Here is a 55,954-nt window from a genome sequence, read left to right on the forward strand (position 1 = left end):
GACGCTCGAGTTCTCGCCGCCGAAGAGGGACGACTGCTGGCGCTCGCTCCCGGAGATCTCGAAGCCGCCGCCCACGGCCTGGAGCAGCGTCGCGAGAGCGATCCGGAGCCGGTCGCCGAACCCGACGACGACGTCACCGTCGCCCTGCCCGTAGGAGGGGACGGCCAGCGCGGCAGCCGCGATCAGCACGAGACCGACAGGCCACAGCGCGGCTTGCGCGGCCCCGGCCCAGTCCCCGCGCAAGGCCCGTCCGAGGAAGGCACCGAGCGGTGAGGGCCTGGCGGGCGCCGGCGGCACGTGCGGGGGCGGAGGCGGAGGCGGGAGCGTGGGCTTCGGAAGTGCGGGTGCGGGGAGGGAAGTTGCGGTGTGTCCCGGCCCTTCGGGCGTGCTCTCCGACTTGCCTTCGGACACGCTCTCGGGCGCGCTTTCGGGCGCCGCTGCTTCACCGGCGGGCTCGTCGCCCTCGGGTTCCGCCGGCGCCGTGTCCGCAGAGGTCGGCCCCCCAAGCTCCGCCACAGGCAGATCCGCGGGCCCCGCGTCCACCGTCGTGTCCCGCGGACGCTCTCGGCCGCACTTCATGCAGAAGCGGGCCTCATCAGGGGTGGGTGCCCCGCAGTGAGGGCAATGCGACGCCATGGGAACACTCCGTCATTGGGGAGATGACCAGAAAGACCGACCCTGCCGAACGGTCCCGCGGCCGTGTCGACGCGAAGAGCGGCTTCGCGTCAACACCGCCGCGTCGGCGGGGAGTCGTATCACAACGGACACATCTTGCCCGGCGGCTGGTTCCCGTCAACTCGGTTCACTGAGAGGGAATCTCGGCGTTCCCGCACCAGGTGGGAGAAAACGGCAGGCCTAGGCCTTGAACCCCCGGTGCAGCGCCACGACGCCACCCGTCAGATTCCGCCACGCCACCTTCGACCAGCCCGCCTCCTGCAACCGCGCGGCCAGCGTCGGCTGGTCCGGCCAGGAGCGGATGGACTCCGCGAGATAGACGTACGCGTCGGGGTTGGAGGAGACCGTGCGCGCCACCGGCGGCAGCGCCCGCATCAGGTACTCCTCGTAGACCGTGCGGAACGGCGCCCACGTCGCGTGCGAGAACTCGCAGATGACGACCCGGCCGCCAGGCTTCGTCACGCGGTACATCTCCCGCAGCGCCTGGACCGTCTCGTTGACGTTGCGCAGGCCGAAGGAGATCGTGACGGCGTCGAACGTGTCGTCCTTGAACGGCAGCTTCGTCGCGTCCCCCGCCGTGAACGGCATCCAGGGGTGGCGTGCCTTGCCGACCTGCAGCATGCCGAGCGAGAAGTCGCAGGGCACGACGTACGCTCCCGCTCGGGCGAACGGCTGGGACGAGGTTGCCGTCCCCGCGGCGAGGTCGAGCACCTTCTGGGCGGGGCGCGCGTCGACCGCCTTGGCGACCTCCTTGCGCCACAGGCGTGCCTGGCCGAGGGAGAGCACGTCGTTCGTGAGGTCGTAGCGTTCCGCCACATCGTCGAACATGGAGGCGACTTCGTGCGGCTGCTTTTCCAGGGTTGCTCGGGTCACCCGGCCCATTGTGTCAGGCCGGTCCTCTGCCCTGGCCGCGGCCCGCTTCGCCAGCGGCGGGCTCTTTTCGCCTGCGGCGGGCCTCCCTCGCCTGCGGCGGGCTTTCTCGCGGGTGCGGGCCGCATTGGGTTGCTCGCGCAGTTCCCCGCGCCCCTTCGGGGCTCTCAGCGCGCCCGGTACACCAGTCGCCCCTCCACCACCGTCGCCACACAAGTCCCCGCGCCCCGTCGCACCAGCTCCGCACGGTCCGTCACGTCGAAGATCGCGAAGCGGGCCGGGCCGCCCTCCCTCAAGGACGGCAGAAGGACGAGTGGGGTCGGTGACAGGGACACGGGGCCCTGCAGCCGCTCCGGGCGCCGGCCGATCGCCAGGCCCGCCCTGCGGACGGTGTCGATGACGGGCCGGGCACGCAGTTCGCCCGCGACGGCCACCGTGCCGTGCGCGAAGAGCCGCTGCACGCCCCGGCGCGCGCTGGCGCCGAGACGGGACGGGTCCGTGCGGAAGACGGCCCGCGCGCGCTCCCCGCCGATGGGCTCGGTGCCGAACCGGTCGGCTTCGCGCGGGTCGGGGTGGTAGGTGGCCTCAAGGAGTTCGGGGCCGTACACGTTGAGCAGGCCCGGCGTGAGGATGCCGGGCCAGCGCCGTACGCGGGCCGCCGGATGCGCGGCGGCCAGCTCCTCGTACGGGCCGACGGCGGCAATCTCCGCCCCGTCGACCAGGACCGCCGCCTCCGGTGTCCCCTCGGCCACGTGAAGTGTGCGCACAGCGGCCTCAGTTGCTGGCGAGGAGCTTCAGCTCGGGGTGTGCCGTGCCGCCCTCGATCGCCGTGGACGAGATGTGCGAGGCGACGCGGTCGTCCGTCGGGTCGTTCGCCGGGTCGTCGTGCACGACGAGGTGCTCGTACGTCGTGGCGCGCTGGGCCGGTACGCGGTCCGCCGTACGGATCATGTCGATCATGTCCCGCAGATTGTTGCGGTGCTTGGCACCGGCGGAGGAGACGACGTTCTCCTCCAGCATCACCGAGCCGAGGTCGTCGGCGCCGTAGTGCAGGGTGAGCTGCCCTGCCTCCTTGCCGGTGGTCAGCCAGGAACCCTGGATGTGGGCCACGTTGTCGAAGAAGATCCGCGAGATCGCGATCATGCGGATGTACTCGAAGATGCTGGCCTGCGTCCGGCCCTTGAGGTGGTTGTTCTCGGGCTGGTACGTGTACGGGATGAAGGCCCGGAAGCCTCCGGTCCGGTCCTGCAGGTCACGGATCATCCGCAGGTGCTCGATGCGCTCGGCGTTGGTCTCGCCCGTGCCCATGAGCATCGTGGACGTCGATTCGACACCGAGGTTGTGGGCGATCTCCATGATCTCCAGCCAGCGCTCGCCGCTCTCCTTGAGCGGGGCGATGGCCTTGCGCGGGCGGGCCGGAAGCAGCTCGGCGCCGGCACCGGCGAAGGAGTCGAGCCCGGCGGCGTGGATCCGCTTGATCGCCTCCTCGGCGGACACCTTCGAGATGCGGGCCATGTGCTCGACCTCGGAGGCGCCGAGGGAGTGGATGACGAGCTGCGGGAAGTTCTTCTTGATCGCCGAGAAGTGCTCTTCGTAGTACTCGACGCCGAAGTCCGGGTGGTGTCCGCCCTGGAACATGACCTGCGTGCCACCGAGCTCGACGGTCTCGGCGCAGCGCCGCAGGATGTCGTCGAGGTCGCGCGTCCAGCCCTTCTTGGTGTCCTTCGGGGCGGCGTAGAAGGCGCAGAACTTGCACGCCGTCACGCAGACGTTCGTGTAGTTGATGTTCCGCTCGATGATGTACGTCGCGATGTGCTCGGTCCCGGCGTACCGGCGGCGGCGGATCGCGTCGGCGGCGGCGCCGAGCGCGTGCAGCGGGGCATCGCGGTAGAGGTCGAGCGCCTCTTCGGCGCTGATCCGCCCGCCTTCGGCGGCACGGTCGAGGACGGACTGAAGGTCGGCCTTCTCGGTCACCGGGGCGTCCCTTTCGTAAGGGTTCTGGACGGACTGATTCAGCGTACGCCAGCCCTTCCGGCCGCCCGACGTCAGGCGGCGTACGCCCCCACGAGCAGCCCCAGGAACGCCCCGCCGATCAGGAACGGCCCGAACGGTATCGCCGTCCTGCGCCCGGCGCGGCGGGCGGCGACGAGCCACCCCCCGTACAGCCCGGCCAGCAAGAACCCGGCGAAGGCGCCGAGCAGCAGCACACCCCACCCGTACCAGCCGAGGACGGCCCCCAGGCTGAGCGCCAGCTTCACGTCACCGAAGCCCATGCCGTTCGGGCTGATGAGGAAGAGCACGAAGTACGCGCCGCCGAGCGCGAGCGCCCCGTACAGCGCGTGCAGCCAGGAGCCGCCGTGCTCGGGCAGCAGCGCGGCGCCCCCGAGGAGCACCAGCGCGGCCACGGCCAGTGGCAGGGTCAGCATGTCGGGCAGCCGGTGCACCCCGAAGTCCACGAAGGCGAGCAGCACCCCGAAGGGCGCGAGCAGCAGCCACGCGGCCAGCTCGGGACGCGGGCCCGTGGCGGCGGCGAAGGCGGCGCAGGCGAGGGCGGTGGGGAGGACGACGGAGAGGGTCCGGGGCCCGTACCGGGTCCCTTCCCCACACCGCGCGAGCCCGACCCAGCCGCCGAGGGGATGCCCGTCGGGGCACTCGGCACGCCAGTCCTCGTCGGGCGCCACGGAGAGCCGGTAGACGGCCCGGGGCACGAGGAGACCGGCGGCGGCGCCCCAGAGGGCACCGCCGAGAACGATGATCAGCAACAAGAGGGTCGTCTCCCCTGTCAGCTGACCGCGGTGAGGCCACTGCGCCAGGCCGGCAGCAGCTCGTCCAGCAGGGCCTCGGTCCGGGGCGGCACACCCCGAGCCCCGCTCCGGGCAACGAGGTCAGCGGCAACCCGCTGGAGCCGCGCAGGCTCACCCACCGCATGAGTCGCCCGCAGCAACTCGTTCCAGAGCCGCTCGTCGCCCGGCGCGGAGTTCAGCGAGGCGTTCAGCGCCTCGATGGCCTTCTCCGCGCGCCCCTTCTCCAGGTGGAACTCGGAGAGGGCGAGCCCGATGTCGGCGACAAGGAGCGGCAGCTGCGCGTCGATGATCTCGTGCGTGAGCCACCCGTAGCGCCCCTGCGGCCGGTCCGAGAGCAGTGGCCCGCGGACGAGCACCAGCGCGTCGGTGAGCATCCGCCCGCGCACGGCACGGCTGTTGGCCCCGCGCCCCTGAGTCGCCTCGTGGTACAGCGACCGCAGCACGTCCAGGTCGGAGACCACGGACTTGGCGAGCGTGAGCCGCCCGCTCCGGTCCGCCTTCAGCCGCGGCGTCCCGTCCGGCTCGGTGCCGAGCCACTCCCGCAGCCGCTCGATGAGCGCGTCCCGTACGTCCTCGGTGGCACCGCGCGGCCACAGCGCGGAGGAGAGCACCCGCGGGTGCACGCCCTCGCGGTGCAGCAGGAGCAGCGCGAGCGCCTCGTGCATCAGCGGGCTGCGCTCGCCGTCCGGCGTGTCGAGGCCGATGATCTCGTACGTGCCGACGAGGCGTGCGTAGACCGCGGGCCGCCCCTGCTCGGTGACGTCGACGAGGAACGGCGGCGCTGCGGCCGTACGACCGGAGCCGGGACCTGAAGTACCTGAAGTGCCGTCCTCACCGGGATCGGCGTCGACGAAGAGTTCCACGACGGCACGCTGCTGGGCCTCGGGCAGCGCCTGCGCCTCCAGTTCAAGACCGAGCAGCGGGGCGAGGAGCTTGCCCTCGGGGGTGATCTCCATCTCCCACGCGGCGCCCGGCAGGTCACCGGACTCGGTGCCGACGAGGTACCCGATGCCCAACCGGCTCGCGTCCGCGGCCAGTTCGGCGAGCTTCACCGCGTCGTCCCCTTCGGGCTCCGCGGCGAGCAGCACCAGATGCGGCGCCCAGCGGGTGTGCTGGGCGGGCCCCGTACGCCCGGTGAGGACCGAGTCGTGCCCGGCGGCGCCCAGCGCGCCCCGCCGCTGCCGCGTCTCGGCCTCCATCGTCTCGATGAGCGCCTCGATGTCGTCGAGGTGCCGCAGCCGGTTGGGCGCGAGCGGCGTCAGGTCCTGCCCGAAGCCGACGAGGGTGATGGTCATGCGGTCGGACCAGCCGTTGGTGGCGAGCTCGGCGGCCACGGAGGCGAAGACGGCGGCACGGTCGGCCTCGCGCCCGCTCAGCGAGACGACACCGGGCACGGCTTCGAGATTGAGCAGCAGCCGCGAGTCGTCGAGCGTGCCGAGGCTCACCAGCCCCGGGTAGGGAGCGGCGGTGTCCACGTCCTCGTACCGCTCGGCGTCGGTGCGCGCCAGCATCCAGAACGTCTGGTCCTGCCCCAACTGCCAGGGAGCGGGCGGCCGTCCGGCGGGCTGGGCGAGCTGGAGGTGCAGGTCGCCGTTGCTGAGCCAGGCGGCGTAGACGGTGGGCAGGGCGCGCGATTCCTCGGCGAGGGACGCGGCGAGCCCCCTCAGCGACAGATCGAGCAGCCGCACGCCCTCGGGGTCGGCCCCCACGAGCAGAGCGTCCTGCGCATCGGCGGCGCCCCCGGTCGGCGTCGGCGGCTCCATGCCGCGACGCCCGCCGACGGCCCCCATGGCCGACTGCCACAGCGCGTGACGGCGACGGCGTCCGAGCGCGCCGAGCAGCCCGGCGGCAAGGAGGGGCGCACCGATGAGAGCTTCGGGCAGCCCGAAGGAGAACCCTTCGGACTCGCTCCCACTGCTGGCGACGGGGACTTCCTGCTTGCCCTTGCCGCTCTCGGAGGGCCGCTGCTCGGGGATGGTGATGTGCGCGGTGTCACGGTCGCCGGAGCCGGATCCGGAGCCGCTGCCACCCTGTTCCTGGGAGCCGCCACCTTGCTGCTGATCCCCGGACTTGGCGTAGTCGGAGATCTGCTCCTTCACGTCCTGCGAGACCTTGGGCGCCTCGTCGGGCATCTCGACGAGCTCGCCGCCGTGCGCGTCCGCGGGCATCTCCATGATCCAGCCGGGCCGGATGAGGCTGGCCTCGGACAGGCGGGACCCGTCGGGCTGCTCACGGTCCTTGTTGAGCTGGTAGATCTCCTTGTACCGCCGCCCGTCCCCGAGGTGCCGCTCGGCGATCTCCCACATGGAGTCGTGGTGACGACCCTCGGGCGGCTGGATCCGGTAGTACTTCGTGTCCCCGTCCTTGGCGCTGCTCCCCGCCCGCTCGGCAGCCTGCTCGGCCTGCTCGGCGACAGCACTGGCGGCGCTCCCGGCCTGCTCCTGCCCGAAGAGACCGCCGGGGGTCTGCTGGGCGGAGGCGGCGGAGGCAGGCTTCTGATTCCCCTCGAGCGACTGCCCGAACTGCGAGAGCCCCGGCGCGAAGCTGGCCGCGGTGGCGCCCACAAGAAGCAGCGCGGCGACGAGCTGACGCGCGAGCAGCTGACTGCCGCCGGCGCCGGGAACGCGATCCGGCATCCCGACCCCGGAGAGCGCGGCCTTGACCTCCACCAGCACGCAGGCGGTGAACTGGGCCCAGGCGAGCCAGACGACGACGGTCAGTACGTTGATGAACGTCCCGACCGTGATCTCCTGCTGCAACCATTCCAGCGAGGGCGCACCGCCCGGAAGCGGCCACCCCACGGCGATCGCGAGGGCACCAGGCACGCCGAAGACGAGCGCGGCCAACGCGACGAAGGCGAGGAACGCCTTGACGAAGTCCCCGAACGTACGACGACGCCGGGGCAGCGGCTGCGGCGTCCGATTCCGTGGAGCCGACGGGCCGCCTGTCGAACTTGAAGTGGTGCGCGCCATGGCGGGTGTCCTGTTGTCCTCTGAGAGGGAGCGGGTGAAGGTCTGGGATCAGCGGTACGTCTGTGCGCTGAGCGTACTGAGGCGATGGTACGGAAGGGGCCGATGGTCAGACAGGGGCTATGGCTCTCGCGAGCGCTCCGAGGCCCACAGGGCCGCCCGTTTACGCCCGAGTTGCACGGAAATCCCAACTCCCGGCCGACTCCCGCCGCCCCGCCCCAGGGCAGGCGGCACCGGTCTTTCACCCCCGGGCGTCACAGTTCCGGCACGGGTTCGCTGCGCCCACGTAGCACTTGAGGACCCTTCGCTTTCCTTCGCTTCCGTCATCGCACGGAAGGCGAGAGCCTTCACAGATCCCACCAGTACTGGTAACCCACGCCTGATAACTTCGTCCGGCTCCATTTTCTCCTGCACACATGCCGAACTCCGCTTTTCCTGCACACCTGTCGCACTCCGCCGACACAACCGACCCCTGGGGGACTGCAATCGTGGCCCGTCGCTCTCTGCCCACACTCGCCGCCCTGGCAGCGACCACGACCTTGCTGCTGACTGCCTGCGGGGGCGGCGGGGGCGACGACTCCTCGGACGAGATCGAGGGGGCGGGGAAGGGGTCGAGCAAGCCGTCCGCGTCGACGCCGGCCGGCGCCCCTGACGTCAGCGTCCCGAAGGACCTGAAGCTCGTCTTCGACTTCTCCAGGCCCTCGGACCCGAAGCAGGCGAAGGCCGTCGACAACGCGGAGAACTACATCCGCGCCCTGAAGCACGGCATCGTCCAGCAGGACGTGAACGACCCCGCCTATCGGTACTACTCGGCCGCGCAGGCGGCTCGGTACGCGAAGACGCAGATCAAGGCGTGGATCGACGGCGGGTGGGTGCCCACGGGGACGGACCGCTACTTCAAGTCCGAGGCCACCGAGCTCGGCGGCGGCAAGGCCGTCCTCGTCACCTTCTGCCGCAACCAGGCGAAGTCCTTCAGCAAGGACATCAAGGGCGGCAAGATCCACTACGGCAAGGAATCCCTCGACAGCTACCAGAAGTTCAGCGTGCTGATGAGCCCGCCGAGCGGCTCGGACAAGATCTGGAAGGCCCAGAAGACCGAGGTCCAGGGGAGGGTGAAGGAATGCCGCGGATGATCAGGAGCCTTCGCGGGGGGCGTTGGCTCGCGGCCGGCGCGGCTGTGCTGGTCGTGGGGGCGACGGGAACGGCGTACGCAGACGACCTCCCCGGCGGCACCACGCAGCCGCCGGCCACCGAGAAGCCGAGCGGCGACGCCGACAACGGCACCCTCTCGGCAGGAGTCTCCTCCATCCAGCTCAGCTACCCCAAGGGCGGCGGCAGTGGCGGCAAGAAGGGGAACCTCGCTCCGATCGACCCCAACTGGAAGCCCCCGGCCTGCTGGTACGAGCCCGCGTTCACGTCCGCCGAGCTCAAGAAGTTCGTGGACACGGACGGCGGCGGGGACGTCGGCATTCACGAGTCCTGGTGGGGCAAGGGCTTGTGGACCGACCACTACCGCGACGGCAAGCCCGCCGACAACTTCGACATGAACGAGCCGAAGAACAGCGTGGCCGACGGCTACAAGGACTACAACGAGGGCAAGAAGGGCCGCTTCTGGCGAGGCGTGGCACCTGACGACACCGACCCCAAGTCCTGGGACTGCGGCCGCATCATGTTCTGGGTGGACGCCGGGGAGATCCCCGACGACCCGAACGCCCCGACTCCCAAGATGCTCGCCGAGTACGCCTACGACAAGGTGAAGGTCCCCGACACCAAGGTCGAGCTGAAGCCCGAGGCCAAGTCGACGGTGCACCTGCCCACTTGGGTATGGCTGGACAAGGGCACGTTCAAGGAGGTCTCGGTCCGCGCGGAGCTCCCGAACACCCCGCTGTGGGCGGAGACGACGGCGACGCCGAAGAGCCTCCACCTGGAGCCGGGCACGGCCGACGCCGAAACCTTCCCCGCATCGGGCGAATGCAAGATCAACGAAGACGGCAGCATCGGCACGCCCTACACCAAGGGCAAGTCGAAGCAGGACCCGCCGTGCGGCATCAACTACCTCCGCGCGACGGACGGAAAGCCGTACCAGCTGAAGGCATCGATCACCTGGGAAATCAGCTGGGAGGGCTCGGACAACGACGGCAAGCACATGCTGCCGAACGGCACCTTCGAGACGACCCAGGACATGGACGTCCAGGAGATCCAGTCGATCAACCGCTGACCGTCCAGGACCTCCACGCCATGGACACCGGCGCCACCCTCACCCGGCGACGCTCACCATGGGTCGTTTTCGCACGTCACGACGACCCATGGCTGAGCACGGAGACCGCCGAGCTCCAGAAGCTGGGCGGCCAAGTGATCCACTTGGACGGCAGAGAGCTGAGCGGCCCGGCAGCATTGTTCGCCACCTTTGCCCGGGACCTCTCCTTCCCGGCCTACTTCGGCCACAACTGGGACGCGCTGGTGGACTGCCTCCACGACTGGCACGGCCACGGGGGTGAGACGAGGGACCTCGCGGTCCTGATCAACCACGCCGACGGCCTTTTGAAGGCCGACTTCCTGGGACTGTTCGTCTCGGTCCTCTGCCAGGCGGCCTGGCAGGCCAACCTCCAACTCGACGCCGACGGAGCACCCAACGACGACCCGCCGCCCCATACCCTGCACTTCGCCTTCCTCCTCGACACGACCCCACCCACCGCCTTCACCGAGGCCGCGGCAAGCGGCATGGACGTAGGCGTGGAACGCGACGAGGGACGCTTGACGGCGACGTTGACCGGCGTGGACTGGCCCGACGCCGGCAAGGTTCTCCCGTCCCCGGAACCACGGAACAGGTCATACTCGTCTTCGGAGCCGGACTGAGGGGGATACGGGATGGCAGGCAAGGGGAAGAGCGACCTCGCGCTTCCGCTCAGCGATCTGGAGGACTACGGAAGCCGGTTGCGGTCCGTGAAGGACCGCATGAACCGTACGAAGAAGACCTTCGAGTCCTACAAGGACGACATCGGCGACGGCGGTGTGTACGACGCGCTCGAGGACTTCGAGTCCAACTGGGAAGACGGCCGCGAGGACATCACCCAGCAGCTGACCGCGCTGGCGGACATGTCCGACGCCGTCGTACGCGAGTTCAAGAAGCTGGACGACAAGCTGGCGAAGGACGTCTCGGAGGGCGTGAAGGAGAAGGGCGGCAAGGGGAAGGGCAAGGGAGAGGGCGACTAGTAGGTAGCCGCCTCCACACCCCCCTGCCCCCTGCCACCCGCCACCCGCCGCTCAGCCGTCAGCGGTTCACGGACTGGATTTCCTGTACGGGGATCCGCTGGGTCGTGCCGAAGGAGCCGGACGGCAGCGTGCCGCCCTCGCCCGTCGTGCTGGTCCAGCGGATCTTCCACGTCAGCGTGGCCCGCAGGGCGTACGTGGTGTTCGGGCCCGGAGAGCGCAAGTACGTGACGCCGCACGGCGGTACCCGGCTCGCCTTGCCTCGCGCGTAGGGCTCACCGATGCCGCCTCCTCGCTTCGTGAAGGCGCAGGCTCCCGAAGCCGGGGAGGCTTCGGCGGCGGCTGTGCCCGGCTCGATGCGCAAGGACTCCGGCTCGGCGGTCGTCGTCGCCGCGAGGCCCGTGCCGGGCAGGCTCGCTGTGACGCTGATCCTCTTGAACCTGGCCTTGTCCAGCCAGACCCAGGTGGCCAGATTCACCGTGGACCGGCCCCTCGGGGCCATCTTGATCTCGGTGCCGGGGACGGGGAGTTCGTCGTACGCGTACTGGGCGAGGATCTCCGGTGAGGCTGCCATGGGTTCCGTCGGGGTCCGGCCCTTGTCCACCCAGAAGGGCTGGCGGTCGCAGGACGTCGCCTCGGGGTCGTCCGCGCGGTGGGGATTGATCACTGACGCCCAGAACATCCCCTCGCCCTGCCGGGAGAGGTTGTAGTTCTTGTACGGGTGGCCGTCCTTGTAGCGGTGCTCGATCGCTTCGCTGACGGCGAGGCCGACTCCCCCGACGAGAGGAGCGCTCGCCCCGAAGGCCCGCCACGCCTTGACTATGCCCTGGATCTCCTTGGGCGAGAACGCGGGCTCGTACCAGCAGGCCGGGGGTTTCCAGTTTCCCGCCGTGGCCGGGGTCAGTGTGCCGGTCGCGGACGAGTGGCCTGTGCCGCCGCGCACCGAGGTCCGCACGCGGGTCTCCGCCGTGATGACGCTGCCGTTGGTCCCGCCTTTCACCTCCCTCCCGGGCCCACCGCCGGTCCGGTCGGCCCAAGCGGGCTGCACCGCCTGCAACGCGATCAGGAGGCTGCTGCAGACGGTCAGGGAGACGGCTGCCGTGCGGTGACCGCTCATGGGCGGCACGCCTTGTGGCCCCGCGTCGAGACGCTCTTGGTGACCTGCCAGACGCCCTTGGCGTTCTTCCGCAACCGGTCGTTGTAGAAGACGTACGAATCCTTCGTGACCGGCGTGACGTCAGTCCTCCCCGACTTACGGTCCCTGGTATAGCCCTTGGACTCGTCCCCGCAGTACGTGAGTCCGGCTGATCCGTCCTCGTCGAACGTCACCCGGCGATCGACGTAACGGACCGTCCCCGTCACCGTGGTGCCCTCCTCGACGAAACCGCCGATCCAGTCCACCGAGTCCAAGTAGGCCGACCCCGTGCTGTAGAAGGCCACCGCTTTGGACCTGGGCTCCCGGTCGCCGATCGCCTCGTCCACGGCACGCAGGTACTCGGCGTTGTCACGCAGCACCGCGTCCGTCCTGGCGTCACCCGTCTCCTGCGGTACGAAGACAAGTTGATCGCCCTTGGGGAGGGTGACCCTGGGGCGCGTGATCCCGTCGCCCGGGGCGGACGCCACGGCAGACGGTCTCTCCGTCCCTTGACCGACGCCTGCGATCTTGTCGACGTCCTGAGGATCCGCACCCCCACCACACCCCATCACCAACACAACAACCGCCCCCACCCACGGCAACCCCACCCACGTACGCACCGAGCCCTACCTCCCGTATCTCCCCGAAGGGGAACAGGAGGTAGAACCCCGCGCACCGGACGAAAGTCACCGCAGGAGCGACGACCGGCGGAGTGAAAGTCGGATGAGTCCGATGACCCTCCGGGTGGACGTGGACGTGGACGTGGACGGCGTCAGCCGGCCGCCCCCTCAGCCCACCTCATTCTCCGCAACCGCACTCCCCCGCACCGTCACGTCACCGCCGTAGAACAGACCGGTGAAGACGGGGCTGTACGTCAGTTGGACCTCGACCTCCACCTGGTTCGCGTTGGCGGTCACGCAGTGGGTCGCCGCGATGTCCGCGGCGGTCATGTCCGTCGAGCGCGCGTACGCCTGGGCTCGGGCGCCGCAGTTCTCGAAGTTGATGGGGGCGCCCTTGGCGCCTTCGTATATGCCCTCGCGGTCGACGTCCTGCGCCGCGTACCGCGCCGCCTGTTCCGCGATGTCCGCGGCCCTCTCCCGCTTGGAGATGGACAGACCGCCGTCGATGACGAAGGCCGAGAGCGAGAGGAAGACGATCGCGAAGATGATGACGGCACCGGCACCCGACCCACGGTCGTCGAGGCGTTCCCGGCGGGCCGATGCCCACTTTCGCAGGCGAGGGCCGATGCTCACGCCGACCTCCGGTACGGGTCGAGCGAGGAGCTGAAGCTGGCCGTCAGCGTCGTCGGCACGTCGAGGCCGATCATGTCCAAGCCCCGCACCTTGCAGCTCACTTCCACCGTGAAGAACGGGTCGACCTCGGCCTCGAAGCCCACACTCGTCTTGTTGACGTTGACCGGCCCGGAGCACACGTCCGCGAGATCGGCCTCCGCGGCAGCCTTCGCCTCGGCCATCGCCGTACCCGCGTCCTTCTGGATCGAGCCCGCTCGCGCGGCGTTGCGCGCCGCTCCGTCGATGGCCCCCCGGCCGTCGACGAGCTGGCCGAAGGCCACCAGGACCAGGATGAAGAGGATCATGACGGGGGCGAGGATGACCACCTCGATGGTCGAGAGCCCTCGGTCATCCGTCCAGAGCCCGCGTCCGCCGTGCCGAACGCGCTGAACGTGCCGCCGGAGGACACCTGCCGCTACGTTCCTCATCAGCCGCCCTCCCCCTCCTCCACGAAACGCTCCACCGGCCCGGACGACTGCGCCTGCACCGTCAGGTCGAGCCCGGGGAAGACAGAGGGCACGCTCGCGGTGATCTCCACCCCGACCGTGTTCGCCTTCGGCTCCATCGTCTTCACGTCGGGGCTGATCACCAACTGCGGGCCCAGTTGCTGGATGTAGGCGTCGACCACATTGCGTGCGTCGCCGCGCCAGCCGCCCGGATTCTCGTCCGCCGTCGCACGGGCCTTGCGCGCGCCCGCCTGGGCCGCGGCCTGAGCGACATGATCCGCGAAGAAGTACAGCGCGAACTGCACCGTCGCGAAGATCATGAAGAAGAGCACCGGGGTGAGCAGCACGAACTCGATCGCGGTCATGCCGGATTCACCGCGGGTGGAGGCTGCCTCCACCCTGCGGCGTACCCATCGCTTCACGCACCCGCGCACTCGTCCCCGCCTTCGTTCCCCGGTAACCGACTGATCACAGGTATTGATCAGCAGGTGCTGCCGGCGTCCGCGCCCTTGATGCAGTCGCCGACCTTCTTCGCGCCCGAGCCGAGCGCCTCGTTGATGATCGCGGCGACCACGCCCACGATCGCCACGACGACCGCCGAGATGATGACCCACTCGACCGCGGACGCACCCCGATCGAGCTCGCCGGAGCGGGCACGCTGCACGCGGCCCTGGAGGAAGGTGATCACGAGGTCCAGACCGGGGTTGCCGGTGCTGAAGTTCCGTCCGTTCATGGTGAGTTGTCCTTTCAGGAGTGGGGGGAAGGTTCCCGGGCCGCCGCCGTCGGCCGACCCGTCCGTCGCCGTAAGATCGCTAGACCTGGAACACGCGCATTGCCGCCGGGAAGATCAGGAAGACAAGGAAGCCCGCGCACAGCAGCAACTGGGCGACAAGCATCGACTGGGACTTCTCGCCCGCGCTGCCCTCGATCTCTGCCATTTCGCGGTGCCGCATCGTCTCCGCACGGGAGGCGAGCGACTCTCGGACCTTCGCACCGTCGTCCGCCACCAGGGCCAGGGACGCCGACAAGTCCTTCAGCTCCTCGACGCCCAGCTCCTCACCGAGCGTGCCGAGCGCCTGCCACTGGCTGATGCCGGTGATCCGGGCGTCGGCCAGTGCGGTGCGGATACGCCGCGCCGCCCAGCCGTCGGAGACTTCCGCCGCCGCCATCAGGGCTTCCGGGAGACCCCGGCCGCCCGCCAGGCTCATCGACACCAGGTCCAGATAGGCGCCGATCACGCGACGCAGGTCACGTCGCTTGTTCGCCGCGTCCCGCCGTACCTCGAGGTCGGGCAGGAAGAAGAAGAGGGCGCCGAACATCAGGGCCAGCCAGACCGGGATGATCGGGCTGCTGCCGACCCCCAGCGTCCAGATGACGGCGAACAGGAACGGCCCGAAGAACACACCCGTGGCCGCGAGCAGCGTCTTCGTCGCGAGGAACTTTTCCCAGCTACGGTCGAGCACCGCCAGGTCGGCCCGCAGCGAGCGCTGTTCCCAGCCCTGCTGGAGGTAGAACTCGGCGACTCGCATACCCATGCGGGACCGCATCGTCCCCAGCCGGCCCGAGTCCTTCTTGCCGTCACCGGAAGTGGCGCGATGCGACGATTCGTACGCCGCTCCCCGCGCCCGCATCGCATCGATCCGCGCGACAGTCGCCACCGCACTGCGCTTCGAGGGCATCAGCGCACGTACGAGGGCGTAGATGCCCAGGCCCATGATGGCGCCGATCACTATCGGCATCGTCAGGCTCATCGACGTACCCCCTCAGGGTTCTGATGGCCCGGCTGGCCGTAAGGTCCGGTCGGGCTCGTCAGCGGTGACTGCTCGCCCGGAGCGCCCGCACCGGGAACCGCCCCCGCCCCCCGCGGCCGCACGAACTGCACGCCGGGCTCGTCACGGACCAGGAAGCGGTCCGGTGTCTCCACCGTCGAGAGCTTGCGCAGCCACCAGAAGCCGAGCGCGAACAGGCCGCAGACACAGGCGAGTACGAGCTGGCCGACCGCCGTGCCGTAAGGCTCGACGAAGTCGCGGTTGAAGATCGAGAGGCCGAGCACGAAGGCGATCGACACCGCGACCACGATCTGCACCGAGCGCCGCGTCGACGCACGCTGTGACATCACGCGCTGGCGCATGTCGACCTCTTCGCGCGCCGACTTGGCGAGCGCGCCGAGGACCTGGCGCAGGCCCGGACCGCGCAGCTTCGCGTTCAGGATCAGCGCCGCCACGATGATGTCGGCCGAGGCGTCGTCGATCTCGTCGGCCAGGATCTGCAGGGCCTCGGGAAGCGGCGTGCGCGCACGCAGCCGGTCCACCAGGGCGTCCAGGTGCGGGCGGAGTACGGGCGCCGCCGCTCGTGCTGACGCGGGGATCGCCTGCTCCAGGCCCACCGCGCCCGCGATGGTGTCGCGCAGGGACTCCGTCCAGGCGGCGAGTGCCTCGACGCGCTTCATCTGACCGCGCTCCTCGGACGCGCCGCCGAACAGCTTGTCCCAGAAGAAGACGAGGACGCCGGACGCGATGCCCGCGACCGCCCACCGGGTGAGGAGAAGGACCACCAGGCCCACGCCGATGGCGAGCGAGCCGCGCTGGCCCGCGAACCGGATGAGTTCGCTCATCCGCTGGCTTGCCTTCTGCTTCTCGTGCTCCGGTTTCACCGGCAGACCGCGCAGCGCCATCGCGAGGACCGCGATGCCACCGCCGACCGCGATGCCGCAGCCCAGTGCGTACAGGACGGGCAGCGAGAAGAGGCCGCCCATCGAGCCGAGGTCGCCCAGCGCAGCAAGCTCAGTTGAGTTCATGCCGTGAAGCTCGGTCGAGTTCATGTCGTGCTCACCCCCATTGCCCGGCGGGGCGGTAGCCGAACGCGGCCAGGTCGTCCATGCAGGCGATCGGCGCGTGCGCGACGACCTGCCCGTTCGCGGCCTCCGCGAAGACCTCGCTGGACAGGACGCGGCCGTCGACGCCGTTGACCTCGCGGACCGAGGTCACCATGCGCTGGAGCTTGCCGCCGGTCTGGTAGTTGTTGCGCCGCTGGATGAAGACGACGAAGTTGACGGCTCCGGCCACGAGCATCTGGCTGGCCTCGATGGGCAGCCGCTCGGTGGCCTGGAGGGCGTACGTCGAGATGCGGTTGAAGACCTCACTCGAACTGTTGGCGTGGATCGTGGAGAGCGAGCCGTCGTTGCCCTGGGACATCGCGTTCAGCATCGTCACGATCTCGTCGCCGAGTACCTCACCGACGATGACGCGGGAGGGGTTCATACGGAGCGAACGGCGTACGAGCTCCGCCATCGAAATGGTGCCCTGGCCCTCGGAGTTGGGCAGGCGCTCCTCGAACGCGACGACGTTCGGGTGGAGGTCGGCGAACTGGTCGAGGCCGAGTTCCAGGGCGCGCTCGACGGTCACCAGTCGCTCGTGCGGCGGGATCTCGTTGGCGAGCGCCCTCAGCAGAGTGGTCTTGCCGGCGTTCGTCGCGCCCGCGATCATGATGTTCTTGCGGGCCCGCACCGCGCAGGCCATGAAGTGCGCGACCTCGGGGGTCACCGTGCCGTTGCCCACCAGGTCCGACATGAAGACCTTGCCCATGCGGGCACGTCGGATGGAGAGCGCCGGGCGCCGCGTGACGTCCATGACGGCCGACAGACGCGAGCCGTCGGGCAGCCGGAGGTCGAGCTGCGGGTTCGCGGAGTCGAAGGGGCGCGAGGAGAGACCGGAGTACGCGCCGAGGATCTGGATGAGCTCGATGAGCTCCTCGTCGGTCTCGGCGACCGGATCGGCCTTGGTCTCACGGCCGTTGGCGTATCCGACGAAGACCTGGTCGCACCCGTTGATGTCGATGTTCTCGACCTCGGGGTCGTCGAGCAGCGGCTGGAGCCGTCCGACGCCGAAGAGCGCCGCGTGCACCGCGGCCGCGTACTTCTCCTCGGTCTCGGCGTCCAGCGGGGTCCGCCCGGCGTTGATCTCTATCCGGGCGTACTCCTCCAGGATCTGGGCGATGACGGCGCGGGCGTACTGCCGCTCGTCCTCGCCCGACATGGGGGTGACGCCGGAGACCTGGTCCAGGCGGCGCTGCTCGGCGATGCGGTCGCCGGCGTCCTGCCGGAACCGCTTCACGAGCTGGTGATCGACGGGAACGCTCATCGGCCGGCCCCGTGCGTGCCCTGCATTCCGGCGGTGCCGTGCGTGCCCGCGTTCGGGTTGGCCCAGGCGGCGCCGTACTGCTGGTAGAGGTCGACGGTCACCTTGCGGGCCGAGCGGATCAGCATCGACTTGTCGAGACGCCCGCGCTTCCGCCCGGCCAACTGCTCGGCACCCGCCGGGTCTTCGGCGAGGGTGCCGACGACGCGGGCGCCGGTCTGCGCCGCCATCAGCATGTCGTTGACCTGGTGGACGAGCTTGCCGGACGTCGAGGGATCGGCGATCAGGAGTACGCCGATGAGCGGGGTCGCGAGCGACGCGGCCCCCCGCGATCCGCCGTGCAGTTTGGTGGCGAGCGCGGCGGCCCGGTCGCGTACGCGCGCGATGGCCTCGGGCTCGGTCCGCGAGACGAGCAGCACGAGGGCCGCCTGCGGGAAGAGCTCGACGGCGGGGGTGTCACCACTGATACGACCGCAGTCAGCAATGACATCCGCGGGCGCGTTCGGCGAATCGGCGAGCTGCGAGAAGGCACGGCCGAGGGTCGGCCAGAGGCCCGCGAGCCCGGCGGCCTGCTCGGCGATACCGAGCCCGACGAGCACCTCGAGCCCACCGCTCAACGGCTGTGTGTGGTCCCAGAGTTGATCAGGGACGAGCCCACGCCGGGCGGTGGCCGCGATGCTGAGCATCCCGGTGTTGGGGTTGAGCGGTCCGCCGTGCGCGGCGGCACTGCGGTAGACCAGGTCACCGCCGGCGGGGTCGGTCTCCGCGACGAGCACGCGCCGCGGCCAGACGGCTGCGAGCGCGACGGCCGCGGTGGTGACTCCGGGAGAACCCTTGTCGGCAGCGAGAGCAATGAGCGCCATGTCTCTTCTACTCGCCTCTAGTTGCCGTTGGGAGACACTTGGACGAGCGAGACGGCACCGGCGGACGCGGCCCTGGTGACGGCGGCGGCGTCGGCGCTGTCCACCAGGAGCGTGATGCCGAGGGCACCGGTGCTCACGGTGGCGTCGCTCTTGTCCGCGACGGCGTTGACACGGGCGGCCGAGACGATGGGCGTGTCACCCGCGCTCGTCCCGGCGGAGCCGCCGGTCCCCTTGTCGCCGGAGCTTCCACCGGAAGCGTCGTCGCCGACCTGGTAGACGTCCACGATGTCGCCGGACTTCAGGCCGTCCGCGGGGTACTGCCCCTCCTTGAGGGAGACACCGACGGCCGACTTGCCCGCGGGCAGGCCGCTCTTGCTGGAGAACATCTCGCCGACGGCGACGGCACCCTTGGGAATGGTGTTGGTGGCCTTGAGCTTCTTCAGCCCGTCGACCTGCGACCACTTCACGTAGTTGATGCTCGCATCGTCGGCGACCATGACGGAGGTGACGTTGTCGTCACTCACCGACTCCCCCGCCGGGATCTCGGCCGTCACCTTCACGACCTCCACCCGCTCGCCCGCGCGCAGAACGAGGACGGTGGCACCGAGGGCGCCGATGAGGATGAGCAGAACGGCCAGGGCGGCGAGTGCCGGTTTGCGCTCGCGAGGCGGCGCGGGAAGGCGCTCACCGACCGCTGGCTGAACCGGCGCGGCGGAACGGCTGTTGCCCGCCCCCGTACGCTCTTGGATCTTCACGCAACTGCTCCCCGCACGCCCAAGAAGATTCGGTCATTTTCAGACACTTGCAACACTCGCGACTATCTTCGCCCGCCTCGGGACGGGCTATTCAGCCCCAGGCACAGTGTCAAGTCATCGCACCGTATCAGCAGCACATAAGCCCCTCAAGGCGCGTTCTGACTGCCGGAGCCCTCGCTCCCCATCGTTACCCACGCGCAATCCGTACTCCATGGTTCCCACGCATTCCGGGATCGCGAGTGGAGAGGGGGATGTGCGTACGCGAATATCCATTGTTTGCGCAACGGGCGGTGGTGGGTGCGGTGATGAGGAACACCACTGGCTGCGTGGCTGACGGGGAGCTGATCCATCAGCCGCACGGATGACGCACGGATGACGCTGGGAGGGGCGGGAGTGGTTCCCGGGGGTTCGGGTTGGGCCGGGTTCGGCCATGTGTCGCGGGTGGGGACTTCGGCCGCATACGTCACTCGATGAGTCACATGGGTCAACCGGTGAACCGCATGCGTCAACCGATGAACCGAGGCTCGGGCTGCCTCGTCTGACAGGCCGGCGGCACGCGCCGGCCCCCGCCAACGGAGCTCGATACGGCGTGCCGCACCGGAAATTCCTGCTCTGCTAGACACGGAAGAGAATTTCAACCCCCATGAGACTTTCCTCTCCCACATCCGCACGACGTTCCTCACGGAGGACGCCCCGCAAGGCCATGGCGGCAACAGGCGTGGCGACGGCCGCCCTTGCCATGCTGGCCACCGGCAGCCCCGCGGCGCACGCGATCATCGGCGGCACCGAAGTCCCCAACGGCGCCTACCCGTTCATGGCGGCCATCATGGACAAGAGCTCCGGCAGCCCGCTGGACCGCCAGTTCTGCGGCGGCAGCCTGGTCGCGGCGGACACCGTCATGACGGCGGCGCACTGCCTGGTGGACGACGCGGGCAAGCCACTGAAGCCGAAGAAGCTCCAGGTGGCGGTGGGCCGCACGGTCCTCTCGAAGGCAGGCCAGGGCCAGATACGCAACGTGGCGAAGGCCGGCGTGGTCGTACACCCGCGCTACCTCAAGGGCCAGGAGGCGTACGACGTAGCGTTCATCCAACTCAGCAAGCCGGTGCGCGGGATCTCCCCGATCGCCCTCCCCACCCAGGGCACGGACGCCCTGATCCGTCCCGGCCAGAAGGCAACGGTCGCGGGCTGGGGCAACACGGACACGGAGCTCCCCAACACCCCGGACCGCCTCCGCGAGGTAAAGGTCCCGATCCTCTCGCACGCGGAATGCGGCACGAGCTACGCCGAGTACAACTCAAAGGTCAACTTCTGCGCGGGAGTCGAGACGAAGGACTCCTGCCAGGGCGACAGCGGCGGCCCCATCTTCCGCAGCGTCCCCGGCCGCAGGGCCCCGATCCAGATCGGCGTCGTCTCATACGGGGACGGCTGCGGGGCGCAGGGCGCTCCGGGGGTGTACACGTCGATTAGCTCGTCGAAGCTGTGGAAGACGCTGGATGAGTCGGCGGCTGGGAAGAAGGTGAAGCGGGGGTTGAACCGCCGCTGAGCCGACGGACTGACTATTCGGGTGGGGGAGCCTCGCCCCGAGGCTCCCCCACCCGGTGCCGACACCGCTGTCCCGTTCCCTGCGCACTACGACACCATCCAGCCGTTCCAGCAGACGGCAGTGGGGAGCGGGGCGTTCCGGGCGTATTCGTCACCCGTCAGTCCCGCAGCCGAGCCTCAGCGAACGCCAACAGATCGTCAATGCCAATCTCTTGTGGTGCCCGGCCCTGCGTGTCCCACTCGGCCATGTACCAAGCGCCATGCCATTCAACGCGCCATACCTTGGCGTGACGGTTCTCGAATTCCACGAAACTGTCAGGTGCGCCGTCCATGTCCCGGAGTTCCTGTTGCAGCCTCTGCTCCTCCGTGAACCCGCGTCCAGGGTTGGTACTCCGCGCCTTGGTTCGGGTGTTGGCGTACCGCATCTTGAGGAACGGAACCGGATCACGCGCAAGAAGACGACTCTTGCCCAGCATCTTGTACCGGGTGATCGCTTCACTCTCGGACTCCGCACCGGAGAATTCACAGGCATACGCCGGGAGAACCACCCGGACGAGCGGCATCAGTTCCGGGTTCTCGTAGGCGTAGAACCGGTGCACTTCAGGGGACGCTGCCGCAACGGTGTCGAATTCGAAGCCCTTCGGAGGAAAGAACCCTGTCGCGAAACCGAGGCTCGGATTCGTGGCGAACATGGCCTGCTCGTGATCCCGCGCGAATCCTAGTACGGCTACCGCCAGATCCTGATCATACGAATCGGCAGCCCTGAGCTGCAGCAGCCGACGCCCATCGGCAGACAGGGCTCCGGCGAAGTCGATTCCGGGCGCGGGGGACCAGTACCAAGCACTTTCCAGACCATCGAGCTGAATGGAGCCAGGGAAACCGGCCACTGCTTCTTGAATGTTCATCGGGTCTCTGTCTCCTCGACTAGCTGCATGGGTGTCCACAAGCTCGTCGAAGGCGTGGAAGACGCTGGATGAGTCCGCGGGCTGTGCCCCCGTCGCAGATCCAGCCCCGCTCATCGACGTCGTACGTCCGCGTCGCGGTCCTGGTTCGGAGGTCAGATGGGCGAGAATCCCCGGCATGGTGACGGCACGGCACTGGTACGCATCGGCCCCCGTCGTGCACGGCATTTCACTGTTCGACGAACCGGGATTCTGGGCCGCCCATCTCTCGGATCTCAGCGAAGGCTTCCCGACGGCGGTGTTCGGTGTTGATGCAGTGGATGCCGGTGCCGCCTTGAAGCGGCTGCACGACAGGTCGGCCTGGCCGGAGTGGGCTCCCCCGGAAAGCATTTCACCCGAAGCTAAGTGTCTGAAGCAATACCACCCGCTGTCTACCGGCTTTCTGTGACTTCTCCCTCAACGTAGCGACCGATGCGGATGCAGTACCCACATCGGCTGAGAGGAGGTCGATGCATTCGAGTTGTTCAGTGAGCTCGGATTCCGACATGGAGCTCCCGCTTCCCGCTGCACGATCCAGGAAGTGTGCGGAATCCGCTAGACAAGACGAGGTATATGCGACCCACGAGACATCGAGAGTTGCCATGTAGGAGTACGCATAATATAGAGCCGAGAGAGCATCTGAGACGTAAGCACCGACGCCCGACGGCTCCTCCTCCTGCGCGAGTTCCGGAAAGGCGTAGATTCGCTGCCGAATTTCTTCAAATTTGGCAGGCCCTGCTGCTTCCGGGCCGATCTGCCACAATTCATTCAGAGATGAAAGATAGAGGTCGACATCCTGCGAGCGCTCTTCTTTTCCGCTCAGACCCCAGAAGAAGGATGCCGATACGCGCTCGACACAACCTGCCAGAAAGATCTGACATGAGGTCGGTGATGCAGTCTCCGCGAAAGCGGTGAGTCGCTGCTGTAGATCTACCACAGGAATGTCCTAATCTTTGTTCCGGATTCACGCTGAAACACGTCGCCTGTAATCCGCCCGCCAGAGGCGCGGATCAGCGGCGCACAAACGTCATCGCATACGCTTCGTGAAGCACCACCAGCGACCGGAGTCCAGCCATTCTTGATGATGTGTAGCATCGCATTCTGTTCCGCATGGGTTCCGTCAATGTTATCCGCAAGCATTTCCCCTCTCCTTAGCATACCCTCCTGTGTCTTGTTGAGGCCACGACCGCTGCCGGCCACGACATCTATGTCGCCGTATGGGGTTCGGGCCCGTATAACGGCTACTGTGGATCTTGATTGGGCAATGGGGTGCCCTGCTTGGGCATGTATTTCAGATGCCCTCTTCGAGAGCTGCTTAGCCACGCAGGGGGTGAGCCCGAGCGGGTCGGACCATAGGAGAGGGTTGGCCGGATAACTGTACGGGTTCGGAGCTGGAGCGAGGCCTAGTGAATCGGGGGTGTAGTAGCAGCCGATGGCCGGGTCATAGTAGCGAAAAAGGTTGTAATGGAGCCCGCTCTCGGCGTCATAGTATTGACCGGGAAAACGGAGAAGGCAATCAGTATCGTCACCGCAGAGAGGGTCCCCCATGGGACTGCCCCATATATTTGACGAACTACGCCAAGCTATATCACCGGTATCATCCACGAGTTCCGTCGGCGTACCGATGAGGTCTGTGACAATTTCGAAGAACTGCTCATCGACCTGTGCCTGCGGGATGTCTAGCGCACTTGTGCGTTCTACCTGCGTAATTGGGCGATGCGATTCCGGCTCCCACCCCCAAGTGATCGTCTTCTTCTCCGGGGCCTCCGTGATCTCTTCTTGTTCTGCGAGTCGACTCCCATCCCAGGTGAATATGGTTTGGGAAGCAATGGTCTCTTCGTCATCGGCCAGGAGCTGTTTTGCGATGCGACGTCCAAGCGCGTCGTAGAGGTAACGCCAGCTTCGGCCATCCGGAGTGACGACCTGCGTGAGCCGGTCATATGAATCCCAGGTGTAGCACCAGACATGTCGTCCACCCGACAGGAGTTTCCGGACGTGTCGGACCACGCGTCCCTGGCCGTCGTACTCGTAGCGATCGCGACGAGTTTCCCGGAGGCGCGATCCCTCATATCTGCGTGGCCCTTGCGGTTCGGTACCGGAAGATCCGTCAGGCCATACAGCCTGGCTCAGGTTTCCCGCCGTATCGTAGGCATATTCCTCACGCCATGATTCGGCATCGACAGAAGTGACACGCCCCTGGCGATCAAGGGCAAAGTTTCTGGTTCTATTCCCTGATTCACTGATGCCTGTGAGATAACCGTCTGCTCGGTAGCTGAACTCCCGGCGTTTGATGTTCTCCCCTGCCCGATTAATCAAGGACTGGGACGTGAGCCTGTTCTCGGTTCCCCACTCTTGACGCAAGGTGACACCCGTGTTGAGGCGTCGTTCCAGTTCACGACCTGCGGTGTCGTACTCGAAAGTGAGGGTGCGTCCGGCAACCTGAAGGCTTACGGGACGATCACCCGGGCCCCAAGTCCATTCGTTCGAGAGTCCACTTGGCGTACGCAGGAGAGTTGTGCGCCCCAGAGCATCGTAGGCGCGTTCCAGTATTCGACCATTGCAAGTCTCAATGAGTGAGCGTCCACATGCATCCCGTTCGAAAACAATCTCCGACTCAGAGTTGGAGGCACGTACCATCAATCCGTTTACGTCGAATTCGAATGAGGTGGTTTTGCCGTTGACGTGATGCCCGACGGTAGCGCCACGTGGATCGTAGACGTACTCGATTCGTTGTTCGGAACCGTTTATACGAGCGATGAGTTGACGTGCCGCATCGTACTGGTATTGAACGAGTCGGCCGTTGAAATCGCCCTCTCTGACTAGATTTCCGACTCCGTCATATTCGTACGTCCAAGTTCCGAGTGGCGTTGTGACGCCCGTCAATCGAAGTTCGGCATCGTAGGTGAATTCATTCAGTCTGCCATCTGGATCTACCCTGCGACTAGGCTGATCGAAACCACCAATTTCGTAGCGCGTAATGCCACGTTCAGGGTCAGCGTGTTCAATAAGGTTTCCCTCGGCATCGTACGTCCAATGCGATCTCGACCCGTCGGGGTCGATTCGCCAGGACGGCTCCCCTTCAACCGTCCAGCCATACCGCGTCTCCTCTCCAGAGCTTTCACAGACTGACGTCACGCGGCCGAATGAATCACGCCTTATTCGAGTTACAGCAGAGAGCGGGTTTGTGGTGGCAATAATCAACCCTGCCGCATCATTGAGGAAGCCATGTGCGTTCCCCAGAGCATCAGTTACTGTCCTCAGATGCCCGAGCTCATCGTAATCCAATTCTGTCGTTGAACCGACTGGGTCCGTTTCCCTCGTCAGATTCCCCCGACCGTCATACTCCCTCAACCAGTGGGCGCCATCTGGATCAATAATCCTCGCCGGTAGCCGCAGCTCGTTGTACTCGGCTACGACCGTCGCCCCGTCGGGGTGTGTGACATGGGTTAGGTTTCCGTCCAGGTCATAATCGTATGAGGTGGTTCGTCCAAGCGGGTCGGTGAGAGAAAGCAACTGGTCGTAGCGGGTCCACTCACGCGCCGTGGCGTGACCAAGGGGATCCGTTTCGGTATGAAGCTGCAAGGCCTCATTGAATTGGTAAGTGGTTGTGTGCCCCAGTGAGTTGACGGCAAGGGTAGTGTTCGCTTCGGTGTCGTAGATGTAGGTGTAGTCGAGGATTCCGGACGTTCCAGTCGTCCGAACACAACGATCGGTGTCATCATATTCGTAGTGATACCACGTGTTATTTCGATCCTCCCAGCCATCGATGCGGCGACGCTCATCATAGAAGAGCTTTAGTGGGATCCCTGAGGAGTTGTAGATCTCGGCAAGATTCCCTCGGCTGTCGTATGCGTATCGGACGAGCGTCGGCTGATCAGGATCATTGAGAAGAGTGAAGGCCGTAACACGACCTCGGTCGGCTGATACACCTACGCGATAGCCGCCTTCGTGGACGAGTTCTCGCGGCTCGCCGTTCTCCCCGTAGCTGATCGTGATGGTGTGGTCATTGCGGTCGGAGATGGCTGAAATAGGAAGCTCTGACGGCGAACGACCAGACACCGGCTGGAAATGCAGAGTGATGTTGTTCTCCGGCTGGCGGATTGTCATTGCAGATTGCGAGACGCCATCCCAGAACAGTGGCCAGCGCGGACCTTCGACGGGTTGGATCGGCTCGTGCGGATCGGGTACCGGGTAATGGAGGACCATTCCGTCGTCGCTGATGAACCGCACGCCGTCCTTGTCGAGGATGAGGCGCTGATCAAGCGTCGAGGTCCAACTCGGTCCGAACCAACGTCCAGCCTTCGTGGAGGTGCGGTGGTGACGTTCCAGGAGTAGCGGCAGGACACCGGGTAGAGCCACATCGGTGGCAGACATGACCATCTCGCCGGTGGCCATGTCGATGGGGTCTCCACAGGTGAAGAGCTTCTTCATCTGCCGCCCCATTGCACGGGTGCCCTTACCGAGGCCCTTGGCCCCGAGGGCTAGACCCTTCATGCCGGCCTTGAGACCCTTCATGCCCTTGGCGAGGCCGCGGAGGGAAGTCAGGCCCTTCATGCCGGGTATGCAGTCCAGGGCGGCGAAGGCGACGTCGAGTAGGCCTGCTTCTCCGTTGGCGTATTTATTCAGGGTGTCGGCGAGGACGACGAGGGCGGCGATGAGGACGATCGCGCCGAGAATGGGTCCGCCGATGATCATCGCGATGACACCCAGGACCGCCACGACGACCTTGCAGACGGCGACGATGGTGTCCCAGTTGTCGGTGACCCAGTCGCCGACCTCCTCCCACCACTTGCGGTTCTGGATGCCGGCGTCGGAGGCCTCTTCGAGCTTCTTCTTCGCCGTCCCGGCCGCGTTCTCGCGCATCTTGCGCGCGTCTTCCGCCATCTTCTTCGCGGCGTCGAGGTTGCTCTTGGCGGCGGAGACGTCGGACTTGGCGGCGGTCTGGGCCTTCTCGGCGGCGGTGGCGTTGCGGGTGGCGGCCTTGACCTTGTCCGGGTCCGGCTTCGGGACGTCTTTCCCGCTGTCCTTGTCGTCCTTGTACTTGTCGGCTTCTTTGCCCGCCTTGTCCATCCACGAGTCGGCCGAGGTCAGGCGGGTCTGGGCGGAGGACAAGTCGCCTTGCGCTTCACGGCCCTTGACCAGAGCCTTGTCGGCGAGGGCCTGGGCGCGCTCCAGCTCCGGCCAGTACGTCGACAGCGCGTCGCCGGCCATCTCGTAGCTCTTCTTGAGCTTCTTCAGCTTGCCCGGCGCGTCCTCGAACTCTCGTGTGAACGACTCGGCCGTCTTGCCCGCCCAGGTGAGGATCGCGTCCTCGCCCGCCATCCCCTTGATGTCCCGCAGCACCTTGGACACGTCGTCGGCGAAGTCGTGCAGGTTCTTGGCCAGGTTCCGCACCCGGTCCGGGTCCCCCGGAGTCGGGTCCTTGTCCAGGTCCAGGACATGCCAATCCGCCGGACGATTCCCCGCCATGCCACAACCCCCGTCGCTTCCGCCCCGCCAGCACCCGTACGCACATGCGAAGTTACTAGTTTCGTACGAGCCACGGAAAGCTAGTTGCTAGTTCGACCCACAGCGGCTGCACAGGGCATCGGTTGGCACGTCGTCGGCCGTCGCCGGGGGGGCTGCGGGGTGCTGATCACCCGCCGACCAGGCCCGCGTCTTCGACTGCCTACCCTTCCGCCCGCTGACGCCCCACTACGGGCCGCCCGGCGAGAGCCTCGTCGACTTCGTGCTGGAAGTACTCGAAGTTGGAGAGCGCGAAAACGCCGCAAGGGTCGGCGCGTTCGGAGATGCGGCGGTCATTCTCGTCTACGTAGTCCTTGTAGTACGCGTCATAGAAGCAGTGCTGCTTCAGGAGATCGTCCGCGGTCAGATCCGCGTGCATCACGGTTCGGAAGTAACCCTTGGACCAGCCCCAGGCCATGGTGAAGAACGGTGGCATGAGCAACCGGTCAGGAGTGAGCTGCGTCAGGTCAGGGTTCTGGTCGGACGACGGGACCTCATAGATGTAGGCGAGGATCCCACCGGGGAATCGCGCCTGAGCTGCATTCTCTCCCACCCTGATAATGCGCCCGAATCGGAAGCTGTCGCCCTCCAGTTGGAGAACAAACACGTCCCCCGCCTGAGGCCGCCGTCGCTGCCCCTTCATCCGTTTCATGAACCCTCCCGCCTCAGGGACCGCCCAAGCCGTATGTTGTTGCCGGGCTGCATGGCGATGCCTGATTCGTCCGAGGCCAACCGATCACCCCCTATGCGCCTGGCCTCTTCGATGGTCCGCTCCACAGGTGCCTGCCTCCCTTCCGTACTGCCTGCCTATTCCGCGAAGCGGAACGTCGACGTCACCGCGTCGAAGATGTCGAAGAAGGAGTCGGCCAGGTCCAGCACCTGGCTGCTGCCCGCCACCAGCGCCACCTTCCCCTCCTGGCCCGGCACCGGAATGAACGTCTGCATCAGTACGACGCGCATCGTGCGGTCGTCGCCGGGGACCGAGATGTCCTCGATGCCGTACGTGCGGGCCGCCATCCCCACGCCCGGGATGTCGACCGTCGTCACCTTCCGGTACGTGTCGCCCTCGCGCTTGGCCTCGCGTACGCCGAGCTGGGCCACGATCGCGGCGGGGTCGGTCGGCATCACGTCGCCGTTCGATGTGCGGGCGCCGACCAGGGAGACGGTGACCGAGCCGGTGACCGGCACGTCGCCGCCGAAGCTCTCCGCCATGCAGCCGCAGTACAGGGCGCCGGACTGCCAGGCCTCCTTGGACGCCTTGCGCAGGAAGCCCTCGAAGGTGCCGCGGTGCGGCTCAAGCTCGGGGCGCTCGCGGATGCGGTCGTTGATCATCTGCCGGATGCTCGCGTCGCGCGACTCCGGGCGGACGTCGAACTCCCACCAGGTCTCCGGCACCTTGATGCTGAATCCGCCGCGGGCGATGGTCTGCGCTTCGGTGTAGCGGGCCATGCTGTTGTCCCCGTCCCCTGTGTCTTCTGTCGACTCTGGCTTGTCAGCGTACGAGGCGGAATTGCGCTCCTGGGTGGGGGTCCCGTCCCGGGGGTCCGTGGGTGGGGGGGGGCAGCTTGGCGCGCGATTGCAGGGAAGTCCCATCAACCTCGCTTCCCACCCATATGTGAGCGGGATCTATCTGCAGCCGCCCCCGTCCTCCCATGTCGCCGTCAGGTCCGCGCAGTGCACTTTGATCGTCGCGTCCGTGAGTTCCATCTCGTGGGTGATGCCTGCACCGGCGCCGGTCCCGCTCTCGTGCGGCAGGCTCTCGTGCGGCAGGATCTCGTGCGGCAGGATCTCGTCCAGCAACACGGTGATCGGCTCCATCCAGTCGATTGACCTCGCGTAGTCGATGGAGAAGCGCGTGACGCCCGCGTACTCGATACGTAGGCCGGCGGCGTGCCTCCACCGGTTTGGTGCGAATGTGAGTGATGCCGGGCCCGGTCCGCTTGCTGTCTTTGTGGGAAGGACGATGCTTGTGAGCTCCAAGTCCTTTACGCAGCGATCGCTCGCGAAGGCGTAGTGCCGGGCGTCGGACGCGAAGGCCCAAGCCCCGCCAGGCAGAGCCCCTCTGAGCGTGGGCAGTACTGCCAGGTATTCCTGCGCGTTGACCCGGAAACCATGGTGCTCGGTGTTCCATTCGACCTTCACGTATCTCATCTGCTGGAGCATTCCATGGCTACTCCTGAACAGTCCGGGCGGCGAGCTTCCCGACGGCGAGTGTGGGAACGATCAGCCGATCGCCGTCGAGGAGATTCAGGCCGTCAACCGCTGACCAGGCGAGGCCGGTTGGCGAGCTGTCGTGCAGCCGGCTCGGGACAGTGAAACATCCCCGTCGCGACAGTAAAGTGCGGCCAATGAGCTATGGGGTGGGACAGGTGAGGGCCGGACAGGAGAGGACGGGGGAGGTGGCAGTGGGCGGGGCCGGTGGCGACGGGGCCGCGGACGTTGTTGCCGGTGCGGACACGGTTGCGGTGACGAGGGGGAGGCCGCGGCGCCCGCGATTCTTCGCCTTGCTCGCCACTCTCTCCCTGCTCCTCCTTCTCGGCGAGGCCGCACCCGCGCTCGCCGCACCCGCCACCTCGCCGCCCGCCGCACAGGACGACCCCGCCCCCACCCAAGCCGCTGCCCTCGCCGACTTTCTCCGCTCCGACCCCGTCCACGTCACCGACCAGCTCCCCCGTGACATCCCCCGCTCCACGGCCCCCGAGTTCAAGAAGCTGGCCAAGCGGACCAAGGTCCCCACCTACGTCCTCGTGTTGCCCAGCCAGAGCAGCAGCGGCGACCGGCTGCTCGCTGCCGTGCACGACCGGCTGGGGCGGGACGGGCTCTATGTGCTCGTCGACGACATGGGCGTCGCCGACGCCGCCGCCTTCGGGGTGCGAGCGCCCGCCGACGACGCGTCCACCGTGACGCTCTATGAACTCCCTTACGACGCAGGGCCCTTGCTGAGCTTCGAGCGGTTCACCGACGTCATCGCGCAGGGCAGCAAGAAGGCCGCCGAGCGTGCGGAGGCCGCCCGCAAGAAGTACGGCGGCGACACCGGTGAAGAAGTCGACGAGATGCACATCGGTCCCGCCGACCGCGACAACCAGTCCCTCGTCACCGGCATCGCACTCACCGGCGTACCGCTCCTGGTCCTCGCCCTCAGTCCCTACGTACGGCGATACGTGCGTCGCTCGCGGCGGCAACAGCAGCAGCAGCAGCAACGCCACTCTGCCGCCGAGGGTGAGCCATCCACCTCTCCCCGCCGCCACTTCACCCCCTTCCGGGTCGAAGCCGGCATAGCCCTCCTCACCGCCGGGGCCATCGCCCTCACCGCGTTCCTCGTCTTCCGCCAGGACACGGCCGGCTCCTCGCCGCCGCCCACCGCGTCCGACCTGTCGAGCCGCGTCGAGCGGGTCGCCGCCGGGCTGAAGCAGGACGCGCCCATCTACAGCGATCCCGAGAGCCCGCAGCTGCTCGACGCCGGCCAGCGGGCCGAACTCCGGGAGCGGATCGCCAAGTTCGACCGAGGGCCCGTGCACGTCGTCCTCGCGCCGCAGCTCAGCGAGGACGAGTCCGGCGGCGAGACCGAGATCTTCGTGGAGGCCGTGCGGCAGAAGATGGGGGCGAAGGGCGACCACGGCGTGTACGTCGTCGCTGACCCTCTCGGCGGGACGATCGATGTCGTCACCTACGACGTACGCATCGACGCGAATCTCGTCGCCTTCGACATCCCCGACTCCATCCGTTACGGCGATGACGACGACCGCTCCACCGATCACCGGCTCGGCGAGCGGCTCGACGACCTGCTGGCCTTCCTGGACAAGGCGCCGCGTACCGCCGAGCCTGAGACCTCCTCGCTCGGCATGGACGACGCCCCCGAGCCCGTCGAGGAGGAGACGCTCTCGCCGCTCTTCTCCGGTGACTTCTGGCCGGGGCTCCTCGTCGGCGCGTTCGCCGCGGCTCTGCTGTTCGGGGTCGTCGCCGCGCTGCTCGGGCTGCTGCGGCTTGCGGTGCCGGGTCTCAGGCGGGCGCCGGTCAGCACCGTTTCGCCCGACGGAGTCCTCACCTTCACGGCGCCGCCGGCTCCCTCCCTCGGCTACCTGCGCCAGGCCGCCCGCGACGAACTAGACGCATTGGCGCGCGAGTTCGACGTCGCAGCCGAGCTCCGGCCCTCCGTCCGGACCCGCGTCTGGGACTGTCTCGACACCGCGACGCTCCTCGCCGATCGCGACCCCGACGGCCACGTCGACGACGACGCCACGCCCGCCGACCTCGCCGCCGCGATCATCCTCGCGCGGGTCGGCCGGGGCGCGCTCGTCGGTGCGGACAAGCCCTGCTGTGCGCTCAATCCGCTGCACGGCCCGGCCACGGGGTGGCGCGACGGCCGGTACTCGCCGGAGGACCAGCGCCTGCGGACCCTTCCGGTGTGTGCGGAGTGCCGCGTCCTGGTGGAGGTGCAGCCGGGGCTCGCCTTCACGCTCCGGCTGACGTTGCCGGGGGCGGGCCGCTCGGGGCGGGTGCCGTACGAGGAGGCGGCGGGGCCGCTGCCCGCCATAGCCAATGGAGTTCCTCAACTCATCCGTCAGGTACGGGAGTACGCCGGTGTTCAGTGACCTGAAGCGTGTCGTCGACCTGAAGCGTGTCGTCGACCTCAAGCGTCTCACCGCAGCCGGGGTCGTCGCCCTCGCCGTCCTGCTGGCCATGGCCGTGCCCTCCTCGGCGCAGCCACCTGCCGCTGCCCCGAGCCCCGGCCAGAAGATCGCCGACGCCCTGCGCAAGTCCCCGGTGTACGTCGACGCCGCGTACGCCGACTCCGTACCTCCCGTTCGCCAGAAGCAGCTCGCCCGGCAGATCGAGAAGACCGGCCTGCCGATCAAGGTTGCCCTCGTGCCGCTGGTCCAGGGCGACGCGTACGACGGCGAGGCCGACGCCTTCGCCGAGGTCGTACGCGACCGCCTCGCGCAGCGTGAGCTCATTCTCGTCACGGGTGGCGACAAGTCGAGCGGCGATCTGCACGGTTTCGAGTGGCCGGAGGAGAAGCAGCAGGCCGGCGACGCGGTGAGCACCGTCGGTTTCCTGGACGAGATGAAGGACGCGGGGCTCGCGGAGCAGACGGAGAAGGCGATCGAGCTGATCGCACGGGGCGATGGCACGCAGGCGTATGAGGAGGCGACGGCCGACCTGGGGAAGGCCACCAGCAGCGGGAGCGGGAGCGGTAGCCACCCGGAGGCCGGGACCGAGGAGGGCGGCTCTTCCTGGCCGCTGCCGACCGCCATCGCTCTCGCGGTAGCGCTTGCCGTCGGCGGGCTCTTCTTCGTGGGCGTACGCCGCCGGGGGCGCGGCAGGCCGAACCGGTACCCGAGCGCCACTGGTTCACCCTTCGCCTTCCCTCAGGCGGTGTTCGCGGCGGCGCGAGCAGCGGACGAGGAGGCGTTGCGCCGCCAGACGGAGACGGAGGTCACCGCCCTGGGTGAGGCGGCAGCGAAGGCCGACCCGGCATCAACGCCCGCTCTGCAGCGGGCACTTGACGCCTACGCCGGCGCCGTCAAGGTCCTGGATTCGGCGCGCAGTCTGCCGGACCTGGCGGGCGTACTCGCGCTGGTCTCGGAGGGCCGGGACGCGTTGGCCCCGGCGGACGGCGCAGCCCGCTCGCCGCTCCCCCTCTGCTTCTTCCATCCCCTGCACGGCCGCGCGGCTCTCCGCCTCCGCTGGCGTCCGCTGGGCCGCCGCGAGCACCTGCACGTAGCGGCATGCGAGGAATGCGCGACGGCAGTCCGGTCCCGCCGAGCCCCAGAGGTGCTCACCGACACCCACGAGGGCCGCGCGCTCCCGTACTTCGAGGTACCACCCGAGCAGAGCCTGTGGGCAGCCACGGGGTACGGATCCCTGCTCCGGGACACGGAACGCGATGGGCTCGCGGCACGGGTGGGGCGAGGGGAGTTTCCCCGGGGGCGGGGCCACGGGCGGGAGTGAGGTGGTGGGTGACGTCGAGGGCGAGTCGCTGCCGGGTCAGCCGATCGGGCCCCAATCCCGTCGCGGGCGCGGCGGCTCGACGGGGGCGGTGGGAGTACCTCGCCGCGGTGCGCGGGCCAGGGTCCGTGGTCCCGCCGCCACGGCGATGATCACCGGCAGGCACAGCATCGCAGCGAACCCGAGGGCGAACCAGCCGCCGTCATTGCCCCCGGTCAGCTGGCGCACGCCGACGACGACGAACGACACGAACAGAACCACGTAAGGCAGCGCCCAGGGCCAGGGGTTGGGCTCCGGCACCGGTTCCGCGCGGCGCCCCTGGCAGAAGGCGGCGTACCAGTAGCGGGCGCACCACCAGGCCGCCGTGTACGTCGATACCGCCCCCGCCCCCATGCCGACCCGCATGAGCACTCCGACCTCGCTGTTCAGTGCCGTGGCCGTCATTCCCACGCCAAGCATGAGCATGATGAGGAACAGCATCGTGCCGAGAGCGAGCCGGTGGCCGCGGCCGCCCTCCGTTGCGCGAGGTGAGATATACATGCGGGTCACCCTAGGAGGAGCCGCTCGTCTCCCGCGCCGCACCTTCCCGGGCCCGGTACCCAGGACCGCTGATCGCGTCGGGCTGCGCGAAGGGAGCGACTAGTCAGCGGTTGATGGACTGGATTTCCTCGACCTCGATGTCCTGGACGGCCTCGATCGTGCCGTTGGGCATGCCCACCGCATTCGCCTGGCCCGTGCCTGTCCAGCTGATCTCCCACGTGAGGGAGGCCTTGAGTGGGTACGTGGCGCCGCCGGAGGAGCGGCGATACGTGATGCCGCAGGGCGGGGTTTCCTTGGACTTGCCCTTGGCGTAGGGCTCGCCGATCTTGCCGTCGACGATGGGGCATTCGCCGCTCGCGGGGATCGTGGTGGCGTCCTTGGTGCCGGGGTCGAGCGTGAGGGACTTGGGGGTGGCGGTCGTGGTCGCCTGAAGGTTGAAGCCGGGGACGTTGATCTCCGCCGTCGCCTTGACGTCGTCGAAGACGGCCTTGTCGAGCCAGGCCCACGTGGGCAGATTCACCTTGGTGACAGCCTCGGGTGCGAGGGTGACCTTGGTGCCCGGGAGCTCCATGTGCTGATAGGCGAGCGCCGCGAGCATCTCCGGGGTGATGGCCTCCTCGTGCTGGGGCGGTGGCGGCTCACCGTTGTCGACCCAGAAGGGAATGTCGGAGCATGACATCCGCGCGAGAGCGTCCGGCTCATTGGGGTTCTCGACGCCCGCCCAGAACATCCCCTCGCCGTCCTTCTCGACGTTGTAGTCCTTGTAGCCGGGGGTGTCCGTCCAGCCGAAGTTGTCCTCGTAGTGGCGCTGGAGCTGCCCCAGAGCGGTTCCCCCCGAGCCCAGTCCGGGGGTATCCAGCTGATCCTTGATGTTCGCGGACATCTTCTTCTTGAAGTCCTTGGCGCCGAGGTACGGGGCGTACCAGCAGGGCGGCGGGTTCCAGTTGACGTCGGCAGAGGTGACGTTTCCGCTGCTGCCGTCCTTGGTGACGGCTCCGGAGTACTGGACCTTGGCAGCCGCGAAGATGCCGGTGCTGTCGCTGCCGCCCTGCTCCTCCTTCTCGCCGCCCTTGCCGTTGCCGAAGTCTTCGTCGGCGTGGGCGACCCCGCTCGCCAGGAGACCGCTGATGGCGACGGACAGAGTGAGGCAGGCGATCGCGGCTCGGTTCAGGCGCATTGGCCCGCCTTTTCCGTCACGTACACGACCGAAGCGCGCCACAAGTCATCATCCCCCGGGAACTTGGACATAATAATCTTGAAGAAGTCGTACGAAGCCGCTCCGGGTGTCCCCTTGCGCACCTTCTTCGACTTCACTTCCTTCGAGTAGAACTTGCTGGAGTCCACGCAGAACGAGACCTCGACCGCATTGCCGTTCGGTGACTTCCGCACCTTCTCCTGGAAGTGGCGACGAGTGCCTGTGGAGGTCAGTCCTGCGTCGATGCGGCCCTGGATCTGGGTGCGGGCGTAACTGAGCCCCTTGTCCATCGCGTAGGCGGAGACGGCCGGGTCGTTGGCCTTCTGCTCCGCGACTCCCCGATAGATCGACTGCACGAAGTGCCGGGCATCATCCAGTGCCGCGGCCTCGTCCTTGTCGTTCGGCTTCTTCCAGTCGAAGACAAGGTTGATGTCCTTGGGCAGCGTCAGATCCACGCCGTCCGGCTTCTCCTCTGCCGGAGCGGCCGACGGCTCCGCCGACTTCTTCGGCTTCCCCTGGTCGGCGCCGGCGATCTTGTCGTTGCCCTTGGAGCCGTCGTCGTCGCTGCCACAAGCGGTCAGGAGCAGGGCTGCGGTAGCGGCGAGCGCGGTGGCGACAGGCATGGTGCGGCGATTCACGGTCGGCTCCCGGTGGGGCGAGGGGGTCTCCAAAGCGCCGACGTTATCGGTGGGGTTGCTGGTTCCACCAGAGTCGATAGCGGGGCAAGACATCCCATTTCGGTGAACTGTCATCGTGTCGTGACGCGCGCGAAGTCACTGTGCGGGAACCCCGCCCGATCCCGCGGGGAGGTCAACTGAGTTTTCCCTCTTGTGACTTGACCACGGCCGGGAAGATCTTCGCGTCGCCGGAGCGGGACTGCATGAACGCGTTGCCGTCCACCGCGTAGTAGAGGGCGATGGTGTCGCCGTGCCGGGTGGCCTGCGTGCGCATGGTGTGCACGTCGCCCTTGTATGCGGATGTGGTCCTGAAGGCCAGGGAGTCGTCGGCGCCGGGGGTAGGTGCGGTTCCGGTGGTCTCGGGGGTGATGGACTCGTACTTGCTGGAGGCCTTGTCCCCCTTCGCCGTGAAGCCGCCCTTGCATGCGCCGACCGCCTTGTTCATGTCGGCCATGGCCTCCTGGGCCTTCCCGGGCGCGTATGTCGCGAGGGTGACGTAGGTGAAGGCGCCGTCGAACTCCTTCTTCTCGGCGACACGGACGAAGCTGTCCTGGGTGTCGCCGACGGGGAACTGGTTCATCGCGTACCCCAGCGAGGCGCAGGCGGTCTTGTCGAGCTTGATGGTGTCCCTCGACTTCGCGAAGACGAAGTTGTCGGAGGGCTCCACCATGGCGTGGGCAGGCACTTCGTTCTTGGCGAGGGCGAGTTGCTCGGCCGTCTTGGTGGGCTTCTTCTCTTCGGAAGGTGCGGAGGAGCCCGCCGCCTTGTCAGAGCCCTTGCCCTTGTCTCCCTCTCCCTTGTCCTCTTCGCCGCTTCCGCAGGCCGTCAGCGTCAGAAGGAGCATGGCTGCTGCGGTGAGGGAAACGGAGTAGGGCAGCGTGCGTCCGTTCACTGGGGCTCCTGGTGGGGGTGAGGGTCGTGTGGTGACGGAGTGGATGACGTTAGCTGTGGGGTTCTTGCTTCCACCAGGGGAGGAATCGGCGTGATTCACCGGATTCCCGCGGACCGTCATCGTGTCGTGACGCCAAGAAGCTCCGCGGAATCGGCGATGCCGATGAACTGTGCGCCAACATGGCGGCGCGGGAGGAGATCACCCGCGTCATCGCGACGACGAGTGACGACGGCCTGCAGACCTTCGCCCGGCAGTCACTCAACCGCCTGCGCCGGGAGATGCTCGACAAGGCGGGCCGCGTCACCGACGAGGCACCGGTAGTGGCGGACTTCACGGACTGGGATCGGTGATTGTCGTCGCGGCGGCCGCCCGACTCGACGACCCGGCGAAGCGGGTCAGGTGCGGGGCGGGCAGGTACGGGGGCTCGGAGGCTACCGTGCTTCCCGGCTCTTTCCCTTGCCCTTCTTTCGCAGCTTTCGCAGCCGTGCCTGGTGTGCGGCTCGGCGTTGTTCCTCGCGGGTCGAGCGGAATCGGTAGGCCGCCCAGGCCAGGACCGCGGCAGTGACAGCGTAGGCGAGGAGAGCTGGATAGGCGCCGTCGATCTCGCGACAAGTAGGGCTGGAGGAGCTGCAGTTGCGACCCGCCAGTGCTGAGATGATGTACGCCGTCACGATCACCGGCAGTGCCCAGCACACGCCCTTCGCCACGCGACGTGCGATACGCCTCGGGGGCTCGTTGCCCTGCAGCGCGTCGGCTGCCCACAGGCCGCCGCACGCTCCGGCCACCGCAAGCACCCCGGCCATGGCTCCGAAAACCCACGCACCCCCCGGCCAGTCCACCATCAGGCCCGGGGACTCACGGATCACCGTGCGCCAGGCGCCCTTGGCCCAGAGGAAGCCGGCCGCCAGGGCGGCGAGCACCAGCACCGCGGCCGCGATGCCGAAGCCGTCGCGGGGGCGGAAGCGGGAGTTGTCTTGCGTCTGCGTCATCGTCAGTCCCAGTGCAGCGTGCCCGCCACCACGTCGAACAGCTCCACCATCCGGTCCGCGAGCGGGTCCACGGGGGTGGAGAAGTTCAGGAGCAGCCAGCTCTGGGTGGCGGGGATCGGCACGTAGTACGTGACCAGCGTGTTCGGCAGGGTGCTGCCCAACTGGGCGGACGCGTCCGACAGTTCCCTGCGGCGCTGACGCACGGCACGTCCCGCCGCCGCCAGGGTCACCACACCCAGCTCGGCGGTCTCGTCCTGCGGCTCGTCGGAACCGTCCTTGCTCGCCAGATGCTCCGCCAACTCCTCGGGGCCCGAGATCTTCGGCCACTCGTCGGGGCCCGGGATGCTGATCAGCAGCGAGGAGGCCAGCGGAAGCTGACCGACCGCCAGGGTGGAGATGTAGAGCTCGGTGCCGCCGATGCCGTAGGCACCCTTGGCCTTGCGCTGCATCTCCCGCATGAACTGCTTCTTGATGTGCGGGGCGTTGTCCACGCCCCGGAACTGCTGGTCCGCGAGCGCCATGATGCCCTGGTCGCGGTGCTCGGGCGCGAGCGGCAGCTGGAACCAGCCGTCGGGGACGATGACGTTGTAGTCGGAGGGCGGCGAAGTGAATTCGCTGGCGTTCTTCATCGGATTCCAGAACTCAATCAGGGCTCAGGGCTGTTCGGGCTCGGGCTTCGGGGCGATTTCGTTTCCGTCCTCGTCCACCAGGTCCAGCCGCAGCGTCGGCACGATCTCGTCCACGCGAGCCGCGTTCTCCTCCGTCAGCTGGATCTTCTCCCACGTCGCCGTCACCACGACGAGGCTCTGCATGCCGGGCGGGAACACCGCGTACTTCACGAACTCGGTGATGCGGCGGCCGAGGCCGAGCATCCGCTTGATCTTCAGCGTCGCCTGGACCCGCATCGCGGGGCCCGCCGCCAGCTCCAGGCGGGTCACCTCCGGCTCGCCCACGACTTCGCCGTTCTCCCACTCCAGAAGCAGGGGCAGCACCTCGTCCGCCGTGGGACGCGGCACTCCCTCGTCCCCGTACGAGTCGACCGCGAGGCTGATCAGGCCCTCGCCGCTCTCGGAGTAGTACGCAGCCGCCAGCGCCGGAGCGTCCTCGTTGAGGTTGAGCGCACGCTCGGCCATGTCGTCGAAGACCGCGCTCTTCTCGATCTCCAGGGAGAGCGGGTTGAGCTCGTTGACGGTCTTCGTGGCGAGTGCCTTCGCCTCGGCCTTCGAGGCCTCGCGCAGCGTCAGGTCGACCCAGCCGGGCTGGAGGTCGATGCGGACCGCGAAATCCTCGGACAGCGCCGGGACGTCGTCGTCTGGTGTGTTCACTGCGTTCCTTCTTCGGTGCGGTGGGGAGGACTCAGGCCCGAACACGTCGGCGAGGCTCAGGCCACGAGCGGGTTGAGGTTACCGTCAAGGCCGAGGCCGGCCAGCGTGATGCCCGCTCCGGTGACCCCCAGACGCGTCGCCGTCTTCGAGATCTGGCTCACGGCATTGACGTCGAAGTTACCGAGTCCGGCCGCTCCCGACTTGATGGCCTTCAGGTCGGACGCGACACCGGGGTCGGCCATGGAGAACGACTTCCCGATGCCCTTGAAGGCGCTTCCGCCGCCCCGCTCCGCCAGTTCGTTCCGCGCGGCCGCGAAGTTTCCGCCGCCGGGCTTGAGGGTCTTGAGATTCTTGCTCCAGGCCGCCTTCGAGAACGGCTCGGTGAAAGGCTCCTTGAGGGACTTCCAGCCCTCGCCCTTCTCCAGCTTGAACTTCTTGCCCGAGAGCTTGCGCAGGTTCTTGTTCGCCCTGGTGACCTGCTTCGTGGTCCGCGCCTTTCCGGCCCGGCCCATCTTGCCGAGTGCCGTCTTGGCGAACTTGCCCGCCACCTTCGAGAAGGCCTTGCCCACGCCCATCAGCAGGAAGCCGACGGCCGCCAGGCCCACGTCCATCCAGTCGGCGTTGCCCTGGAAGACCTGGATGATGGTGCAGATCGTGGTGATCAGCGTGGCGATCATGGCTATCGCGCCAAGGACACCGGCCAGCGCCTGCCCGATGACGGGAATCCAGCCGACCACCAGGGAAAGGATTCCGCAGACGGTGGAGATCAGCTCCGTCACCGACTTGATGTCGTCGACGAGGGTCTCCCAGAACCCGTCCTTCAACGAGTCGTCGGCGATGACGTCCTCGATCGCGTCACGCGCCCGCTTCGCCGCGTCGTCCCGGACCTTCTTGGCCTGGTTGATCTTCTGCCGGGCGGCCTCGATCTCGTCGCCCGCGGCGTCCCGCGCCTCCTCCAGCTTCTTCTTTTCGTCCTTGCCGTCGTCCTTGCTGTCCTTCTTCTCCTTGTCGGAGAGGCCGTCCAGGCTCTTCTGGCTCGCGCTCTTGCGCTCGTCCGCGTCCTGCGCCTCCTTGAGCGCCAGGTCCGCCATCTCCTGGGCCCGGTTCAGGTCCGAGGCGTAGTTCTTCGGCTTGGCGTGCAGCTTGTCGTCGAACCTGCCGCCGACCTCCGTGACCTCGCTGCCGAAGGCGTCCGCCGCCGTGTCGTAACGCTTGAAGGCGGCTTCCAGCTTCTTTACGTTGCCCTGGGCCTTCTCGCGGAACTCCTTGCCCGCCTTGCTGTCCCAGGCCTCCACCTCGGAGACCGCCTTGATGTTCCTGATCTGCTTCTCGAGCTCGTCGGCGGTCTTGCGGAGTTTCTTCCCCAGGTTCGCGACCCGGTCGGCGTCACCGGGAACGGGGTCGTTGTCCGCGACCGGGTGCCAATCGCGTGGACGTCCGGCCATGGGTCAGCCCTTCTTCTTCGACTTGGGGTCGTCCGCGCCGCGGATCGCCTCGGCCAGCTGATGGTCGATGTCCTCGTACGCCTCGGCGGCGGCCTTGGCGATCTGCGCGAGCGCGTCGACCTCGTCCGTCAGCCTTTTGCGGCTCAGCTTCCAGTTGTCGGCGAAATCCCCGAATTTGTCGGCCAGATCGCCGTTCCCGAAGTCGTCCTCGTACTGACCGCCGAGATCCTCCAGGCCGTCGAAGGCCTTCTTCACGTTGTTGAGCCCGGTGCCCATGCCCTTGATCACGTCAAGGTCCAGCTTGGCCCGGTCGCCACCGCCACCCACAGCGCCCCCATGCATCGCACTACCGACATACGACCGGTGCGATGGGCCGCCGCGGAATGCGGCGGCCCATCGCACCGGGTTGCTCACCTGCCCGAGGGCCGGATCACACGTCCTGGGGCCGGATCACTCGCCCCAGGGCGGGATCACTTGCCCTTGACGCCCTTGGCGAGGTCGTCGTCCAGGTCCTCGTACGCCTTCGCGGCGCTGGTCAGGAACTTGCCCATGCCCGTGAGGCCCTCGATGGTGTCCTTGGCGCCCTTCTTGAACTCCTTGAAGGAGTCCTCGAAGGCCTGCGAACCCTTGCGAGTCGTGTAGCCGTTCTTCACCAGGTTCTCGACGTAACGCTCGAGAGCGTCGAGCTTCTCGTCGATCTTGTCCTTGGCGTCGTTCAGCTTGCCCGCCGCGGTCCGCATCTCCTCATAGGTGATATCGGCGTCTTTGGCCATGTGGCTTCACATCCAATCCAACTCGCCGCAGGGCCATCCCCCTTGGCTCCTCCGTGCGGGCCGCGTGAAGGCCGTCCGGCCGTTCATGCGATCTTCCGCTCTTGGGTCAGCAGCTTACGGGTGGGGCAGAAGTGAGCACACCCCGGTTGAGTCACAGCTCTGCTATGAGCTGGTGCACAGCCCGTTGCCTGCGGGAAGGGTGGAGCGGCTATCGTCACAGGCACTGTGGACAGCCTCACAGGCACTGTGGACAAGCCACTGTGGCCGCACTCCGGGAGCGACTCCGGAAGCACGTCCGGAAGCAACCCGGAAGCGGTCAAAAGGGGCTCAAGGGGAGGACGATCGTGCGCCTGACTCTGACCGTCGTCGATCCGCTCGGCGGCGCGAACGCCGACGTCGTGCTCGACGCCGATCCTGAGTCCTCCGTGGGGGACATCGCCAAGGAGCTGGCCGCACAGGTGGGGTACGGCGGCGGCGACGCCCAGATCATCCCCATCGGCGGGCACCAACTCCAGCCCGGCACCGGCCAGGGCGGGGCGCCGATCGTCTTCGTGGACGGCTATCCCATTGACGCCGCCGCGACCATCGGGACGTCCCCGCTGCGCGAGGGCGCCGTCGTCAGCCTGCACGATCCGGCGGGCTGCCTGCCCGGCGAGCCCACCGGCCTGGTCGAACTGCGCATCGCGGGCGGACCCGCGGCCGGCGCGGTGCACCGGCTCGGGATCGGCCGCTACGACATCGGCAGCGGACCCGCCTCGTACATCCGCATCGATGATCCGGAACTGCCCTCGCGCGCCCTGACGTTGTCAGTTGCAACCGATGGCACCTGCCAAGTCGCCGTACATGGTGACAAAGGCGGCGTGACCCTCGACGGCAAGAAGTACGACGAACTCGAAGAAGAAGCCGAGAAGAACGAGAAAAGCAACAAGCCGGGCAAAAAGAAGAAGAAGCGCGACACCGCCGACAGTGCCGACAGCGACGTCGAGAAGGACTCGGGCGGGAATGCGTGGAAGAAAGGGGAATGGCCGCTCGGTGCACAGATCGCCGTCGGCAACACCCTTTTCGAACTCGACCGCTATACGCCGCCCAATGCCGCTCTGAAATGGTCGGAGGACGGCGCCGGACTTGATTACAACCGGCCGCCCCGACTCCGTCCCCCCGAGCGTCAGACGAAATTCAGGCTGCCGAGTCCGGTACGTGACTTCGAGGCGCGCCCACTGCCCTGGCTGATGGCGCTCACGCCGCTCGTCGGTGCCGTCGTATCCGTGATGATCTTCGGGCGCTGGTACTACCTGATCATGGCGCTGCTCAGCCCGCTGATCCTGTTCGGCAACTACTTCATGGACAAGAAGCACGGGCGCAAGTCCCATGCCAAGCAGGTCAAGGAGTACAACGAACACAAGGAGCGGATCGAGAAGGACGCCCAGGAAGCCCTCGTCGCCGAGCGGCTCGACAAGCGGCAGGCCATCCTCAGCCCGGCGGGCATCCTCTCCCTCAGCACCGGCCCCCGTACGCGGCTGTGGGAGCGGCGGCGGACCGACGGGGACCATCTGCTGATCCGCGTCGGCACCGGGCGCATCGACTCCGAGGTCGTCCTGGACGACCCCGAGCAGGACGACCACAAGCGCGAGGTCACGTGGAAGATCGAGGACGCGCCCGTCGCGCTCTCGCTGCGCGATCTCGGCGTGATCGGCATGGCCGGACCCGGTGACTCCGCGCAGGCGCTCGGCCGCTGGGCGGTCGCGCAGAGCGCGGTCCTGCACAGCCCGCTGGACGTCCAGTTCTACGTGCTGACCGAGAACTCGGCGCGCGAGACCTGGGACTGGATGCGCTGGCTGCCGCACTCGCGGCCCTCCGGATCGCAGGACGCCAACGTGTTGATCGGTACGGACGCCGAGACCGTCGGCTCCCGCATCGGCGAGCTGACCCAGATACTCGCCGCCCGCCAGAAGGCGGCCAAGGAGAACAACCGGGGCGGCGCCGCCTCCTTCGGAGACCCCGACATCGTCGTGGTGTGGGACGGGTCCCGGCGGCTGCGGTCCATGCCCGGTGTGGTGAAGCTGCTGCGCGAGGGCCCCGCCGTGTCGATGTACGCGCTCTGCCTCGACGACGAGGAGCGGTTCCTGCCCGGCGAGTGCCAGGCAGTCGTGATCGCCGAGCCGCGGCCGGAGGAGATCAGCCTGCCGGCCCGGCCCACCGCGTCGGCCCCGCAGCCCGCCCCGGCCGCTCCCGGCGGCTTCCCGTCCTTCCAGGCCTGGCACCGGAGTGCCGACGACAGCGAGCAGGGCGCCGACAAGCCCCTCGAACTGCGGCTGCGCGTCGAGCGGACCGACGCCGCCCGCATCCGTTCCGTACGCCCCGACTTCGTGTCCCCCGCCTGGTGCGGACGCCTCGCGCGGGCGCTCTCGCCGCTGCGCGACATCAGCGGTGAGACCGAGGACTCGGCGCTTCCGGGGTCGAGCCGGCTGCTCGACGTGCTCCAGCTCGAGCCGCCGACGGCCGACCAGATCACCGCGCGCTGGCAGGTGAACGGCCAGTCGACGATGGCCGTCATCGGTGAGTCGTACGACGGGCCCTTCGGCATCGACATGCGGCGTGACGGGCCGCACGGCCTGATCGCCGGTACGACCGGTTCCGGTAAGTCGGAGCTGTTGCAGACCATCGTGGCGGCGCTCGCGGTGGCCAACACCCCCGAGAACATGACCTTCGTCCTCGTGGACTACAAGGGCGGCTCCGCGTTCAAGGACTGCGTGAAGCTGCCGCACACGGTGGGCATGGTCACCGACCTCGACGCGCACCTCGTGGAGCGCGCCCTGGAGTCGCTGGGCGCCGAGCTCAAGCGGCGTGAGCACATCCTGGCCGCCGCCGACGCCAAGGACATCGAGGACTACCAGGATCTGGTGCGCCGCGATCCCTCGCACCCGCCCGTGCCCCGGCTCCTCATCGTCATCGACGAGTTCGCCTCCATGGTGCGTGACCTGCCCGACTTCGTGACGGGTCTGGTCAACATCGCCCAGCGTGGCCGTTCGCTCGGCATCCACCTGCTGCTCGCCACGCAGCGGCCCTCCGGTGTCGTGTCGCCCGAGATCCGCGCCAACACCAACCTCCGCATCGCGCTGCGCGTGACGGACGGCGCCGAGTCCGCCGACGTCATCGACGACCCGGCGGCAGGACACATCGCCAAGAGCACGCCCGGCCGCGCCTACGTCCGCCTCGGTCACGCCTCGCTCGTCCCCTTCCAGTCAGGGCGTGTCGGTGGCCGCAGGCCCGGCGCCACCGATCCGGCGCTGCTCGCGCCGTGGGCGGGTTCCCTCGGGTGGGAGGACCTCGGCCGTGCCGCGCTCGTGAAGCCCAAGGCCGCGGCGCGCGAGGAGGAGGAGATCACCGACCTGAAGGTTCTCGTGGACGCCGTGCGGGACGCGAACGCGACGATGGGGATCCCCGCGCAGCACAGCCCGTGGCTGCCGGCGCTCTCCGAGACGCTGCAGCTCGACGAGATCCCGCGGCCCGCCGCGAGCGACAAGCCGGGCGCGCTCGCACCCGCGCCGTTCGGTCTTGAGGACATCCCCTCCGATCAGGCACGCCGCCCGGTCGCGGTCAACTTCGAGACGTTCGGGCATCTGCTCATCGGCGGCGCCCCGCGCAGTGGCCGCTCGCAGATCCTCCGTACGATCGCGGGCTCCATCGCCCGTACGCACTCGTCCGCCGACGTGCACCTCTACGGCATCGACTGCGGCAACGGCGCGCTCAACGCGCTGACCCGGCTTCCGCACTGCGGCGCCGTCGTCAGCCGTAACCAGACCGAGCGCGCGGTGCGCCTCATCACCCGTCTCAAGGGTGAAGTGACGCGCCGCCAGGACCTGTTGGCCGACAAGGGCTTCGCCGACATCGGCGAGCAGCGGGCCGCGGTGCCGGAGGAGGAGCGCCTCGCGCACATCGTCGTGCTGCTCGACCGCTGGGAGGGCTGGCTGCCGACCCTCGGCGAGTACGACCACGGTGAGCTGACCGACGAACTGCAGGCGATGATGCGCGAGGGCGCGAGCGTCGGCATCCACCTGGTCATCACCGGTGACCGCCAGGTCCTCATCGGCCGCATGGCCTCGCTCACCGAGGACAAGTACGGCCTGCGGCTCGCCGACCGCTCCGACTTCTCGATGCTCGGCATGAACGCGCGCAAGGTGCCGGAGGAGATCCCGCCGGGCCGTGGCTTCAAGAACGAGCACGGCACGGAGACGCAGTTCGCCCTGCTCGCCGAGGATTCCACGGGCCAGGGCCAGGCCGCTGCGCTCACCGAGATCGGCGAGGCGGCGGCCGTGCGGGACGCGGACGTGCCGCGCGCCCGCAAGCCGTTCCGCGTGGACAGCCTGCCCAGCCGCATCAACTTCGCCGACGCGTGGGAGATGCGGGACCCGGAAGCCTCGCGCTCCAAGCTCTGGGCGCTCGCGGGCATCGGCGGCGACGACATCATGGGCTTCGGCCCCGACCTCGCGCAGGGCGTGCCGACGTTCGTCGTAGCGGGCCCGGCCAAGTCGGGCCGCAGCACGACCCTGATGAACCTTGCCCGCTCCTACATGACCCAGGGCGTACGCCTCGTGATCGCGGCCCCGCGGCCTTCGCCGCTGCGTGAACTCGAAGGCCAGGAAGGCATCCTGAAGGTCTTCAAGGACGACGACATCGAGAGCGACGACTTCAAGGAGGTCGTGGAGTCCGCGACGCCCGAGGACCCGATCATCTGGATCATCGACGACGGCGAGGTCCTGGAGGACTGCGACGCCGAACGCGAGTTCAAGCGCCTGGTCCAGCGCGGCTCAGAGCGGGGCCTCGGCCTCGTCATCGGCGGCGACGAGGAGGAGGTCTGCAGCGGTTTCTCCGGCTGGCAGGTGGAGGCGAAGAAGGGCCGTCGAGGCATCCTGCTCTCGCCCCAGGACTCATCGAGCGGCGAACTGATCGGCATCCGCACGACCCGAAGCATGGTCGGCGGTCCCATCGCCCCGGGCAAGGGCCTCCTGCACACGGGCAGCGGGGAACCGGTCACCGTCACTACGCCGATGTGACGCGGGCAGGGCGGACGGGCGGCGGCCGGCGAGAACTGCCGCCCGTCAGTTCACCCGGGACAGAGTGGCCTTCGGGTTGCCCGACTTCTCGTTCTCGGAGAGGTAGAGGAGGGTGTCGCCCTTGGGGCGCAGGCGCACCGTGTGGGTGTTCTTCGTGCACTGAGCGGCGCTCTTCGCCTGGCCCTTCCCCTCGGCCACGATCTCCTTTTCCGTCACCGACTTCAGGGTCAGGTCCACCGCGCAGACCCCGCCCAGCTGGTCGGTCTGCGTCATGACGGCGAAGCGCTCGCCGACCTTGCCGCGCTCCACCTTCAGGCTGAACGTTCCCATCGGGACGGCGCCGTTCGCCGCGGTCGCCTGGCCTTCCCAGGTGCCGCGGTAGGACGCGGGGACCTCAGCTGCCCCCTGGTCCGCGCCGTCGCCGCCGGGCTGCTCGCTCGCGGACGCCGCCGGGGGCCGGCCTCCCGCGTCGCTCGCCTCGTCGTTGTCGTTGCCCGGGAGCAGGCCGAAGACGAAGACCGAACCGACCGTCACCGCGGCGAGCGCGCCCGCCACGCCGAGGACCAGCGTGCAACTGACCTTGCGGCCACGCCCGTCGGCCCCGCTCGGCGTGGACGTCGCGGCGACCGAGACGGACACCCTGCCGGGCGCTCCCGAGGGGGGCGTTGACGTCTCCGTCGGGACGTATGGGGGTGGGGACGGGGACGGGACATTTGCGTACGACGGGTCCGGGGGGCCGAAACCGATCGCCGGCGCGGGTGTGCTCGGTGGGCCGAACGGCACCGGGCCCGACTGCTGTTCCGCGACCCCGGCCCCCTCCGTCTCCAGGTCAAGCAGTCGCACCGCGCTCCTGCTGACCCGCTCGACCAGCGGGCCCGGCAGCCAGCCGGCCGCCACCAGGCCGGCCACACCCGAGGGCGCGAGCCGCCGTGCGATCTCCTCCGGCGCGGGGCGTGCCCCCGGGTCCTTGGCCAGGCACTGCCGGGCGAGGTCCCGCAGCTCCCCTGTCAGCGGCCCGAGTTCCGGCTCCTCGTGTACGACCTTGTAGAGCAGCGAGGCGGACGAGTCACCGGGGAAGGGCGATGCCCCCGTCGCCGCGAACACCAGGACCGCCCCCAGCGAGAAGACGTCCGCCGCCCCGGCCACCCCCTTGCCGAGGATCTGCTCCGGCGCCATGTAGCCGGGCGAACCGACGGAGACGCCCGTCGACGTGAGCGAGGCCGTGCCGTCCGTCGCCCGCGCGATGCCGAAGTCGATCAGCCGGGGCCCGTCCATCGTGAGCATGACGTTCGACGGCTTCACGTCACGGTGGACCAGACCCAGACCGTGCACGTGGGCGAGCGCCTCGGCCAGGCCCGCCACCAGTACGCGTACGGAATGGGCCGGGAGCGCGGACTGGTCGCGTACAGCCTCCGTGAGCGAGGGGCCCGCCGCGTATCCCGTGGCCACCCACGGAACTGCCCCCTCCGGATCGGCGTCCAGGACCGGCGCGGTCCAGTCGCCGCCCACCCGCCGCGCCGCCTCCACCTCGCGCCGGAAGCGGGCGCGGAACTCCTCGTCCAGCGCGAAGTGCGGATGGACGACCTTCACCGCGACCGTACGGCCGCCCGCGCTGCGTCCCAGATAGACCCGGCCCATGCCGCCCGAGCCGAGGCGGCCGAGCAGTCGGTAGGGCCCGATGACGGTCGGTTCACCGGGATCGAGCGGGTGCATGACGAAGGCCTCCCCCGGACGCGCCGCACGGCCGCGGCCACCGAGCCGCGCGCACTGTCTGCAGCTCAGGGTAGTCCGCGGGCCCGCCCGTGGAACCCGCTCGCTACCGCTGGGCGCCCAGCAGCTCCACCCGCACGTCCGCGGGGAACCCGGTCGTGTCGCCCACCCGGCGCGCGAACTCCGCGACGCCCTCCAACTGCGCGCTGCCGAAACGGAAGTCGAGCGTCGTGAAGTACTTCTCCAGAACCCCCGCGTCGAAGGCCTCCCAGCGCGCGGCCTGCTCGGAGACCTTGCCGACCTCCTCCAGCGAGACGTCACGCGAGGCGAGGAACGCCTTGTGCACCTCGCGCACCACGGCCGGCTCCCGCGCCGCGTAGTCCTTGCGCGCCGCCCAGACCGCGAAGACGAACGGCAGCCCCGTCCAGTCCTTCCACATCTGGCCCAGGTCGTACACGTCGAGACCGAGCCGCGGGCCGTCGATCAGGTTGGCCCGCAGCGCCGCGTCCCCGATGAGCACGGCGGCGTCCGCCTCCTGCATCATCACTCCGAGGTCCGGCGGACACGTGTAGTAGTCGGGGCGCACGCCGTGGCGCTCGGCGAGCAGCAGCTGCGCCAGGCGCACGGAGGTGCGCGAGGTCGAGCCGAGCGCGACCCTCGCTCCGTCCAGCTGGTCCAGCGGCACCTGCGAGACGATCACGCAGGACATCACCGGGCCGTCGCAGCCGACCGCGAGATCAGGGAAAGCGACGAGGTCGTCGGCGTTCTTGAGGAACTCGACGAGCGTCACGGGCCCGATATCGAGATCGCCCCGCACCAACTGCTCGCTGAGCTTCTCAGGGGTGTCCTTCGTGAGCTCGAAGTCGAGCAGCGTGCCGGTCCGCGCGAGCCCCCAGTACAGAGGCATGCAGTTCAGGAACTGAATGTGACCGACGCGCGGCCGGGGGGTGCGGCGGTGACCGGGGAGCTGATCTGAGCCCTCCGCGGCGATGGCGTCAACGGGAGAATTGTCCACATCGGGGAGGCTAGCCCCCTTGCGGTACGGTGCAGAAAGCGGGGCCCCGATCCCGTTCTTGTCAAGAGCTTTCGACCTGGCCCGTCAACCCCTCTGGGGGGTCCGTCAAACATCCGGGTGACGTGATCTAGCCCCCTATTGCATTCGGCTGCCTGCGTGCTAAGCTCGCCGCAAGTTGCAGTTTGGTTTCCCTTGCAGTACAGAGCCTGCGGAGCATGTAACCCGCAGGCTCTCGTCGTTTTCAGACTTATGCAGTTGTTTCAACAATCGCAGGTTCTGGAGCAGGGCAACCCTTTGGCCCAAGGAGGGCTTATGGCTACCGGAACCGTGAAGTGGTTCAACGCCGAAAAGGGCTTTGGATTCATCGCCCAGGAAGGCGGAGGCCCCGACGTCTTCGTCCACTACTCCGCGATCAACGCAAACGGCTTCCGCTCCCTTGAGGAGAACCAGGCCGTGAGCTTCGACGTCACGCAGGGCCCGAAGGGTCCGCAGGCGGAGAACGTCACCCCCATGTAGTGGGGCGCCCCATTCGCGTGGGGCGTGTGACAGTTCCGGTGACTTGATCCGGACATGGATAGCAGTACCCAAGGAGCCCTGTCTCCCGCGAAAGCGGAAGACGGGGCTCCTGCCTTTTTCTGGCCCCTGGGCCTTGGGTCTTGGGCCTTGGCTGGGGAGCTCTTTTTTCTGCGGGTTCGCCGTGGCTGGTCGCGCCGTTCCCCGCGCCCCTTACGGGGCGCTCTACGTGTGCTGCATGATCAGTACGAATGTTGTGGCTGGGGCCAAGGCCTCGTAGGCGTGGGGGACGTCTCCTCGGTAGGACATGTAGTCGCCTGCCGACAGCTCCACCTGTTCGTCGCGGGGGCCGGCCAAGAGGCGACCCGTGCTGACCACCAGGTGTTCCACCGAGCCGGGGATGTGCGGGTCGGACTCCCGCGCGGAGCCCGGTTCCATGGCCCCGTGGTAGATGTCGCGCCGCACACCGGCCGGTCCCGCCGACAGCAACGTCCCCGCGTACGAGGCGCGTTCGGCGTGCATCGTCGGGCCCTGCCCTGCCCGGATCACCGTCACCTCCGGTGCGGGCGACTCCACCAGCACGCTGAAAGGCACGCCGAGCGCCACCGCCAGGGCCCACAGCGTCTCGATGCCGGGGTTGCCCGTGGCCGCCTCCAGCTGGGACAGCGTCGACTTCGCGACCCCCGCGCGCTTGGCCAGCTCGGAGAGGGAGAGCCCCGCCTTGGCCCGCTCCCGGCGCAACGCGGCCGCGACCCACTCGCGGGGCAGCCGGGACCGGGCCGTGCCGCCGCCCTTGCCGTCAGTCATGCCGTACCCACATGCCGAACCGCTCCCTCACCACTTTGGCCTCAGCCTCGTTCGCTACAGCGGACTGATCGTTCGCCTTGACGAACGTAGCCCGCTGCGCCCATCCTACGACGTATGCGTTCGCCACACCGAACAGACAGCCCACCCCACCGAACGAACGACGGTTTCGTACGCCTCTCTCACCTTCCCCGCGGCGTCCTGCGCGACATCGCCCTCGTCTGGCTGGCCGACGCCGTCGTCGGCGTCTCCTTCGGCGCGATCGCCGTCGCGGGCGGCCTGCCGGTCTGGGTGCCGGTCCTGATGTCGCTGCTCGTGTACGCGGGCTCCGCCCAGTTCAGCGCGGTCGGGATTCTCGCGGCGGGCGGCGGTCCGGTGGCCGCCGCAGCGACCGGTCTGCTGCTCAACTCCCGTACGGCCGCGTTCAGCCTGGCCGTCGCCGACAGCCTGGGCCGGTCCTGGGCCGCGCGGTTCCTCGGCGCGCACCTCATCACCGACGAGACGGCGGCCTTCGTACTCGCCCAGCCCGACCAGAAGCGGCGCAAGGCCGCGTTCTGGATATCCGGGCTCGGTCTGTTCGCCGTATGGAACGTCAGCGTCCTCGGGGGCGCGCTCGCCGGCTCCGCGATCGGCGACACCGCCCGCTTCGGGCTCGACGCCGCGTTCCCCGCCGTGCTGCTCGCCCTGGTGCTGCCCGCCCTGCGCGGCGACAGCATGACGCGGCGGGCGGCGGCCGCCGGTGCGGTGATCGCGGTGGCCGCCGCTCCATGGCTGCCCGCCGGGGTGCCGGTACTCCTCGCTCTCCTCGGCCTCCTCGCGGCGCGGCGCGGACCGGGACGTCCCGCGCGTCCTTCCCGCCCCTCCGAGAGGAGCGCCTCATGAACGCCTACCTCGCCTGCGTCCTCGTCCTCGCCGCTGGAACATACGCCTTCCGCCTCGCGGGCCCCCTGCTGCACGGCCGCGTCGAACTGCCCGCCCGGATCCAGGAATTGCTGGCCGTCGGCGCGGTGGTCCTGCTCGTCGCGCTGCTCGCCACCGGAGCACTCACCGAGGGCCACGGCTTCGCCGGGTGGGCGCGTCCCGTCGGCGTACTGGCGGGCGGCGTCCTCGCCTGGCGGAAGGCCCCCTTCGCCGTGGTCGTGATCGGCGCGGCGGCCACTACGGCGCTGCTGCGGCTAGCGGGCGTTTCGTAACCGCGGGCCCCGGCAAGGTCCCGACCGGCTGCTCGCCACCGAAGCACTCACCGACGGGCACGGGTTCGCCGGGTGGGCGCGGCCCAGCGGCGTACTGGCGCAAGGCCCCCTTCGCCGTGGTTGTGATCGGCGCGGCGGCCACTACGGCGCTGCTGTGGCTGGCGGGGGTTGCGTAGCCGTGGGACCCGGCGGGGTCCCGCCGGTCGGCTGCTCCTGCCGCGTCCCGTCCCTCCCGTACAGCTCCTCCACCAGCCCCGCGTACCGCTCCGTCACCGCGTGCCTTCGTACCTTCAGGCTCGGCGTGAGCAAACCCGCCTCCACCGTGAAGTCCTCGTCCAGCAAGGCGAAATCGCGGATGCGGGCCGGGCGGGAGACCGTCGCGTTCGCCGCGTCCACCACCTCCTGGATCAGGGCGCGGACGTGCGGGTCCCGGGAGGGAGGCTCGGTCAGCTCCATACCTTTCCGGGTCGCCCAGCCGCCGATCTCCTCCGCGTCCAGCGTGATCAGGGCCACCGGATACGGGCGCTTGTCGCCCACCATCACCGCGCGGGACACGAAACGCGACTGCTGTACCGCCAGTTCGCTGAGGGACGGGGTGAGGTTCTTGCCGCCCGAGGTGATGATCAAGTCCTTCTTGCGGCCGGTGATGCTGAGGTAGCCGTCGGCGTCCAGGGCACCCAGGTCGCCGGTGTGCAGCCAGCCCTCGTCGTCCACGGCATCGCGCGTGGCCGCGGGGTTCCCGTGGTAGCCGGGGAAGACCATCTCGCCCCGGGCAAGCACCTCTCCGTCGTCGGCGATACGGACCTCGCAGCCCTCGACGGGGCGGCCCACCGTGCCATACCGGACCGCACCGGGGTGGTTCAGGCTGATCACACCGGCCGACTCCGTCATGCCGTACCCCTCGTAGACCGCGATCCCGCAGGCCCGCAGGAAGTCGACGACGTGCGGCGCGATGGGCGCGCCGCCCGTCAGCGCCCACCTCACGCGCCCTCCGAGCGCCTGCCGGACCAGTCCGTAGAGGGTCTTGTCGGCCTCCTCGTACGCGTCCCGGAGATCGGGCGGCAGGACGCCGTCCGCCGCGAGGACCCCGATGCGTATCGCCTCCTCGAACCGCTCGCGGCCCCCTTCCTGGGATTCCGCGAGGGACAACACCACCGAGTACACCTTCTCGAACAGGCGTGGCACGGACGGCAGATGCGTCGGCTTCGCCTCCGCAAGCTCGGCGACGACGTTCTCGATCTTCCCGCCGAAGAAGCAGAGCTCGCCGCCCTCGATGAGGGTCGTGAACTCGATGAGCTGGGCAAGGAGATGGGCGAGGGGGAGGTAGAGATACGTCGAGTCGCCGGGGCCCGCCTCGATCAGGGGGAGGGTGGCGGACTGTACGGCGCCGAGGTTGCCGTGCGTGAGGAGGCAGCCCTTGGGGAGACCGGTGGTGCCGGAGGTGTAGATGATGGTGGCGAGGTCGGCGGGGACTCGGCCCCGGGCGCGTTCCAGCAGGGCGTCAGGCGCTTGCGGTTCGCGGCTCCTCTCGGTCCCCTCCTCCCCCTCTCCCTCCCCCTGCGTCATCAGCAGCACGTGCCGTACGCCCGGCAGCCCCGGCCGCAGGCGCTCGATCTTCTTGGCCTGCGCGGCGTTCTCACAGATCACCACCGAGGCGTCGGAGTCCTTGACGACCCACTCGACCTCCTCGTCACCCGCCGTCGGGTAGACGGGGACGACCACCGCGCCCGCCGCGAAGACGGCGAAGTGGGCGTACGTCCACTCGGGGCGGGTCTCGGCGAGGATCGCCACGCGGTCGTCCGGGCGCACTCCCGCGGCCAGGAGGCGTGCGCCGAAGTCCCTCACTCGAGTGCGGAGTTGTTCGTACGAGACCTCCTCCCACGTCCCGCCTGCGGACTTGAAGCGGAGGGCCGGCAGCTTGCCGTGGCGGTCGGCCGCCCACTCGGTGAGCACGGCCAGGGTCTCGGGACACTCCGTGGGCTGCATGCGTACGACGCTAGGGACAGGGCGGGCCGTCGCGGGATGGCGGGAAGCGTCAGCGGAGTTGGCCGCGGAGCTCAGTCCACCCCGCCCGAAGCCCCTCCGAAGACCCTCCGAAGATCCTGCGAGGGCCCTCCGCGGACCCTCTGAAGATCCTCAAAACCCTTGTCGCCCCAGGGGCCCCGGGATCAGTATCCCTAGCAAGCCTGACGCCAGACCGCCCCTGACCAGGGCGGTGTCGACCGGTGTCGGCCATCGCGCCGCGATGAACACCAAGGGGGGACATGACCCATGGAAACCACTTTCAAGGCCTCGTTCATGCTGGCCGTCGCCGTGCAGATCGTCCTGATCGCCGTCCTGGTCTTCCAGGTCTGGCGCAAGGAGCGGCACGGCAGCACGGCACCGCTGGTGCTCACCGGCGATGACGCACTGGCCGGTGCCGCGCTGTTCGGGGGCGCGATGACGCTCACCGCGCTGCTCTCCGACGGCTGGAGCGGGATGTCGACCACCGACACCCTGCTGTACGCGGTGACGTTCGGCATCGTCACCGCGGGATTCGCGACCTACCTGCGCCGGGCGGACAAGCGGCGGCCCGAGTACGGGCGCATCGCCTTCCTGCTGCCCGTCGGCTTCGGAGTGCTCGCGGGCCTGGCCGGAGTCTGACCAGAGTCTGACCGGCGCCTGACCGACGCTTGACCGGCGGACGCAAGCCTGTCCGGCGTCTGACCGTCGGAGTTCGAGAGAGCCCGGTACGGGGAAGGAACCCCCATGCCCAGCCGGACCATCACCGTCCCCCACGTCCGTGCCATGCTGCACGGCGCCGAGCGCCACGGAATCGACACCGTCCCGCTGCTCCGCACGGCCCAGATACCCCCGCTGCTCCTCGGCGACGACCGGGCCCGCATCACCGAGGTCCAGTTCGCCCGCCTCTTCCGGGAGCTGTACCGCGCCACCGGCGACGAGTTCCTCGGCCTCGGCTCGGCGGTCAGCAGGCCCGGCACCTTCGCGATGATGTGCCACGCCTCGCTCGGCTGCCGTGACCTGGGCGCCGCGATGGAGCGGGGCGTCACGTTCTACGGGCTGTTCTCCGGCGGCCCCGACCTCACGCTGGAGCACCGCGGCACGGGCAGCGCCGTCTTCGCCGTGCGCAACGACCTCGAACGGGACTACTTCCTCGCCGAGTGCCTCGTGATCATCTGGCACCGCCTGTGCAGCTGGCTGATCGGCCGCCGCATCCCGCTCCACTGGGCCGAGTTCGGGCATCCCCCTCCCCCGCACAAGGACGAGTACGGGCTCCTCTTCGGCTGTCCGGTCCGCTTCGGCGCGGCGCGCACAGGTGCCGGGTTCGACGAGCGCTGGCTGGCCGCGCCGCTGATCCGGGACGAGGCGGCGCTTGAGGGGATGCTGGGCCGCGCGCCGTTCGACCTCCTCTCGCGGCGCGAGTACGGGACGACGGTCGCCGAACAGGTACGCCGCGCCCTCGCCCGCGCCCTGCGCACGTCCCCCCGCCTCCCCTCCCTCGGCGAGATCGCCGCCCGCCTCGCGGTGAGCCCCGCGACGCTGCGCCGCCGCCTGGCCCAGGAGTCCACCTCGTACCAGCAGTTGAAGGACGCCGTCCGGCGTGACGCGGCGATCGCCGGGCTCGCCGAGGGCACGGAACCCATCGCCGAGCTGGCCGCGCGGCTCGGCTTCTCCGAGGACACGGCCTTCCACCGCGCGTTCCGCCGGTGGACGGGGACGACACCGGGGGCCTACCGCTATGAGAACCGGGGTCAACAAAGCTGAGCGCTCCCGCCAGCGCCGGACTTACCCACCAGTCACTACGGTCGTCGCCTGCACACCCCAGCCATTGAGGACTGTTGGGAGAGCCGCATGCACGTTCGTACCCGCGCTGGAACCAGCGCAAGAGCCCTGGCCGTGGTGGCCGCGCTCGGCCTCTCGGTCATCACCCCGGTGACGGCCCAGGCCGCACCGGCGGACACCGCCGCCCCCGGAGACGTCGTCAGCTCCGCCCCGAGCAGCTTCCACCCGCTGCCGGGCCAGCCGACCCACACCAAGGCGTGGAAGATCAACTACCGCTCCACGACGGCGAAGGGCGAGCCGAACACCGTCTCCGGCACGGTCATCGTGCCGCAGGACGGCAGGAAGGGCCCCCGCCCCCTCATCACGTACGCCGTCGGGACGATCGGCATGGGCGACCACTGCGCCCCGAGTGCGGGCTTCCCCCGCGGGACCACCCTCGAAGCCAACCTCATCCAGCAACTCACCCTGCGCGGCTGGGCGGTCGCCGTCACGGACTACGAGGGTCTCGGCACCCCCGGCGACCACACCTACACGGTCGGCAGGGCCGAGGGCCACGCCATGCTCGACGCCGCCCGAGCCGCGATCCGCCTCCCGGAGGCGGGGCTCGGCGCGGACACACCGGTCGGCGTCATGGGCTACTCGCAGGGCGGTCAGGCGGCGAGCTGGGCGGCCGAACTGCACGGGTCGTACGCCCCCGACCTGAAGGTCAAGGGCACGGCGGCCGGTGGCATCCCCGGCGATCTGATGCGGGTGGCGGACTTCAACGACGGTTCGTACGGCTCGGGCCTGATCTTCATGGCCGCGATCGGCCAGAACGCGGCCTTCCCCGAGCTGAACCTGGAGTCGTACCTGAACCCGGTGGGCAAGAAGCTGATCGGCGCGCTGCGCAACAGCTGTGTGGCGGACGGTGCGGTGCTCGGCGCCTTCAAGAAGATCGACGACATGACGGTGAAG

The 55,954-nt window shown here is 68.5% G+C and carries 52 protein-coding genes and 1 pseudogene (2 of these 53 running past the window's edge); 16 read left to right on the forward strand and 37 right to left on the reverse strand.

All coding sequences use genetic code 11. The features are described 5' to 3' along the window. From ACZ5U5_RS20400 to ACZ5U5_RS20430, 7 genes and pseudogenes are all read right to left on the reverse strand, one after another. Positions 1-297 carry the 5' portion of a hypothetical protein gene (locus ACZ5U5_RS20400; RefSeq protein WP_469023792.1) on the reverse strand. The gene continues 1,983 nt to the left of window position 1, outside the view, so only the first 297 of its 2,280 coding nucleotides appear in the window; it begins with the start codon at positions 295-297; its stop codon lies off the left edge, out of view. Between the two features lie 270 nt (positions 298-567). Then, positions 568-636: pseudogene (locus tag ACZ5U5_RS20405) on the reverse strand (zinc-ribbon domain-containing protein); the annotation flags it as partial. Between the two features lie 219 nt (positions 637-855). Further along, complete coding sequence (locus ACZ5U5_RS20410) at positions 856-1,548, reverse strand: demethylmenaquinone methyltransferase (protein ID WP_469023414.1); 693 nt, start codon at positions 1,546-1,548, stop codon at positions 856-858. Between the two features lie 164 nt (positions 1,549-1,712). Then, positions 1,713-2,312, reverse strand: coding sequence for an imidazolonepropionase-like domain-containing protein (locus tag ACZ5U5_RS20415; RefSeq protein WP_469023415.1), 600 nt, complete (start codon positions 2,310-2,312; stop codon positions 1,713-1,715). Between the two features lie 7 nt (positions 2,313-2,319). Then, complete coding sequence (gene mqnC / locus ACZ5U5_RS20420) at positions 2,320-3,519, reverse strand: cyclic dehypoxanthinyl futalosine synthase (protein WP_469023417.1); 1,200 nt, start codon at positions 3,517-3,519, stop codon at positions 2,320-2,322. A gap of 71 nt (positions 3,520-3,590) precedes the next feature. Continuing rightward, complete coding sequence (locus tag ACZ5U5_RS20425; RefSeq protein ID WP_469023419.1) at positions 3,591-4,310, reverse strand: prepilin peptidase; 720 nt, start codon at positions 4,308-4,310, stop codon at positions 3,591-3,593. A 17-nt stretch (positions 4,311-4,327) separates the two neighbouring features. After that, positions 4,328-7,321, reverse strand: a complete 2,994-nt coding sequence (locus tag ACZ5U5_RS20430; protein WP_469023422.1) for a BTAD domain-containing putative transcriptional regulator — start codon at positions 7,319-7,321, stop codon at positions 4,328-4,330. A gap of 485 nt (positions 7,322-7,806) precedes the next feature. Here ACZ5U5_RS20430 and ACZ5U5_RS20435 point away from each other — a divergent pair, with 485 nt between their 5' ends. From ACZ5U5_RS20435 to ACZ5U5_RS20450, 4 genes are read left to right on the forward strand one after another with little or no spacing between them, the layout of a single operon-like run. After that, a complete protein-coding gene (locus tag ACZ5U5_RS20435; RefSeq protein WP_469023424.1) occupies positions 7,807-8,451 on the forward strand; it encodes a hypothetical protein in 645 nt (214 codons plus the stop codon). Then, on the forward strand, positions 8,439-9,536 hold the full coding sequence (locus ACZ5U5_RS20440; RefSeq protein ID WP_469023427.1) for a hypothetical protein: 1,098 nt from the start codon (positions 8,439-8,441) through the stop codon (positions 9,534-9,536). The genes ACZ5U5_RS20435 and ACZ5U5_RS20440 overlap by 13 nt, the downstream gene beginning before the upstream one ends. A 20-nt stretch (positions 9,537-9,556) precedes the next feature. Then, entirely contained in the window at positions 9,557-10,174 is a 618-nt protein-coding gene (locus ACZ5U5_RS20445; protein WP_469023430.1) for a barstar family protein, read from the forward strand. Positions 10,175-10,186: 12 nt separating this feature from the next. Further along, positions 10,187-10,531, forward strand: coding sequence for a hypothetical protein (locus ACZ5U5_RS20450; protein ID WP_365823695.1), 345 nt, complete (start codon positions 10,187-10,189; stop codon positions 10,529-10,531). 58 nt (positions 10,532-10,589) lie between these two features. Here the strand turns inward: ACZ5U5_RS20450 and ACZ5U5_RS20455 are convergent, their stop codons facing one another. The 11 genes from ACZ5U5_RS20455 to ACZ5U5_RS20505 all read right to left on the reverse strand — a co-directional run bounded on the left by ACZ5U5_RS20455 (position 10,590) and on the right by ACZ5U5_RS20505 (position 19,155). Beyond that, a complete protein-coding gene (locus ACZ5U5_RS20455; protein WP_469023433.1) occupies positions 10,590-11,645 on the reverse strand; it encodes a hypothetical protein in 1,056 nt (351 codons plus the stop codon). After that, positions 11,642-12,151, reverse strand: coding sequence for a hypothetical protein (locus tag ACZ5U5_RS20460; RefSeq protein WP_469023436.1), 510 nt, complete (start codon positions 12,149-12,151; stop codon positions 11,642-11,644). Before ACZ5U5_RS20460 ends, ACZ5U5_RS20455 begins: the two co-directional genes overlap by 4 nt. Before the next feature lie 300 nt (positions 12,152-12,451). Further along, positions 12,452-12,916, reverse strand: coding sequence for a TadE/TadG family type IV pilus assembly protein (locus ACZ5U5_RS20465; RefSeq protein ID WP_469023438.1), 465 nt, complete (start codon positions 12,914-12,916; stop codon positions 12,452-12,454). Beyond that, positions 12,913-13,383: a TadE/TadG family type IV pilus assembly protein gene (locus ACZ5U5_RS20470; protein WP_469023441.1), complete on the reverse strand. Its 471-nt coding sequence runs from the start codon at positions 13,381-13,383 to the stop codon at positions 12,913-12,915. The genes ACZ5U5_RS20465 and ACZ5U5_RS20470 overlap by 4 nt, the downstream gene beginning before the upstream one ends. Next, positions 13,383-13,766, reverse strand: coding sequence for a TadE family protein (locus ACZ5U5_RS20475; RefSeq protein WP_469023443.1), 384 nt, complete (start codon positions 13,764-13,766; stop codon positions 13,383-13,385). Before ACZ5U5_RS20475 ends, ACZ5U5_RS20470 begins: the two co-directional genes overlap by 1 nt. A gap of 116 nt (positions 13,767-13,882) precedes the next feature. After that, the gene (locus ACZ5U5_RS20480; RefSeq protein ID WP_363311162.1) at positions 13,883-14,134 is read right to left on the reverse strand and encodes a hypothetical protein; all 252 of its coding nucleotides are present in this window, start codon (positions 14,132-14,134) and stop codon (positions 13,883-13,885) included. Positions 14,135-14,213: 79 nt separating this feature from the next. Then, complete coding sequence (locus ACZ5U5_RS20485; protein WP_469023445.1) at positions 14,214-15,152, reverse strand: type II secretion system F family protein; 939 nt, start codon at positions 15,150-15,152, stop codon at positions 14,214-14,216. Beyond that, entirely contained in the window at positions 15,149-16,198 is a 1,050-nt protein-coding gene (locus ACZ5U5_RS20490) for a type II secretion system F family protein (RefSeq protein ID WP_469023448.1), read from the reverse strand. Before ACZ5U5_RS20490 ends, ACZ5U5_RS20485 begins: the two co-directional genes overlap by 4 nt. 31 nt (positions 16,199-16,229) lie before the next feature. Continuing rightward, the gene (locus ACZ5U5_RS20495; protein WP_469023450.1) at positions 16,230-17,540 is read right to left on the reverse strand and encodes a CpaF family protein; all 1,311 of its coding nucleotides are present in this window, start codon (positions 17,538-17,540) and stop codon (positions 16,230-16,232) included. After that, the gene (locus ACZ5U5_RS20500; protein ID WP_469023453.1) at positions 17,537-18,400 is read right to left on the reverse strand and encodes a hypothetical protein; all 864 of its coding nucleotides are present in this window, start codon (positions 18,398-18,400) and stop codon (positions 17,537-17,539) included. Before ACZ5U5_RS20500 ends, ACZ5U5_RS20495 begins: the two co-directional genes overlap by 4 nt. Positions 18,401-18,417: 17 nt before the next feature. Next, positions 18,418-19,155 carry an RcpC/CpaB family pilus assembly protein gene (locus tag ACZ5U5_RS20505; protein WP_469023456.1) on the reverse strand — a complete coding sequence of 246 codons (738 nt, stop codon included), beginning with the start codon at positions 19,153-19,155 and terminating at the stop codon, positions 18,418-18,420. Between the two features lie 703 nt (positions 19,156-19,858). On the opposite strand from ACZ5U5_RS20505, the gene ACZ5U5_RS20510 reads away from it, so the two are divergent. Next, positions 19,859-20,698: a S1 family peptidase gene (locus tag ACZ5U5_RS20510; protein WP_469023458.1), complete on the forward strand. Its 840-nt coding sequence runs from the start codon at positions 19,859-19,861 to the stop codon at positions 20,696-20,698. 157 nt (positions 20,699-20,855) lie between these two features. Here the strand turns inward: ACZ5U5_RS20510 and ACZ5U5_RS20515 are convergent, their stop codons facing one another. Then, entirely contained in the window at positions 20,856-21,602 is a 747-nt protein-coding gene (locus ACZ5U5_RS20515; protein WP_469023461.1) for a hypothetical protein, read from the reverse strand. Positions 21,603-21,777: 175 nt separating this feature from the next. On the opposite strand from ACZ5U5_RS20515, the gene ACZ5U5_RS20520 reads away from it, so the two are divergent. After that, on the forward strand, positions 21,778-22,047 hold the full coding sequence (locus ACZ5U5_RS20520) for a hypothetical protein (protein ID WP_469023464.1): 270 nt from the start codon (positions 21,778-21,780) through the stop codon (positions 22,045-22,047). A 521-nt stretch (positions 22,048-22,568) separates the two neighbouring features. Here the strand turns inward: ACZ5U5_RS20520 and ACZ5U5_RS20525 are convergent. From ACZ5U5_RS20525 to ACZ5U5_RS20540, 4 genes are all read right to left on the reverse strand, one after another. Then, complete coding sequence (locus tag ACZ5U5_RS20525) at positions 22,569-27,107, reverse strand: DUF6531 domain-containing protein (protein ID WP_469023467.1); 4,539 nt, start codon at positions 27,105-27,107, stop codon at positions 22,569-22,571. Between the two features lie 199 nt (positions 27,108-27,306). Continuing rightward, positions 27,307-27,795 carry an immunity 26/phosphotriesterase HocA family protein gene (locus tag ACZ5U5_RS20530; protein WP_469023469.1) on the reverse strand — a complete coding sequence of 163 codons (489 nt, stop codon included), beginning with the start codon at positions 27,793-27,795 and terminating at the stop codon, positions 27,307-27,309. A 155-nt stretch (positions 27,796-27,950) separates the two neighbouring features. Next, positions 27,951-28,592: a hypothetical protein gene (locus tag ACZ5U5_RS20535; RefSeq protein ID WP_469023471.1), complete on the reverse strand. Its 642-nt coding sequence runs from the start codon at positions 28,590-28,592 to the stop codon at positions 27,951-27,953. A 177-nt stretch (positions 28,593-28,769) separates the two neighbouring features. Beyond that, positions 28,770-29,306 carry a hypothetical protein gene (locus tag ACZ5U5_RS20540; RefSeq protein ID WP_469023474.1) on the reverse strand — a complete coding sequence of 179 codons (537 nt, stop codon included), beginning with the start codon at positions 29,304-29,306 and terminating at the stop codon, positions 28,770-28,772. Between the two features lie 341 nt (positions 29,307-29,647). On the opposite strand from ACZ5U5_RS20540, the gene ACZ5U5_RS20545 reads away from it, so the two are divergent. Continuing rightward, positions 29,648-31,735, forward strand: coding sequence for a hypothetical protein (locus tag ACZ5U5_RS20545; RefSeq protein WP_469023476.1), 2,088 nt, complete (start codon positions 29,648-29,650; stop codon positions 31,733-31,735). Positions 31,736-31,823: 88 nt separating this feature from the next. After that, a complete protein-coding gene (locus ACZ5U5_RS20550) occupies positions 31,824-33,095 on the forward strand; it encodes a hypothetical protein (RefSeq protein ID WP_469023778.1) in 1,272 nt (423 codons plus the stop codon). A 36-nt stretch (positions 33,096-33,131) separates the two neighbouring features. On the opposite strand, the gene ACZ5U5_RS20555 is transcribed toward ACZ5U5_RS20550, so the two are convergent. The 4 genes from ACZ5U5_RS20555 to ACZ5U5_RS20570 form a co-directional block, all read right to left on the reverse strand. Continuing rightward, entirely contained in the window at positions 33,132-33,632 is a 501-nt protein-coding gene (locus ACZ5U5_RS20555) for a hypothetical protein (protein ID WP_469023478.1), read from the reverse strand. 103 nt (positions 33,633-33,735) lie between these two features. Beyond that, positions 33,736-34,809, reverse strand: a complete 1,074-nt coding sequence (locus tag ACZ5U5_RS20560) for a hypothetical protein (protein WP_469023481.1) — start codon at positions 34,807-34,809, stop codon at positions 33,736-33,738. Further along, entirely contained in the window at positions 34,800-35,465 is a 666-nt protein-coding gene (locus tag ACZ5U5_RS20565; protein WP_469023483.1) for a hypothetical protein, read from the reverse strand. Before ACZ5U5_RS20565 ends, ACZ5U5_RS20560 begins: the two co-directional genes overlap by 10 nt. Before the next feature lie 172 nt (positions 35,466-35,637). Then, a complete protein-coding gene (locus ACZ5U5_RS20570) occupies positions 35,638-36,396 on the reverse strand; it encodes a hypothetical protein (RefSeq protein WP_469023485.1) in 759 nt (252 codons plus the stop codon). 179 nt (positions 36,397-36,575) lie between these two features. Between ACZ5U5_RS20570 and ACZ5U5_RS20575 the strand changes: the two genes are divergently transcribed. Then, positions 36,576-36,746, forward strand: coding sequence for a hypothetical protein (locus tag ACZ5U5_RS20575; protein WP_469023488.1), 171 nt, complete (start codon positions 36,576-36,578; stop codon positions 36,744-36,746). Between the two features lie 81 nt (positions 36,747-36,827). Here ACZ5U5_RS20575 and ACZ5U5_RS20580 read toward each other — a convergent pair whose 3' ends face one another. The 6 genes from ACZ5U5_RS20580 to ACZ5U5_RS20605 all read right to left on the reverse strand — a co-directional run bounded on the left by ACZ5U5_RS20580 (position 36,828) and on the right by ACZ5U5_RS20605 (position 40,928). Further along, on the reverse strand, positions 36,828-37,385 hold the full coding sequence (locus tag ACZ5U5_RS20580) for a hypothetical protein (protein ID WP_469023491.1): 558 nt from the start codon (positions 37,383-37,385) through the stop codon (positions 36,828-36,830). Between the two features lie 2 nt (positions 37,386-37,387). Next, the gene (locus tag ACZ5U5_RS20585; protein WP_469023493.1) at positions 37,388-38,014 is read right to left on the reverse strand and encodes a hypothetical protein; all 627 of its coding nucleotides are present in this window, start codon (positions 38,012-38,014) and stop codon (positions 37,388-37,390) included. Between the two features lie 24 nt (positions 38,015-38,038). After that, on the reverse strand, positions 38,039-38,710 hold the full coding sequence (locus ACZ5U5_RS20590; RefSeq protein WP_469023496.1) for a hypothetical protein: 672 nt from the start codon (positions 38,708-38,710) through the stop codon (positions 38,039-38,041). Between the two features lie 56 nt (positions 38,711-38,766). Next, complete coding sequence (locus ACZ5U5_RS20595; RefSeq protein WP_469023498.1) at positions 38,767-40,155, reverse strand: hypothetical protein; 1,389 nt, start codon at positions 40,153-40,155, stop codon at positions 38,767-38,769. Positions 40,156-40,158: 3 nt separating this feature from the next. Next, complete coding sequence (locus tag ACZ5U5_RS20600; protein ID WP_453445804.1) at positions 40,159-40,497, reverse strand: hypothetical protein; 339 nt, start codon at positions 40,495-40,497, stop codon at positions 40,159-40,161. A 128-nt stretch (positions 40,498-40,625) separates the two neighbouring features. Next, entirely contained in the window at positions 40,626-40,928 is a 303-nt protein-coding gene (locus tag ACZ5U5_RS20605) for a WXG100 family type VII secretion target (RefSeq protein ID WP_190085684.1), read from the reverse strand. 344 nt (positions 40,929-41,272) lie between these two features. Here ACZ5U5_RS20605 and ACZ5U5_RS20610 point away from each other — a divergent pair, with 344 nt between their 5' ends. Next, positions 41,273-45,982 (forward strand): FtsK/SpoIIIE domain-containing protein, encoded by a 4,710-nt coding sequence (locus ACZ5U5_RS20610; RefSeq protein ID WP_469023502.1) that lies wholly within the window; start codon positions 41,273-41,275, stop codon positions 45,980-45,982. Between the two features lie 45 nt (positions 45,983-46,027). On the opposite strand, the gene ACZ5U5_RS20615 is transcribed toward ACZ5U5_RS20610, so the two are convergent. Further along, positions 46,028-47,695, reverse strand: coding sequence for a serine/threonine-protein kinase (locus ACZ5U5_RS20615; protein ID WP_469023505.1), 1,668 nt, complete (start codon positions 47,693-47,695; stop codon positions 46,028-46,030). A gap of 103 nt (positions 47,696-47,798) precedes the next feature. Beyond that, the gene (locus ACZ5U5_RS20620; protein ID WP_469023781.1) at positions 47,799-48,683 is read right to left on the reverse strand and encodes a menaquinone biosynthetic enzyme MqnA/MqnD family protein; all 885 of its coding nucleotides are present in this window, start codon (positions 48,681-48,683) and stop codon (positions 47,799-47,801) included. 336 nt (positions 48,684-49,019) lie between these two features. Between ACZ5U5_RS20620 and ACZ5U5_RS20625 the strand changes: the two genes are divergently transcribed. After that, the gene (locus ACZ5U5_RS20625) at positions 49,020-49,223 is read left to right on the forward strand and encodes a cold-shock protein (RefSeq protein WP_006138897.1); all 204 of its coding nucleotides are present in this window, start codon (positions 49,020-49,022) and stop codon (positions 49,221-49,223) included. A gap of 222 nt (positions 49,224-49,445) precedes the next feature. Here the strand turns inward: ACZ5U5_RS20625 and ACZ5U5_RS20630 are convergent, their stop codons facing one another. Next, the gene (locus tag ACZ5U5_RS20630; RefSeq protein ID WP_469023508.1) at positions 49,446-50,027 is read right to left on the reverse strand and encodes a helix-turn-helix domain-containing protein; all 582 of its coding nucleotides are present in this window, start codon (positions 50,025-50,027) and stop codon (positions 49,446-49,448) included. 114 nt (positions 50,028-50,141) lie between these two features. Between ACZ5U5_RS20630 and ACZ5U5_RS20635 the strand changes: the two genes are divergently transcribed. Continuing rightward, positions 50,142-50,906, forward strand: a complete 765-nt coding sequence (locus ACZ5U5_RS20635; RefSeq protein ID WP_469023510.1) for an AzlC family ABC transporter permease — start codon at positions 50,142-50,144, stop codon at positions 50,904-50,906. Next, on the forward strand, positions 50,903-51,217 hold the full coding sequence (locus tag ACZ5U5_RS20640) for an AzlD domain-containing protein (protein WP_469023513.1): 315 nt from the start codon (positions 50,903-50,905) through the stop codon (positions 51,215-51,217). Before ACZ5U5_RS20635 ends, ACZ5U5_RS20640 begins: the two co-directional genes overlap by 4 nt. Before the next feature lie 141 nt (positions 51,218-51,358). On the opposite strand, the gene ACZ5U5_RS20645 is transcribed toward ACZ5U5_RS20640, so the two are convergent. Continuing rightward, positions 51,359-53,203 (reverse strand): AMP-dependent synthetase/ligase, encoded by a 1,845-nt coding sequence (locus tag ACZ5U5_RS20645; RefSeq protein ID WP_469023515.1) that lies wholly within the window; start codon positions 53,201-53,203, stop codon positions 51,359-51,361. Positions 53,204-53,488: 285 nt separating this feature from the next. Here ACZ5U5_RS20645 and ACZ5U5_RS20650 point away from each other — a divergent pair, with 285 nt between their 5' ends. The 3 genes from ACZ5U5_RS20650 to ACZ5U5_RS20660 form a co-directional block, all read left to right on the forward strand. Next, positions 53,489-53,860, forward strand: a complete 372-nt coding sequence (locus ACZ5U5_RS20650; protein WP_469023518.1) for a hypothetical protein — start codon at positions 53,489-53,491, stop codon at positions 53,858-53,860. A gap of 105 nt (positions 53,861-53,965) precedes the next feature. Beyond that, a complete protein-coding gene (locus tag ACZ5U5_RS20655; protein WP_469023520.1) occupies positions 53,966-54,982 on the forward strand; it encodes an AraC family transcriptional regulator in 1,017 nt (338 codons plus the stop codon). Between the two features lie 87 nt (positions 54,983-55,069). Then, positions 55,070-55,954, forward strand: the 5' portion of a protein-coding gene (locus tag ACZ5U5_RS20660; protein ID WP_469023522.1) for a lipase family protein. Its footprint extends 285 nt past the window's final position; only the first 885 of its 1,170 coding nucleotides appear in the window; its start codon is at positions 55,070-55,072; its stop codon lies off the right edge, out of view.

The organism is Streptomyces sp. NPDC033177 (genome assembly GCF_055577715.1).

What these genes read in the sequence shown, in the direction of transcription:
- ACZ5U5_RS20475 (WP_469023443.1), bottom strand. Translation starts at nt 13,766, where the DNA reads ATGACCGCGATCGAGTTCGTGCTGCTCACCCCGGTGCTCTTCTTCATG.
- ACZ5U5_RS20450 (WP_365823695.1), top strand. Translation starts at nt 10,187, where the DNA reads ATGGCAGGCAAGGGGAAGAGCGACCTCGCGCTTCCGCTCAGCGATCTG.
- ACZ5U5_RS20495 (WP_469023450.1), bottom strand. Translation starts at nt 17,540, where the DNA reads ATGAGCGTTCCCGTCGATCACCAGCTCGTGAAGCGGTTCCGGCAGGAC.
- ACZ5U5_RS20585 (WP_469023493.1), bottom strand. Translation starts at nt 38,014, where the DNA reads ATGAAGAACGCCAGCGAATTCACTTCGCCGCCCTCCGACTACAACGTC.
- ACZ5U5_RS20490 (WP_469023448.1), bottom strand. Translation starts at nt 16,198, where the DNA reads ATGAACTCAACTGAGCTTGCTGCGCTGGGCGACCTCGGCTCGATGGGC.
- ACZ5U5_RS20535 (WP_469023471.1), bottom strand. Translation starts at nt 28,592, where the DNA reads ATGGCCCGCTACACCGAAGCGCAGACCATCGCCCGCGGCGGATTCAGC.
- ACZ5U5_RS20635 (WP_469023510.1), top strand. Translation starts at nt 50,142, where the DNA reads ATGCGTTCGCCACACCGAACAGACAGCCCACCCCACCGAACGAACGAC.
- ACZ5U5_RS20555 (WP_469023478.1), bottom strand. Translation starts at nt 33,632, where the DNA reads ATGTATATCTCACCTCGCGCAACGGAGGGCGGCCGCGGCCACCGGCTC.
- ACZ5U5_RS20445 (WP_469023430.1), top strand. Translation starts at nt 9,557, where the DNA reads ATGGACACCGGCGCCACCCTCACCCGGCGACGCTCACCATGGGTCGTT.
- ACZ5U5_RS20605 (WP_190085684.1), bottom strand. Translation starts at nt 40,928, where the DNA reads ATGGCCAAAGACGCCGATATCACCTATGAGGAGATGCGGACCGCGGCG.
- ACZ5U5_RS20560 (WP_469023481.1), bottom strand. Translation starts at nt 34,809, where the DNA reads ATGCGCCTGAACCGAGCCGCGATCGCCTGCCTCACTCTGTCCGTCGCC.
- ACZ5U5_RS20515 (WP_469023461.1), bottom strand. Translation starts at nt 21,602, where the DNA reads ATGAACATTCAAGAAGCAGTGGCCGGTTTCCCTGGCTCCATTCAGCTC.
- ACZ5U5_RS20530 (WP_469023469.1), bottom strand. Translation starts at nt 27,795, where the DNA reads ATGAAACGGATGAAGGGGCAGCGACGGCGGCCTCAGGCGGGGGACGTG.
- ACZ5U5_RS20520 (WP_469023464.1), top strand. Translation starts at nt 21,778, where the DNA reads ATGGTGACGGCACGGCACTGGTACGCATCGGCCCCCGTCGTGCACGGC.
- ACZ5U5_RS20575 (WP_469023488.1), top strand. Translation starts at nt 36,576, where the DNA reads ATGGCGGCGCGGGAGGAGATCACCCGCGTCATCGCGACGACGAGTGAC.
- ACZ5U5_RS20625 (WP_006138897.1), top strand. Translation starts at nt 49,020, where the DNA reads ATGGCTACCGGAACCGTGAAGTGGTTCAACGCCGAAAAGGGCTTTGGA.
- ACZ5U5_RS20655 (WP_469023520.1), top strand. Translation starts at nt 53,966, where the DNA reads ATGCCCAGCCGGACCATCACCGTCCCCCACGTCCGTGCCATGCTGCAC.
- ACZ5U5_RS20525 (WP_469023467.1), bottom strand. Translation starts at nt 27,107, where the DNA reads ATGGCGGGGAATCGTCCGGCGGATTGGCATGTCCTGGACCTGGACAAG.
- ACZ5U5_RS20640 (WP_469023513.1), top strand. Translation starts at nt 50,903, where the DNA reads ATGAACGCCTACCTCGCCTGCGTCCTCGTCCTCGCCGCTGGAACATAC.
- ACZ5U5_RS20645 (WP_469023515.1), bottom strand. Translation starts at nt 53,203, where the DNA reads ATGCAGCCCACGGAGTGTCCCGAGACCCTGGCCGTGCTCACCGAGTGG.
- ACZ5U5_RS20430 (WP_469023422.1), bottom strand. Translation starts at nt 7,321, where the DNA reads ATGGCGCGCACCACTTCAAGTTCGACAGGCGGCCCGTCGGCTCCACGG.
- ACZ5U5_RS20540 (WP_469023474.1), bottom strand. Translation starts at nt 29,306, where the DNA reads ATGCTCCAGCAGATGAGATACGTGAAGGTCGAATGGAACACCGAGCAC.
- ACZ5U5_RS20485 (WP_469023445.1), bottom strand. Translation starts at nt 15,152, where the DNA reads ATGAGCCTGACGATGCCGATAGTGATCGGCGCCATCATGGGCCTGGGC.
- ACZ5U5_RS20480 (WP_363311162.1), bottom strand. Translation starts at nt 14,134, where the DNA reads ATGAACGGACGGAACTTCAGCACCGGCAACCCCGGTCTGGACCTCGTG.
- ACZ5U5_RS20615 (WP_469023505.1), bottom strand. Translation starts at nt 47,695, where the DNA reads ATGCACCCGCTCGATCCCGGTGAACCGACCGTCATCGGGCCCTACCGA.
- ACZ5U5_RS20500 (WP_469023453.1), bottom strand. Translation starts at nt 18,400, where the DNA reads ATGGCGCTCATTGCTCTCGCTGCCGACAAGGGTTCTCCCGGAGTCACC.
- ACZ5U5_RS20600 (WP_453445804.1), bottom strand. Translation starts at nt 40,497, where the DNA reads ATGCATGGGGGCGCTGTGGGTGGCGGTGGCGACCGGGCCAAGCTGGAC.
- ACZ5U5_RS20580 (WP_469023491.1), bottom strand. Translation starts at nt 37,385, where the DNA reads ATGACGCAGACGCAAGACAACTCCCGCTTCCGCCCCCGCGACGGCTTC.
- ACZ5U5_RS20510 (WP_469023458.1), top strand. Translation starts at nt 19,859, where the DNA reads ATGGCGGCAACAGGCGTGGCGACGGCCGCCCTTGCCATGCTGGCCACC.
- ACZ5U5_RS20455 (WP_469023433.1), bottom strand. Translation starts at nt 11,645, where the DNA reads ATGAGCGGTCACCGCACGGCAGCCGTCTCCCTGACCGTCTGCAGCAGC.
- ACZ5U5_RS20630 (WP_469023508.1), bottom strand. Translation starts at nt 50,027, where the DNA reads ATGACTGACGGCAAGGGCGGCGGCACGGCCCGGTCCCGGCTGCCCCGC.
- ACZ5U5_RS20550 (WP_469023778.1), top strand. Translation starts at nt 31,824, where the DNA reads ATGGCCGTGCCCTCCTCGGCGCAGCCACCTGCCGCTGCCCCGAGCCCC.
- ACZ5U5_RS20595 (WP_469023498.1), bottom strand. Translation starts at nt 40,155, where the DNA reads ATGGCCGGACGTCCACGCGATTGGCACCCGGTCGCGGACAACGACCCC.
- ACZ5U5_RS20470 (WP_469023441.1), bottom strand. Translation starts at nt 13,383, where the DNA reads ATGAGGAACGTAGCGGCAGGTGTCCTCCGGCGGCACGTTCAGCGCGTT.
- ACZ5U5_RS20440 (WP_469023427.1), top strand. Translation starts at nt 8,439, where the DNA reads ATGCCGCGGATGATCAGGAGCCTTCGCGGGGGGCGTTGGCTCGCGGCC.
- ACZ5U5_RS20650 (WP_469023518.1), top strand. Translation starts at nt 53,489, where the DNA reads ATGGAAACCACTTTCAAGGCCTCGTTCATGCTGGCCGTCGCCGTGCAG.